This window comes from Paenibacillus brevis (genome assembly GCF_018919145.1).
Classification (GTDB): Bacteria; Bacillota; Bacilli; order Paenibacillales; family Paenibacillaceae; genus Fontibacillus; species Fontibacillus brevis.
In genome coordinates this window covers 57,377-115,047 of the sequence record NZ_JAHLQJ010000015.1, presented here as the reverse complement: position 1 = coordinate 115,047, position 57,671 = coordinate 57,377, and the positions used below count along the sequence as shown (strand labels likewise).

Below are 57,671 nucleotides of genomic sequence, written 5' to 3'. Positions count from 1 at the left end.
TTGATGGGGATGCCTTCTCTACGACCGTCGACATCGCGACATAGCCGAATCGGACGATCATTTGCCCTCCGCGTCTCCAAAGAACATTTCATAAGCAAGATCGGTCTGGATTTTGGATTCTTCCTCTGTCAGCAGCCGGACAAGCTGCAGCTCCACCGAGGTAACTTCCTCATCATTGAAGTTAATCTCCGCCACACTGGCAGTTATTTTGACGATAGCTACCGCCTTGTTATCCGGCGTATAAGCAATTACCTTCTGGCCGGTTGGAAATACGCGCAGACCGGTTTTGAGCATTTTACCGCGTCCATACTCCAGCAGCTCGTATAGCTCTTGCTCATTTTTGAATTTACATACTGAGTTGAATTCTGTTTGAAAGCCCATAAGCTCATCCGCCTTTCCAGAATTTAGATGCCGTTCTCGAAGTTCAGGTTCTGTTTTGCTTCAAACCGTTCGAGCCCAAGCCCGATCAATCGGTCCAAAAGCGCTTCATAGGACACGCCAGTTTCGCGCCACAAGAGCGGATACATGCTGTACGGCGTGAAGCCTGGCATCGTGTTCACTTCATTGATCCAGATGGTGTTGTCGGATTTCTTCACAAAAAAGTCCGCCCGGCACAAGCCGTTGCCTGCGATGGCTTTAAAGGCCTGAACGCCCAGCTCGCGAATCCGGTCAGCCAGTTCCGTGTCGATTTGTGCCGGAATAATCATCTGTGACTTGCCGTCGGAGTACTTGGCTGAATAATCATAGTATTCACTGGAGGAGACAATCTCTCCCGGAACGGAAGCAAGCGGTTCATCGTTGCCCAAAATCCCGACTTCAACCTCGCGGGCATCCACGAATTCCTCCACGATAACCTTCACATCGTAGCGAAGCGCGAACGTGATGGCTTGAACAAGCTCATCCCGGGTCTTTGCCTTGGAGATGCCGACGCTTGATCCCAGATTGGCCGGCTTAACGAAGCAAGGATACCCCAGCTTCTCTTCGATTCCATGTACAAGAACCTCTTGTCTGCTCTCCCATTCCGAAGCGGTGAAGTAGCAATATTTACATTGCTCAAGGCCCGCTTCGGCAAACAGCTTCTTCATGATGACCTTGTCCATCCCTGCTGCAGAGGCCATTACACCTGCTCCGACATAAGGCAAATTGGCCATTTCGAACAGGCCTTGAATCGTCCCGTCTTCTCCATTCGTCCCATGGAGCAACGGGAAGGCTATATCGATTGCCCGCTCCCCGGAGGACACCCCCTGGAAAAGCATCTGAACCGCGGCTCCTGTATCGTCCGAACCGTTATCAAGCTCCAATTGATCAAGGGCTCTGAAAGGGGCTGTCATCGTCTGACCCACTTTCCAGGTTCCTTGCTTGGTAATATAGAAAGGAATAATCTCGTATTTGTCGTAGTCAAAAGCTTTGGACACCGCAAAGGCGGTCTGCAGCGATACCTCGTGTTCCCCCGATTTCCCGCCGTAAATCAAACCTACCGTCAATTTTTCCTGTCCCATGTGCAACCTCTTTTCATCAATTTGAAAATTAAGAAAAAAACGGCTTGCGCCGCTCTTTTTCCTGCTCAGAACCGGTCCGCAATACGGAAAAAGTGATATACCGTGTTGTCGCTCCATGCGTAGGAATCACGGTAATCCCAGTACCTGTGCTTACTTGGCACAGTATGAGCATTCACCAGCGGCATGCCGTCGGCATCATAAGCCGTAACAATAGTGCTGTGCTGAAAAGCGCCGTTGCCATCCCAATCGTAGACGATGACGTCGCCAAGTTCAAGCTGTTCCGCCCTATTTACAGGCTCCGCCACACTGGAACCGCTGCTTAGATAGCGTTCCAGTGCATTGGAGACCGCCCAACTGTAGCTCCATGCTTCCTTCCCGCCGACATAACCTTTGTACCACCAGCCTGAATCTCTTTTTCCAGTATAATTTATTGGCGCTCCACCTGCAAAGAGGCACTGGGAGATATAGTTGGTGCAATCAACTTCGAATGCGGCGAATTGCGGATTGAAATCGTCCCACCAGCGGTCTGCATACAGCACGGCATCCTGTCTCCGGTATGGAGTACTGCGGAAGCCGCTTTTCAACAGCTCGCGGTTTAAATAAGGCTTGGACCCGGCACCAGACTTGGCCGACTCCGCCGTGCCTTCGGATTTTCGTGGAGCGCTTCGCTCAGAAATCGGCTCAAGCACCCGCGCCACCGTCCAGTCTCCATCTTCGTGCTGAAGCGTCAGTCGCTGCTTATGGATCACTTCCTCTCGATGCGGCACCCCTCTACGCTCATAATCGGTCTTTCTTAACAGCTGGAGTTCAACCTCTACTTCTCCCTCTCTATGTTCAATTTCACGGAGCAGCTTTGCTCTTGTCTCACATCGAAGGGGAACGGCTTTGCGTTCGGCATACCAATCCGCCAGCCTGCGTTTTCGCTCTCCCAGCCTAAGCAAATACTCCAGATCCGTAACGATCCCTTCCTCTACCCGGCTCCCGAAATCAATTTCATCCTGATTATGCTGGTTCACATACTGAGACAGCGTCCTCATCCAACCCTCTGCCATCGTCATGACCTCCTTCAAAATAAACCTGGAGCCTGATGCCGCCGTTCATGAAGTCCATTGCAACTAATATATGAAACGGGGCTGGCAAGTATGTTTAGAGAGAGCGAATAGGGCATATTCTAAGGCAAAAAACACTTTACTAGCCGTCTGGCGACAGGTATACTTAATTTAGTGAGTTTTTTTGAAATCATGTTTCACAGAGTGAAACAAGGAGGTTCGTTTCATGTCTAATCAAGATTTTTTCTCCAGCAGCCGCAAGCTGGAGGTCGGCGGAAAAAGCTACCGCTATTACGATCTGAACACATTAGAAGAGCAGGGACTTGGCCCAGTCAGCAAGCTTCCTTTTTCCATTAAAGTGCTGCTGGAAGCTGCTGTGCGCCAATATGACGGAAGAGCAATTACTGAGGAACATGTGAAGCAAATCGCCGGATGGAGCGAAGGAAGAGACGATAACAAGGAGATTCCTTTCATCCCGGCACGGATCGTGCTGCAGGATTTTACCGGCGTGCCCGTGGTCGTTGATCTTGCTGCGATGCGTGACACAGTAAAGAAGGCCGGCGGGGATCCCAAGCAGATTAACCCGCTCGTTCCGGTTGATCTTGTTATCGACCACTCGGTCATGGTGGATGCCTTTGGCGCACCTGAAGCACTCGAATACAATATGAAGGTAGAGTTCGAACGCAATGAAGAGCGTTACCGTTTCCTGCGTTGGGCGCAGACGGCATTCAACAATTTCCGTGCCGTTCCTCCTGCCACCGGGATCGTTCACCAGGTGAACCTGGAGTATCTGGCCTCTGTTGCCGCAACCAAGCGGATCGGCGGCGAGACTGTCGTATTCCCGGATTCATTAGTAGGTACGGACTCCCATACGACGATGATCAACGGCCTTGGCGTGGTGGGCTGGGGCGTTGGCGGTATCGAGGCCGAAGCAGGAATGCTGGGCCAGCCGCTTTATTTCGTTGCACCTGAGGTTATCGGCTTCAAGCTGACCGGCAGCTTGTCAGAAGGTGCGACTGCGACGGATCTGGCGCTGACGGTCACACAAATGCTGCGTAAAAAAGGCGTTGTCGGTAAGTTCGTCGAGTTCTATGGACCTGGTCTTGCCAATATCAGTCTGGCCGACCGGGCAACCGTAGCCAACATGGCGCCAGAGTATGGCGCGACGGTCGGTTATTTCCCCGTTGACCAAGAGACGCTTGCTTATCTTCGCAGCACCGGACGCTCGGAAGAGCAAATCGCCCTTGTGGAAGCTTACTATAAAGCGCAAGGTATGTTCCGTACGAGCGATACACCAGACCCGCTGTTCAGCGATCTGATTGAGCTTGACCTCGCTTCCGTTGTCCCGAGCCTTGCCGGGCCGAAGCGTCCGCAAGACCGGATCGAGCTGACCGAGATGAAGGATAGCTTCAACAGCATCATCCGTACGCCGGTAGATAAGGGCGGATACGGTCTGAGCGATGAGAAAATCGAGCAGAAGGTTCCCGTTAAGCATCCGAACGGAGCTGCCAGCGAACTGACGACAGGCGCGGTAGTCATCGCAGCGATTACGAGCTGTACGAACACCTCCAATCCAAGCGTAATGATCGGTGCTGGGCTTCTGGCGAAAAAGGCTGTAGAACGCGGTTTGAAGAAGCCGGGCTATGTAAAGAGCAGCTTGACGCCAGGTTCGCTTGTTGTTACCGAATATCTGGAAAAAGCCGGGTTGATCGAGTCGCTTGAAGCGCTGGGCTTCCATGTAGCGGGTTATGGCTGCGCTACTTGTATCGGCAACTCTGGTCCGTTGCCTGACGAAGTCAGCGCGGCAATCGCGGAGAACGATATGACCGTTGCCGCCGTGCTTTCGGGTAACCGTAACTTCGAGGGCCGCGTGCATGCTCAAGTGAAGGCGAACTATCTTGCCTCTCCTCCTCTCGTCGTAGCTTATGCCCTTGCAGGTACGGTGAACATTGATCTGCAAAATGACCCTCTGGGCTATGATCAGAATGATCAACCGGTATTCTTGAAGGACATCTGGCCTTCCTCCAAGGAGATCAAGGAAGCGATCGGCCTGTCCGTCAGCCCGGAAATGTTCCGTTCCAAATACGAGAACGTATTTACGCAAAATGAACGTTGGAATTCCATTCCGGTGCCGGAAGGCGAGCTGTATGAATGGGATGAAAAGTCTACCTATATCCAAAACCCGCCATTCTTCGAGCAGATCGGCGACGGGCTTCAGGACATCGCGGATGTCCGCCAGGCACGTGTGCTTGCCTTGCTGGGAGACTCGGTTACAACCGACCATATCTCGCCTGCCGGTAACATTTCGCCGACAAGCCCGGCCGGAGTGTACCTGAGCGACCGCGGCGTAGCGCGTAAAGACTTTAACTCCTATGGCTCCCGCCGCGGGAACCATGAGGTCATGATGCGCGGAACCTTCGCCAATATCCGCATCCGGAATCAGGTTGCTCCGGGAACCGAAGGCGGCGTCACGAAGCATTTACCGACGGACACGCTGATGTCGATTTACGATGCTTCGATGAATTATCAGGCCGACGGTCAGAACCTGATCGTCATCGCCGGCAAGGAATACGGAACGGGCAGCTCCAGAGACTGGGCAGCCAAGGGGACCTTCCTGCTGGGCGTAAAAGCGGTCATTGCCGAGAGCTTCGAACGGATCCACCGCAGCAACCTGGTCGGCATGGGGGTACTTCCCCTTCAATTCCAGGAAGGACACGGCTGGAATACGCTTGGAATCGACGGAACAGAAACGTTCGATATCGTAGGGTTATCCAACGAAGTCAAGCCGGGACAGCAGCTTACGGTTATTGCTACCCGCCTGAACGGAACGCAATTTGAGTTCCATGTCACGGCCCGCCTCGACAGCATGGTTGATGTAGACTACTACCATAACGGCGGTATTCTCCAAACGGTGCTTCGTCAGATGATTAAAGATAATAATTCATAATCTTTAAACGAAGACGCTCGTACTGAGTGGGGAGGTCACAATTCCCTGCCTGTACGAGCCTTTCGTTTTTTCAGAGCGAGGCTAACACCAGGAATTTGAAATGTTTCTGCGCACGTTACTTACGACTTTGCTCTTTTACGCGTTCATCTCAAGTTAGTCCCTAGAGCTGGACACCCTGTTAAAAGTTAAGCTGCAACAAAGAAAGCCTCCTCTTTGGTAACCGATGTGGTTCCCGGTCACTAAAAGAGGAGGCTTTAATTTACCTTTACGCAATTATTCACAAGTCATCTTCTGATCACGAGGCGATTCAGGGAGTGGATTCTGCGTCCTAGCTGGCTGGTGTAAACTTGATCCAGTCATAATACGCTCGTACCGGGGAGCCTGGGTAAATAAATTTACCCGTCCAATATTGTTCTGCAGCATTGGCTCCCGCCCAAAGGTTAACCATGATATGACCCGGATTCGTAGGCAACGGACCCCGTGATCCATTCTCCGTATGCACCAATTGACCGTCAACATACCATTTAATGAAGGTAGGAGACCACTCAAAGGCATAATTGTGGAAGTCCAGCGCAGCATCAAAGCCCAGGTCTATAATCGTGCTGTGTCCTCCCACACCAGCCGTGAAGTAATTCACTTCCAACTTGGTGGTATCCTTCCCAAGAATCTCGATATCAATTTCATCGTTTAGCTTCACGCTAGGATCTGGATTATAATACGTGAATAATGAGGTCACAAGACCTGTTCCCTTAGCTACCTTCATCCTTGCCTCAACTCGTCCAAATCCGTATTTGGTATTCGTGGCATATTCCCCAGATGCAAAGGGCTTGCCCAGACAATTCGAAGAACATCCGACATTATCCAACCGAAGAGCCATCACTCCATTATTGAACTCGACATTGCTAGCCTTCCAGGCCACACCAAAATCAGAACCGTTCGCCCAGCCATCTGAAATATAAAACATACTTGGGTTTGCCGCATTCAAATTCTCTGTGAACCCGGTTGCCGCCGAAGCCGGAATAACCAATAGCAAGCTTACGCCTAGCATCATTGCACTCAATATACCGCGGATTTTCCCTAACATCATCTTCTTCATCTTAATTATCCCTCCTCATGGTTTTGGGCGAAAAACTGCGGGAGATAACGCCGGTTCTGCTCCAGCATTTCATCCAGCATTCTCTCAACATCATTTACGGAATAGGTCAACGGATGATGTGTCAAAGCCAGTAGTGCCATTCCCCGGTCACCGGTAACGGCCGCTTCGATAGCCAGTTGCTCATAGGTTTTTACAGATCGAATCAACCCCTTTGCCGCTTCTGGAACAACCGTGATCGGCTGAACCAGGGGCCCCTCACTCGTTACTTGGCAATTCACCTCAATGCAGGCATCCTCGGGGAGAAAGTCCAAGGTATCTCCATTGGCAACATTCAGTGTCTGAATATCTCTGGAATTATTATACAGAGAATTCATTAATTTTACAGCAGCTTCCGAGTAGTAAGCCCCTCCCCGCTCTTCCAACTGTTTCGGCTTTTCTTTCAATTCTGGGTCCTTATATATCTCGAACAATTCATCCTCCAGACGCTGAACCGTCTCGGCACGCGTCTCCCCACGGGAGGCCGCTTGCTGTTGTTCCTCAAGCATTTCTCGCTGCAAATAGAAATACTTCAAATAATAAGATGGAATAGCCTTCAGGGATTGCAGCAAAGTGCCGTTCCAAGCGAACTGCGGAACATTGCGCGCGGAGTACCCTTCCTGGTTGGCCAGCAGCTCCGACAGCTTGGACATGCCGTCAATAGTAATTTGACTAATCCAATGTAGGTGATTCAAGCCAACGAACTCGCAGTGAATACGCTCAATCGGCACTTCGTACAAGGAAGACAACCATTTGTAGGCCGCAATGGGAGAATTGCACAAGCCGATGGAGCGGACGCGGGAATGCTTGTAAATCGCCTCTGTCACCATACCCGCCGGATTCGTAAAGTTAAGCATCCAGGCATCCGGGCAGAGCTCTTCTATGTCTTTGCAGATATCCAGCAGCACGGGGATCGTCCGCAAGGCCTTCATCATCCCGCCTGGTCCCGTTGTCTCCTGACCGATCATGCCGTATTTCAACGGAATTGTCTCATCCCAGGCCCGTGCTTGCAGCAGCCCCACCCGCATCTGAGTGGTGACGAATGTCGCGCCGGTCAGTGCAGAACGTCGATCCATTGTCATCTCCAGCTTAATGGGTAGTCCTGATGCTGCAATCATACGCTCCGCCAGCTGCCCCACGATCTTCAGCTTGTGCGCTCCTTCCGGAATATCCACAAGTACAATTTCAGTGACTGGCAGAGTCTCATAATTTTGAATAAACCCTTCTATCAGTTCGGGGGTATACGACGATCCTCCACCAATAACGGCGATTTTCAGTTCCCGCTTCATGCTTGCTCCTCCTTTACTGACAACCCTTCATTTAGTCGGTCATACACCCCATCCTCCACGGGATGCCCGGACTTCTCCATAGCTAGCAGAATAGCACCCGCCACCGGTTCCATCGTTAACCGCCGCAAGCGGCACCCGGGAGCTAACGGCTTGATCATCTCCTCGATCTGAGGTGTGATGAATCTGTGATCGCTTCGGGTCAGTACGCTACCAACCAGAACAAGGTCGAAGTGATCCTGCATCATGCCCAGCCTGCGAATAACGGCGGCTGCAGTCTTGCCAAGCTCGCGGCCTTGCCGCTGAAGAATCGCCCTCGCTGCTTCATCTTGCTCTGCCACCTGGAACAACAGCTTGGTTAGATGTCTCGGAGCCTTTGCGCCACGGTCGAGATAATTATGGAACAAACGCTCCACCGAGGGATACTCCAGCGTTTGCAGAACGGCTTCGGTGAGGAGGGTCGAGTTCTCCCTCCCCTCCCAAGCGCGAATTACCGTGCGGAATACCTCCACCGCCAGCTCGCTGCCACCGCCGAAGTCACCGAACATGTATCCAAAGCCTCCAACCTGCAGCGATTCACCCTGCTTGTTCATTCCATAGCAGTTGGTGCCGCTGCCACAAACCAGGACAACGCCATTCGCTTGCCGTGTGCCTGCCCGCAATCCAATCTCTGTATCGCATACGATGCCATGCTGCGGAAATTGCATATCTGCAATCATTGGTCTCAGCACCCGAAAATCTGCCTCCCGGTCGGCACCAGCCAGGCCAAACATGGCATAGCTAAGCTGATTACGAGTAATACCAGCTTGTTTGATAGCTTCGTCTGACGCCTGTTGAATACTGCGCCGTGCCAGCTCCACCTGAACCTGGTGATTGCCGCACCCGCTTAGCCCGCGTCCCATAATTCTGCCCTGTTCATCAGTGACGACGGCCAAGGTTTTGCTTCCACCACCGTCTATTCCCAAATAGTAGTTCAACACCGTTCTCTCCTATTTCAGCTTACTTAAGTTCTCCTGCCATCTCTCTGTCTTATATTTCAGCAATTTGGCGTATCCCGCCTTCTGTGCTTCTGCTTCTGCCTTATCGAGCGTCGAGGCCACCTCTGCCTCAGACTTCGCATTCATGACGGCCGAGGCTAGCGCCTTGGTATAGATATCAAGCACACTTTGAGCCACAATTCCTTCCTCGCTGTCTCCCGCCGGATCCAGGTTGGTAAATTCCGTCGTGTTATATTGTGTCTTCCAGGTAATTTCCGATTGCCATCTTGATTCCCAATTCTGCTTTTCTGGAGGGAGTGTGGATTCAAACTTCATCTTTGAATTGTCCACGTATACGGTATTCCCCACCCATTGAAAGTTGACCGTAGCATTCATCAATTCATCGCGGCCCTTCGGATCTGAAGTAAACTTCTCCGTGAACTTAGGAGCATCTTCTTCATCCACGCCGTCCCAATACAACCCCTCCGGTCCCCACATGATGATTCGTTGTCCCTCAGGACCGGTCATCCAATCCAAGAAGGCGAAGATTGCTTCCGGGTTCTCGGCGGAGCGGGTAATCACATTGACGTTCCAGCCCTGTTGTTTGTAATCGCCGGGATAAATTTTGTTCTTATCCAGCCCGGACTTATGGATAGGCCATACCATGATATAACCAGCCTCCGGATCTTCTGCCGATAGCAGGGCATTGCCGATTGCCCCATACTCTGTTGGACTTGAGGCTACATACACCGCGATTTGTCCATTCCGCACCTTCTGCTCGACCTGCTCCAGCTTTTGTGTGAATGCATCCTGCGAAATCAAGCCTTCACGGTAAAGCTTATTCGCATATCCGATGCCTTCTCTGAACACCGGGTCAGTAAAAAGCGAATTCAATTGATTGCCTGAAGGGACGCCCTTCATAGCGGTGAACGTATAAGGATAGTTCTCGCCAAACGCCGAGGTTAATATCTCTATACCGGAGCCTCCCTGCCCCACTTCCAAAGGTACGATATCCGGGTAATTGGCCTTCACCTGCTTCAGATAAGCATACAAATCATCGGTGGTCTCCAAAGGCGGGGCGCCAAGCTCGTTGTAGATCTTCTTGTTGACCAGATACCCTGCATTACCGTTAGGCTGCGTCGTAAACCAGTTAGGGAACTGGTAGAGCTTCCCGTCCGGTGACCGGAGCATATCGAGCGTCGAATCCCCGGCCCATTTCTTCAAATTGGGGTACTTCTCCAAATAGTCATCAAAGGGAACCAGCATGCCCGCCGCGCGCAGCTTCTCCACATCCGCTCCCCGTTCCATCCAGATCACATCCGGCAGTTCTCCGGATACAATCATGGTGCTTAGCTTCTGCTTGGCATTACCGCCAGAACTGATGGGCTCCACCGTGACCTGTTTGTTCTCTTTAATCCATTTGGTGGACAGGTCCTCTCCCCAGTTGGGCATCGTATACCAATCATAGTGGCCATAGAAGGTGAAGGTGAGCGGCCCTGATTCTCCCGCAGGTTCTCCTCCTTGCGCCGCCCCTTCATTAGCTTCGATGCCCGCTCCTCCGCCTGAGCAAGCGGTCAGCGCCAGCACGGCGGCCAACATGGTGGTCAACACCAGCCTTTTCGTGATTTTCCAATGGTTCCAATGCTTCATACAAGACTCCCCCTCATTTGCGGAACTATTCCTTCAAAGACCCGATCATAACACCCTTCACAAAATACTTCTGTACAAACGGATAAACGCACAAAATGGGTACTGTCGCAACCATCATCGTTGCCATCGACAATGACTTGGTGGTCACTGTCTTCATTCGGTTCAAATGGCTGGCAGCGGCTGAGTCCATCTGCGACATCTGTTCCAGCATGATGTTCGAATTTAATATCTGCTGTAGTTTAGTTTGTATTGGCAGCAAATCAACGTTGGAGATATAAATGCTAGGGGCAAACCAATCATTCCAGTGATACACCGCTGTGAACAAGGCCAACGTCGCCAGCACGGGTCCGGACAGCGGCAAGATAATTCGAAACAGCACCCCCCAGTTAGAGCAACCATCGATGCGGGCAGATTCGTCCAGACCGGCCGGCATGCCCTTGAAGAACGTACGGAATATAATCATATTCCACACGCTGATCAGTCCCGGCACGACCATGACCCAAAACGTATCAATCAGTTGCAGTTCCCGAATCAGTAAGTACGTGGGGATGAGTCCACCACTAAAGAACATAGTGACGATGCATACCACCATATAGAATTTGCGGCCGATCAACCAGGTTTTGGTCATCCCATAGGCAAAAATAGCGGTAGCCAGAATGGATAATAAGGTACCCACTACCGTTCTCAGCATAGAGACCGCAAAGCCGCCCAGCAACCGTTCGTCCTTGAATACCACTGCATAGTTCTCCAGAGTAAACTCCCGGGGCCAGAAGGTAATGCCCCCTCGCATCGTGTCATTTCCACTATTGAAGGAGATCACAGCAGCGTTCCAGAAAGGGTAAAAAGCGGCAAACCCCAGCACGAACAGCAGGATGTAAATGACCGCAGACAGCGTCTTGTCGCCCAGAGTCAGCTTCATTGCGTCTTCCCTCTCTTCCGATTGGCGTACTTGTCAAGGCAAACGGCGGCTACCATAGGCTGTTCCCCGACCGGCGGGCTGCATAGTTAGCCCCGGCCAGCAGCGCCACACTAAGCACTCCCTTAAACAATCCGACAGCCGTTGCATAAGAATATCTGTTGTTTTGGATCCCTACGCGATACACGTAAGTGTCAATAACATCCGCAACATCCCGCAACACCGGATTGGCGCCCAGTAGCAGGATGTCCTCAAAGCCCGCATTCAGCAAATTGCCAATGTTCAGAATGAGAAAAATGATAATGACCGGTAAGATGGAAGGCAGCGTAATAGAGAACATTTGCCGCAGCCGGCTGGCTCCATCCATGGCTCCCGCTTCATACAGTTGAGGATCTACGCCGGTAATCGCGGCCAGATACACGATGGAAGAGAACCCAATCTCCTTCCAAACCCCTGTTGTCACAAGAATGGTCCAGAAATACTCCGGAATGGATAAGAAATTGATAGGCTCGTCAATCAGGTTGAGCTGCTGCAACAAAATATTGAAGCTTCCATTATCTGTTGACAGCAACGAGGTAACAAATCCGGAAACAATAACCCAGGAAATAAAATGCGGTAAATAACTGATTGTCTGAATGGTGCGTTTGAACACTCGGTTATGTATCTCATTCAGCATCAGCGCGAGCAGGATCGGGGCTGGAAACCCGATAAACAGCTTAAGCAAACTGATTACCACTGTGTTACGAATAACACTCCAGAACTCAGGGGCATGAAAGAACCTTTCGAAATGCTTGAAGCCCACCCACGGACTTGACATGAAGCCCGTAAAAATGTTGTAGTCCTGAAAAGCCATAAGCACCCCATACATGGGGATATAGCTGAACACTAAGATGAACAGCAGTGCCGGCAAGACCATTAACTGAACATCCCACTGTCTAAGCAAATCCTCCGTCAACTTGGGTTTACGGCCCCGGCCAAGCCGTTTCAAACCTTTTTGCTCTTTGGGTATACTGGGTTGCAGCAGCGTCTCCTCCTTTTTTTGAAGAAAAGACCTTACGCGCCCAGCTCTTGCGTAAGGTTTTCTTCCATTTGAGACTATTTTATAAGCTAATCCGCCTATATTCTCCCGTTAAATATCTGAAAAGCAACGATATTTTACTGAAAGTTTGAGAATCAATGTTAAATTCGCATATATGAAACTTATAATGTTATGTTTATGTTATTTTCATGGGAATTGAAAGCGTTTTTCATTATTTAGAAATTTTATGGGTTCGAGCATGCTTGGGAGACATATCGTAATGCCTGCGGAATAAGTGATTAAAGTTGGATAAACTACGAAAGCCACATTCCATCGCAATGTCGCTAATTTTGTGCGGGGTAGTTTCCAGCAGCCGAAGCGCATGCTCCAGACGAAGCTGAATGAGGTATTCCAGGGGAGGCCTTCCCACGGCCCGGCGAAAAATATCGCTAAATCGGGAGGGACTAAGATAGGCGGAAGCGGCCAGCTCTTCCAGAGTCCAGGGATGAGCCAGCTTCTCCTCCATGGCATGAATGATCTGCCTCACCTTCTCCAACTGTATAGAACTGATCTCCGAATGGCTTTGATTCGCCACATCTGAACGAAAATAGCGATTTACACAGGACAAGAATTGCAGCAGCAAGGCATGAACCATTGAAATATAGGAACGTTGCTCCTGCTCATGTTCCTTCAGCATGGTTTGCAGCAAAGTTCGCAGTTCACCGATGTAGGGTGAATTTCGATCCAGCAGATTTGTGAAATGAATACCCATCTCTTTAAACGGAGTCAAAATCTCCGGATCGTACCGAAGGCTTCCGGCGAACCAGGCCATATCAAACTCAATGACCTGAATGACCAGATCGTGCATCTCGTAGGCACAATGCAGATCATTGGAATTGATCAGGAGAATATCACCCTCCTCGAATTCAAAGGACTTCCCATTAATGATGTAGTAACCGCGACCGGAAGAAATATAGTTAATCTCCAGCACGTCATGCCAATGCAGCTTCTGGTAGTGGGTATTCACACCCACTGTTTCTGCAATATAAAGAGGATACCTCTTGTCCAGCAATACTTTCTCCCTGGGGATAGCTCCCCCCAATCCGGCCAATTTCATGATCGGCTCCTCTCCTTTGAGGCAAAGTGTCCAAGCTGCACTTGTAAGGTTAAAACTACTTATACGCTTAAATATACCATTAATGAGACTTACCGGATACTTGGCCCCATCGATGTTTCGCCTTGTAATGACTTTCCCAATGCCCTGCTGTGCACTTCGTCCCGGGCGGTAACCGTGGCTCCCCTCCAAGAAGAACGGTTCGAATAGCTTGCCTCCGGCTCCCTTGACTGTTTTTTATGCAGAACTCTCTTTACAATCACATTGATTAACTGTTATATTATAAGTATAACAGTTATAACAAGGAGGTGGCGATTGTTGATCATCCATTTAGATATGCAATCAGAGGTTCCCATTTACACACAGCTTGAACACCAGATTGTCGAAGGTATTGCCGGAGGCAAGCTGCAACCAGGAGAACTGCTGCCCTCTGTCCGCCAGCTCGCTTCAGATGTAGGTATCAACCTCCATACCGTCAATAAGGTTTACACGCGTTTGAAGCAAGAAGGATATATTCTGGTCCACCGGCAACGGGGAGTCGTCGTTAATCCGGAGGGAATGCCTTCTGCAACAAGCGAGTTTCTGGAGAAGCAGGCCGCTGAACTCAGGCCCATTATTGCTGAAGCGATCCTCAGAGGAATGAGCCGGCAGGAGCTGACAGAGATCATGGAGCAGATCTATACAGAAATTGCCCTGCCGACAAAGGAGGAATCATAATGTCAACTCTATCCATCGTTGTGTTAACGCTCATCTTTATCCCACTCATCTCATCGCTCGCCTTTATGCCCTATTTGACCCGGGAGACCGTCAGCTTTGGCATCTCGATCAGTGAAGAGATTTACCGCAGTGAACCTGTACGCCGTATGCGGAAAAATTATGCTCTAATTAGCTTGCTTCTATATGGGCTGTTGTATCTCTTATGCGCCTTTGCTCTGTTACGTTCTGGTCATCAGGACCGATTAGAGGAAAGCATCTGGCTGCCTCTATTTATCTTTCTTTTGATTGCCTTATCTTCGGGGCTGTTCCTCTATTTCCATTTTAAAATGAAACAGCTGAAGCGAGCACTTCCCGGGACCGCGGAGGCAAAATCCATTTTGGCCGTAGATACAAAATACCGTCAGAACAAACTGGCTGTATCTAATCACTGGTTTTGGCTGCACGTAGCACTGATTGCGGGAAGTGTTCTGTATATGCTGGCGAATTATGACCGGCTTCCGGGACAAATCGCACTTAAGTATGATTTCCAGGGAAATATTGTCGAAAGCGCCGCCAAATCATATGCTACTGTCCTTTCTCTTAATGCCGCCCAGATTATGATGCTGCTGCTGTTCCTCTTCATCAACTGGAGTATTCAGCACAGCAAACAACAGACTTATGCCGGAGATCCAGAACGCTCCATTCGGCAAAGCTCGATTTTTCGTCATCGGTGGTCCGTCTTTAGTTTGTTGTCCTCCTTTATGACAATCGGACTGTTCTCCTTCCTGCAATTGAACATGATCCAACCGGTTCATACAAGCGTGATGATATCCGTGACCCTTGCTATTCCGCTCTTTGTCGTCCTGTTCGCTATCATATTATCTTTCCTGACGGGTCAAGGCGGCAGCAGGATCAAACGTCCGGCCAAGGGCTCAAACGTGCAGCCGGTAGATGATGATCATTTGTGGAAGCTGGGAATGTTTTATTACAACCCTTCCGACCCTTCTGTTTTCGTTGAAAAAAGGAGCGGCATCGGCTGGACGATCAACCATGCGCATCCGGCGGCCTGGACCGTTGTAGGTGTCATTTTGATCATCGTGATTGTATCGATTTTGATTTCCAAATAGTTATTCATGGTATGAAATAATAATCATTTCTAGAGGGAGGATTTACGATGTTAAAGAAAAATCTGAAAGCTGTAACCGCCTTATCCCTGGCCGTATCCATATCCCTGCCGGCGACGGCAGCCCTTGCAGGGGACTCCGATCCATCTGTTCTGGTTCCGCTGCGCAGCACAGCCCAATCCCTGGGTGCCAAGGTTGATTGGAGCCAAGCCGAGCAGAGCGTCACCGTCACCAAGAACAATCAGACCCTGATCGTTCGCCTTGGTCATAAACATACCGTGTTGCTTAACGGAAAGGAAATCGCTCTTCGCACACCGGTACAAGTGAAGGATGGAAGTGTTGTCATCGATAGCGAAATTCTGAATCAGGCGCTGGCTGGCCTAGCCGTTGAGTCTGATCCTGCCGATGCCTTTATTGAGGCGCTGCAAGCCGGGAATGGTTCTGCTGCCGCCTCATTGACTGCAGAATCCATTGCGCCTGTCCTTCAACCGGCATTGCTGAATGGACTATGGTCCAATTACGAGCAGCTCTTCGGCAAGGTCAAGGGACAAGCGACGAAGACTGAAACCGTAAATAGTGTGCATAGAAGCGTATCTTATACTTTTGTCACGGAGGCAGCTGGCTTCCAGATCATCCTGAGACTGAATGAGGCTGGAAAGGTTGATGATTACTATATCAATACATCACTTCCGCAGGATTATCAGAAGCCTGCTTATGAACGGGCTGGAGCTTATACAGAGCAAGAGATCACGGTGGGGGGCGGAGCTTTGGCCTTGCCAGGAACGTTAACCCTGCCAGCCGGTATAGATACCGGAACAGCCCCCTTTCCTGCTGTCGTGCTTGTTCACGGCTCGGGACCGCAGGATCGCGATTCAACGATCGGCGGCGCCAAAGTGTTCCGTGATCTGGCCGTCGGGCTTGCAGCCCAAGGTATTGCTGTGCTCCGTTATGACAAAGTAACATACGAGCATTCCTTGAAGGTATCGTTGGATCCAACCTTCACGTTGAAGCGCGAAACCGTCGATGACGCACTAGCTGCTGTCGAGCTGTTGAAAGGTATGGATAATATCGACTCATCACGCATCTACGTGGCCGGCCATAGTCAGGGCGGCTACGCTGTACCGTTGATGATTCAAGAGGATGCAGGCAAGAGCATCGCAGGAGCAATCATTCTTGCCGGACCTGCCGGCAAATTTGCCGATATTCTGGCTCTGCAGCAAAAAGAGCTTGTAGCCCGCGTGAAGCAGATCGGCATCGATTCCACCCCGTACGAGCAGCAAGCGGCCCAGTTCATTGCCATCGCCGATATCGTGAATGACCCTCAGTATACGACAGAGAATATGCCTGACAATTTCCCGATACAGCCCGCCTTTTGGTGGTTTGAGCAAAAGAATTATACAGCTTCGGAGCTTGCTGCCAAGCAATCAGGACCGTTGCTGATCCTTCAGGGCGAAAATGACTGGCAGGTGCCTGCCGGACAATTTGACCTCTGGAAGCAGGCGCTTAAGAACCGTTCCGATGCGGAATACAAGCTGTATCCAAAGGTCAACCACCTGCTGTCCGAATATGATGGTCTCTCGATCGGCTCCGAATATGTAACACCGTCAAATGTTAAAGAGTCGATCATTGAAGATATCGCCAGCTGGATCAACCGTGTGAAGCCGTAAGCAAAAAGGCCAACCAGAGATTCTGGTTGGCCTTTTAATACGAAGAGGGTGTTCCGAAAGTCAGCTATGATGACTGCTTGGGGCTCCCTCTTCTTCGGAGTTATGCCGTTCGATTGGGCTTAGGTGGAAAAGGCATTAAGAATTGCTGGTGTGGGGACTCATGCGACGAATTTAATGCTAAAAAGCATTATAATTGCTGGCGGGGGTGCTCATACGACGATTTTAGTGCAAAAAGGCATTATAATTGCTAGTGTGGAGGCTCATGCGGCGAATTATAGTGCCGAAAGGCACTATAATTGTTCGGGCGGGCGTTCAAGTCACAATTTTAATGCAAAAAAGCATTAAAAATTGCTGACGGGAGGCGCTAGTGCGACGAAATAAGTGCTGCAAGAGAGAACGAACAAAAGTTGGGCAGAAAAGGGCCAGTGCCTTTTCTCGCCCAACTTTTTGTTTCGGGGACTTATCGGACAGCCCCTTTCACATAGTACACATAGCTTTCTACATACACGCAGATTCTGTTTAGGAGCCTGTTTACACCAAAGACCCCTCACGGGCTGTAATCACCATGGCAATATTGTCCTGGATGTGCCGCGTGGATTCTGCCTGAAATGGATCCTGCCGGAACACAACGGCATCTGCCAGCAGGCCTTCCGCAACGGCTCCCAGCTGTCGCTCCGCATCCAGAATGCGAGCTGCGTTAGAGGTCGCGGACTGCCACGCCTCCTCCCAGGAAAGGCCATATTCGCGCAAGGTATCGAGCTCCATCAAGTTGCTGCCGTGCAATGCAGGCGTGGCATAATCCGTGCCGAAGCCGATCAGCACGCCTTCCCGCCTGGCATATTCCACTGCACGGGGATGTGCTTCAGCCGCACGGGCCGCACGGTCACTGATCAGCGGAGGAAGAGCCAACACACCCTTAGGATCAGCGGCGATTCGGTAAATCGATGCTGTTGGAACATAAGCCACGCCAGCAGCCGCCATTCTTCCTGCCTGATCCGCCGTCAGAAACATCCCATGCTCAACAGAGGCTACTCCTGCCTGAATCGACCAGTCGATCGTTACGCCTCCCCAGCTGTGTACGAGCACTTTTTTTCCATGGTCATGGGCGTATTTTACGATAAAGGCGAACTCCTGCTCGGAAAAATTCGGTTCAAGCACCTTCTCCGTTGGAGCACCTAGACCGCCGGTAGCCATAATTTTAATCCAGCCTGCTCCTGATGCAAATACTTCGTTCATCCGTACCTTCAAATGCTCTATACCGCGGGCATCTGACGCCCCGAACATTCCATTGCTGGTGATGACTCTTAGCGGAAGCCCGTAATGCCGCAAAATATGATCAGCCGTAGGCTGTGCCAGGCCACCGGCATCTCTTGCCGTTGTAATGCCCGCTCGCAGCGTAGCCTCGAACGCCTGGGCCTGCATCGCCTCAATCTCTTGCGGCTCCCGCTTTAATTGATCGGCATGGTCGAAATCCGTCCAAGCCAAATGCGTATGCAGATCGATAAGACCCGGACTCATCCACAGCCCCTCGCCAGTCTCTGCTTCATTCCATTCGGATGCTTCACTCAGGGTGACAGCCCCGTCCCCCTCGCCTGCTTCCTTCACAGGCCGGTCAGTCACTTCCTTCACAGCCTGAAATTTCCCATCACGAATCGAAATATCGAACCGCTTGTCCAGAATGCCGACTATATGGATTCCTTGAAAGTCTTTTTTCTCCGGTGCCTGTACAATCATGCCTGTCCCTCCCATATCTCGGCGGCTGCGGACAAGGCAGCTTCCGGAGAATGCTCGAGCAGCTCGGCCAGGGTAATCAGTGCTGTACTGACACCCTCTTTACTCGCATTCAGTCCAAAATGGTTCACTCGCAGCAGCTGTCCGAACAGCTCTCCGTCCCCCGGAGCGACAATTCCGATCGGTTGATCTATACGCAAACGCGGTTCATCCGCAATGCGTATCGTTGAGGTCAGCGTGGAATAGAATTGGCTGTCTTGCTGCCACGGTGTAAGCCCCAGTTGAGCCGCTCCGGCATGGAGCGAGGCTGCAGCCAGTTCATGACGGCGGATGACCTGCTCCAGTCCCTCTTCTTCGATACGGGACAGCGCAGTAATTAGCGCCCTCCCCTCCAGAGAAGGAAGATTAGGCGGAACACGCCGCGGAGCTGATCGGTCTGCACTCGCCTTCAAGTCTAACAGTGACAAGATTGAATTGCGGGGCGCATGAGGATTCGTCTCGATGAACTGCCAGCCGCGCGGCGAAATACCGACTGCGCTGATCCCGTTCGGACCCGCTAACGCTTTTTGTGCACCGATAGCTACCAGGTCCACGCCCCATTCATCCGTAAGCAGTTGTTCTCCACCTACGGCAGAGACAGAATCCATAATCGTCACCAGCTGATACTCTCCGGCTATTTCGAGGATTTCTTTCGCCGGATTCGAGCCTCCCGTGACAACCTCGGCCTGCACGAAAGAGATCGCACACGGGCTGTGGCGTTTAATGGCCTCGTGAACCTCGCGGACCGTCACCACCTTGTCGAAGGATACCTTGACCTCCACGACCGTCGCGCCCCCGCGCTCCAGCCAGCTTCCAAACAGGCTCCCATAAGGTCCGGTCACGATATTCAGAATCTTGCGCCCGGGAGCTGCAATGCCTGCTGCCATGGCTTCAATGCCCAGAATTGCCTCACCCGGGATCACAACCGGGGCATGAGCGGTTGAGAGCACGCTCGCGAACAATTGTGTAATCCGGTCGAACTCTTCGAGCGACAACGGAATATGGCTTGCGTTCAGTTGACTCATGGTGTATCCCTCCTGCTATATGTTCCTGCCGGCATCTTGGGAACAGCGGACAGCAATTGATAGCCATACGCTGTATCCGGGCGGGCAAAGAAGCGATCCTTCGAGTTGATCTCCACCAGCTGTCCATGGCGCATAACGGCCACGGTATCACTGATGGCATGGATAACCCCCATATCATGGGAGATAAACAGCATCGTCAAATTCAATTCCTGCTTTAATGAAGAAAATAGTTCAAGCACACTCAGCTGTACGGAGACATCGAGTGCGCTTGTCGGTTCATCAGCAATCAGCAGCTCAGGCTCCACACTAAGTGCCCGGGCAATTGCAATCCGCTGCCGCTGGCCACCGGAGAATTCGTGCGGATAACGGTCCAATGCCGATCCATCGATCTGAACACGAGCCAGCAATTCCAGACAACGCTGCTCCAGCTCGCTGCGGCGAACGATGCCGTGAAACAGCAGCGCTTCGCTCAATAGCTGCCGGATTGACAATCTGGGATTGAGTGAGGCATCGGGATTCTGAAAGATCATCTGGATTTTTTTGCGTTGAGCCCGGCTTCTCTTCCTCGTGAGCGGCTCGTCCCCGAGCGAGATGATGCCTTCGTCCGGGACGATCAACCCTGCGACAACGCGGGCTAAAGTTGACTTGCCGGAGCCGGATTCACCAACGAGCCCAAGGGTGGTATGCTCTTCAATATTTAATTGGATCCGATCAAGAGCCGTAACCCCGTCATAGCGTACGGTCAGATCCTTAATGTGCAATCCATGGCTCATCTCTGTTCTCCCCCCTCCAGTACCGGTACCGGAAGCACCGAATTAATCAGCATTTGCGTATAAGCATCCTGAGGGGCTTGAAGGAGACTCAGCGTATCACCCTGCTCCACAATCTGTCCCTGTCTCATCACACAAAGGCGCGAGCACATCGCTGAGGCAACCGCCAGATTGTGGGTGACAAAGACCATCGCGAAACCAAGCTCCTGCTGTAAAGCGGAGATCGTCTCAATAATCTGCTCCTGAACGGTCACATCCAACGCCGTGGTCGGCTCGTCGCAGAGCAGGATACCCGGCTTGCAAGCCAGGGCAAGCGCGATAACGACCCGCTGGCACTGTCCGCCGGACAGCTGGCTTGGATAGCGGTCCTTCTGCCGCAGCGAAAGCGGCAAGCCCAAGACCTCCAGCAGCTCCAGCGCAGCCTGGTGCGAGGCTTTGCGGCTCAGCCCTTGGCGGTAGGAGATTACCTCAGCAAGCTGCTTAACCACTGGACATAACGGATCTAATGAACCCCGAGGATCCTGAAATACCATTGCACTGCTTAGAGAGCTCTTGATTTGGCCGCCCGTCTGTTCAATCCCTTGCGGCAGCAAGCCGAGAATAGCCCGAAGGGTCAGCGATTTGCCTGAACCGGATTCACCGACCAGTCCAAGCGTCTCTCCCTTTCCTATCGAGAAGCTTACATTATGCACCAGCTTAGGGTTAGCTCTGGATGACAGAGTCAATGCCTCTACTTCCAAAATCGGATTCATTGACATTATCTCCTCCTCCATAAATCAGCCAGCCCATCCCCTACCAAGGATAAGGCAATCCCTGTATATACTACTGCCAATCCCGGCATGGCAGACAGCCACCAGGCTGTTGTAATGAATGACTGCCCATCTGAAATCATCGTTCCCCAGTCAGGGGTAGGCGGTGCAATGCCGATCCCCAAGTAACCAAGGGTAACGATCGCAACCAACAGGCCCACCATATCGGTCATCAGCACCACCACCGCCTGGGGAAGCACGTTAGGCAGAATGTGGCGGAACATAATTCTAATGCCGGAAAGACCAAGAGTCTGTGCGGAGGCAACCCACTCCTGCTGACGAAGCGATACAGTAACTCCGCGAGTTACCCGGGCGAACACAATCCAGCCTACGAGCATGAAGGTGATGAAGATCCCCCGCTGTCCAGCCCCGCTGGCAAATGCAACAATGATTACGATCAAATAAAAGGGAAATGCGATAAAGGTGTCCGTGACCAGTGAAATGATGTTATCCATCCATTTGCCGTAATAACCTGCCAGCATCCCCAGAAAGATCCCCGTACAGAACGGAATGATCTCGGCCAAGACCATGATGGACAGATCGGTTCGTGCCGCATAAATAAGTCTTGTAAACAAATCCCGCCCCAGCTGATCCGTTCCTAGCCAATGGTCTGCTGAAGGTGGCTGAAGAAATGCACGCAGATCCTGCGCAGAAGGGTCGTAGGGACTGATTACCGGGATAAGAATCGCCAGCAGAACCAGGATGGCAAGCATAATGATGCCTCCCAGCAGTGTTGGATTCTTGAGAATCCGCCGCAAGGTGCCTTGGCTTTTCCGATTCGGGCCGGTTAGGTTGTGTGGGCTTATTGTTTTCATGACTTCCCCTTCGTTCTGGGATCCAGCCACCAAGATACGATCTCAACCAGAAGGCTGATGATCACAACGGCAACCGCACAGTAGAGGGCGATGCCTTGAATGACCGGGAAGTCCCGATTGGAAATGGAGGAAAAGAGCAAGCTGCCGATTCCTTTTATGCCGAAGACCTGCTCTACCACCAGTGTCCCGCCAATCAAGTAGGACAAGTTAACACCAAACAGCATGAGCGTCGGCAGGGCCGCATTTCGCAGCACATGCTTGAACAGAATGACCCTGCTTGGGATTTGAGCTGCTTTCAAAGTGACGATAAAATCAGATTCCAGCACGTCCAGCATCTGCGCACGCAGAGAACGGACAAGTGTAGGCATCTGAGAGAACGCAACCGTAATCGAGGGAAGAATCAGACTGTAGACCATGCCCCAGCCTTCACCCGCCCCTCCTACCGGGAACCAGCGCAGACGTACTCCAAACAGGAGGATCAATAGCAATCCAACCCAAAATACAGGCATTCCCATCGTAACCGTGGGGAAGATTCGGATCAGATGATCCGGCCACTTATTTTTATTGGTGGAAGCCAGGGTAGCCAACAGCAGGGCAATAATAATCGCAAGGACAGAGGACATCGCAATTAACAGCAGCGTGACCGGCGCACGCTCCGCGATCAGAACCCGGGTCGAATTCCCGGATACGATCGAGTTGCCTGTATCTCCTTGCGTAAATAAATTACTTAGAAACCGAAGAAATTGTTCTCCTAACGAAAGATCAAGCCCGAGAGCATGATGCATGCTCTCGAGCGCTTCTGGCGTGGCATATTCACCTAGAATCATCTTCGCAGGATCTCCCGGCACAATCCGTATCAGGAAAAATACAGCAATCATGACGCAGACGATGACAATGAAGGATCTTGCAGCCGTAATGAACAACCATCTGTAGGATGATCCCCGTTTTTTGGAGCCAGATGCATTAAGGACTTGATCTTCGTTCATCATTGCCCGATCCGGACTTCTTCAAAGCGGAGACTTCCGTTCGGCAATACGATCAGGCCGTCTACAGAAGAACGGACACCCTTCAGAATCTCAGGATAATACAGCGGAATGTACGGTACTTCATCGGCCAAAATTTGCAGCAGCTTGGCATAGGTGGCTGCGCGTTCCTCACCATCCTGCGTCTTCTGGCCTTCACGGAGCAATCCGGTTACTTCATCGTTGGTATAGTGAGTCCAGTACGACTTGCTGAAGCCGTCCGGATCTGTCTGGAATGCAATGATTGAGTTCGCTTCCGGCGAATCCGCTTGGCCGCTGTTAATCATAATCGAGAAGTCATAAGCGAAGAAACGCTCACGGAACGCCGCCAACTCGATGGATTCGATCTCAATGTTAATGCCGATCTCTTTCCCTGCCGCCTGAATAATCTGCGCAGCCTGGGCTCGCGAGCTGTTCCCCGAGGCAATCAGCAGCTTGGTCGAGAAGCCGTTCGGGTAAGCTGATTGAGCGAGCTCCTGCTTAGCCGCCTCTACATTGAACTCCAGAGCCTTGACGGTGTCATTGGAGTTATATGGAATGGCCGTTGGCAGCAAAGAGGTCGCTGTCTGGGCATAGCCGAAGGTCAGTGCATTGGTCAATCCCTCGCGATCAATCGCCTGGGCCAAAGCGCGACGTACATGGATATCAGCAAAGTGTTCATCAAGAGTATTAAAGAAGATCTGCTCTGTCACCCAGCTGCCATTCTCAGCAACAGCTGTGTCGGAGCCTTCCTTAATTTCATTGGCATTTTGCAAAGCCAGCGATTCAATCGCGTCCACTTCTCCAGCCTTGAGCTGGTTAATAGCTTGGCTATCATCCTCGATCAGCTTATATACGAGCTTGTCGATATAAGGCTTGCCTTCTTGCCAGTAATATGGATTCTTCGTAAAGGTAACGTCTCCGGTCGGATCCCAGCTTTCAACTACGAAAGGGCCGGTTCCAACAGGTTGCTTAAAGAACTCTTCCTCACTCACGCCTCCAAAATCCTTAGGGATAATCCCGTTGGAGAAATTGGAAAGCTCAGACAGGAACGGAGTGTACGATTCTTGCAGAGTAATGACCAGGGTCTTCGCATCCTGTGCTTTGACTGAATCAACCTTGGCCGCAATCGCAAGCGGTCCTCCTACCTCTAAATGTCTCTCCAGCGAGAATACCGCATCCTCTGCGGTTACATCGGTACCGTTCGAGAACTTCACACCGTCCCGAAGCACAAAGGTATAAGTAAGGCCATCCTCGCTAACGCTATGCGATTCGGCCAGCCAATCGACAATTTCCCCGTCACTATTGAAGGACAACAGCGATTCGAATACTTTGTCGATCGCAAACGCGTTATTGGCCGTAATCTGATTATGAAGATCAAAAGAGTTCACAGCAGCCGGACGCCCATAAACAAAGGTTCCTCCCGTTGCTGCCTGGTCTGAATTCGCTCCGGTATTTCCTTCTGTTTGTCCGGCTTGATTCGTATTCTGACCGGCATTCTCATTCGATCCAGAGGATGATTGGCCGCCGGAGCAACCTGCAACCAGGACCAATATGAGCAGGGTGCAAATACCTGTCACCCACAATTTTCTTGAAAATGCATACTTCTTCGACATCTTCTGACCTCCTGTCCGATAAATCCTATTGAATTAGTTTGAATAGTATTATGCACTGGTATTTGACATCTGTCAAACCTTAAATTTCAAGCGCCGCAAGGGATTCGAGGACTTTCTTCCAGCTATGGAAATGTATCCGCTTTATTAAGATCGACAAGGCAAAATAGAAAGAGCGCCAGTTTGCTCATTGGAGAAAAATGACGCCGCCGTTCTGCATCTATAAAATTGTCATCTGATGTCTTCTATTATAGAATCATCATCATTCCCATATCCTTCGCCGCTTCCATCACCACAGGAGCAATCTCATCCAACGTCTGCTGGGACATACGGCTGACAGGCCCGGATACGGACAGGGCTGCCGCCAGTTCTCCCCTTCGGTTCAGAATCGGCACGGACACGGCCGCTGCCCCGGGTTCTCTCTCTTCATAACTGGTGGCATATCCGATCTCCCGAATCCGCTCCAGTTGAGTTATATATTCGGCACGATCTATGCTTGAGGGCCATTCCGGGCTATTCAGAACAGATTGAAGCACTTCATCCGGAGCATAGGCAACCAGCACCTTGCTCGAAGCGCCTACGAATAACGGCAATCTCGCCCCGACCGGAGCCACGCGCCGAATGGCCTGATTGCTCTGCACAGCCTGGATACGTAGCCGATCCGTTCCATCCAGCAAGTACAGACTGACCGTCTCGCCCAGTCTGTCTCTTAGCTGCTCCATCCGCGGCTGCAGCAGGATCGCCGGCTCATCACCCTCTGATAAATGGACGGATAGCTCCCATATTTTCAAACCAAGCCGGTATTTCTCTGTCGCCGAATCACGGATAACAAATCCCTTCTCCTCCAAGGTCGTAAGCAAGCGATGTACCGTACTTTTGTGAAGACTGATCTCCCCGGCGATTTCCGTCAAGCTCAGATCTCTTTGCTTGGTAAAGCATAATAATATATCAAGCGCCCTCTCGACAGCGCGAACCGTTAGTTTTCGCTCCTCCATCAGGGTTCATCCCTCTCTCTGTCGGTTTCACTATATGAAACCTGGTTACATAAATTATAATCACGTCGTCTGGAAAACGTCAATCTGCATCTATCCAATTATCTCCGCCGGATTGACAGAACCCATGCCTCGTCATACGATTAAATCAGAAAATATGAGTGTTTTCGACATAAAATTCGTGTCTTTCATAAAGAAATGATTCATATTCTTATTACGATCTTAGAGGAGGGGGAGGAACATGGGACCGAATTATCCTGTTGAACTGCTTCCATCTTCCGCGTCTACTGCTCCTGAAGCTTCTGCACCGCCTTCTTCCCGCTTTAGCTTCAAAAATATATCCATCGCACTGCTGTTGTCACTTGTCTTCTTCCTTAGCTTCTGCTTTATTGCCTTGCACGGCTTCATCGCATGGGTACTATCGAACCCGACCGTCGCTCCGCTCTACTCCAATCCCAAGCTGGCCAAGAATCTCGAGTATGAGGATATTCTCTTCCCGGCTGCCGACGGCAGCCGGATGATGCAGGGCTGGTATATTCCCGCAGAGGATTCAGACAAGACAATCGTGTTCAGTCATGGCTATGGCGCCAATCGGGAGGAAACATGGATTCCGATGTATGATCTGGCCCATTTTGCACACAATCTGGATTTTAATGTCGTGATGTTCGACTATGGCTTTGCGGCCCAGAACAGTAAGGAAGTAGCCACAGGAGGCAAAAAAGAGGCCCAGCAGCTGCTCGGCGCGATCCAATTCGCTAAACAGCGGGGAAGCCAGGAGATTATCGTATGGGGATTCTCTATGGGCGCCGGCACGGCTCTCCAGGCAGCACTGAAGACCGACGAGATCGACGGAATGATTCTCGACAGTACCTTCCTGCTTGAACCGGATACTATGTACCATAATATCCGGCAGTATATTGGCCTGCCACGCCATCCTTCCCTGGAGATCATTGGCATGCTGCTCCCCATTTTGAATGGAACCAGCTTGCGGCAAATTCCTTATCAGGAGGTTAAGACAACCGATTATCCCTTTCCGATCCAGTTCATCCATGGAACCCGTGATGAGAAGGCACCCTACCCTATCGCAGAAAAGCTGGCTGCCAATCAGACCAATCCGGCCTCGGATGTATGGATTGTAGAAGGCTCTTATCATGAGCTTATTTATCGGGAGTATCCCAAGCAATATCTTCGTCTGGTCTCCACCTTCCTTAGCAAGATCGGACAATCAACTGTATCGGCAGCGAAATAGAAGCCGGAGGCTTTGGCCTGAAAATGTTTGGCATAGTCCAAGCCCCCTTGAAAATAAACTGGTCGTAGTGATCATTTATTCTCAAGGAGGTTTCATTTCATGCTAACCGTTTACGGGCCTTTTTTGCCTGTCCGGATTCTGGAGGAAATTCGGTTCTGGAAAGAGCAGGAGGCTGAGCATACCGAGGTTATACAGGCGATTATTCCAGGACTCGAAGAAGGCTTTGTCAAGCTGCTGAATGAATGGAAGGACGTGTTCACTTCAACATACGAAGCTGCCGACCAACTGCTTCAATACGGCATCACGTCTAAAGAAGCGGCCTGCGACCCTGAATTAATCCGGGAAACCGAGAAGCTGCTGGACGCTTCCTTCCGGCAATCCGCCGAGTTCATCCGGCAGCTTTATTACATTCTCGATCAGAGCAAGGCCGCTAAATCCGTCCCCTTAGCCAAGACGGTTCTGCTCCACATTATTCGGGAATCGGAATATTTCCTCGGCGTACTGGAGACGCTCAATCAACCTGGCCGCATTGCTGAAAGCCTGACTAACGAGTCTCCCCTCTTCCGCGCGGATAAAGGTTCCGTTCCGCGTGAGCAAGACCGTCCGGTTCCGATCGGCGGGCATACGCTCCCCCCTCTGCCCTATGCCTATAATGCACTTGAGCCGTATATTGATGAGGAGACGATGCGCATCCATCATGACAAGCATCATCAGACCTATGTCGACGATCTGAACAAGGCCGAGATCAAGCTTCAGGAAGCGCGCAAATCCGGCAACTTCGATCTGGTGAAGCATTGGGAAAGGGAGTTGGCCTTCAATGGAGCCGGACACTATCTGCATACGATTTTCTGGGACATTATGAATCCGCAAGGCGGCGGCAAGCCGGAAGGCGCTCTGTTGGAGCAGATCAAACAGGATTTCGGCAGCTACGATGCGTTCCATAAGCAATTTTCAAGTGCTGCTGAGAAGGTCGAGGGAGGCGGCTGGGCTGTACTCGTCTGGAGTCCCCGAAGCCATCGGCTCGAAATCCTGACTGCCGAGAAGCATCAGAACCTGTCCCAATGGGACATCGTTCCTCTCCTTCCGCTGGATGTCTGGGAGCACGCCTACTATTTGAAGCATCAGAACAAACGCAAGGATTACATCCAGGATTGGTGGAATGTCGTATACTGGCCAGCAGTCGCAGAACGCTTCGAACAAGCAAGAACATTAAAATGGCAGCCGTTTTGACGGCTGCCTAAGATTTATTATCTGTCTGTTTGGATTTCAAGCGCATAAATGGATGACGGACGAAGCCGCAGCCCGTCGCGCCAGATCTCTGGAGGAATACTGCTTGTAGTACAGGTAATCAAGTCCGGTGAAAAGACGGAATTGATATCAGCAAAGGAATCACTCGTAATCTCATGGAGTATCCAGTCTTGTGATGGTTCTAAGTCGAGCAGGTTCAACCGGGCAGTAACCTCCTTGAGGCTGCGATTGACGATAAATAGAGTAACGAGACTCTTGTCCTCATTCACGCCGGCCACCACGTCCAGGTCAGGCAAGGCATCCAGCTCCAGGTTCTTCGGAACCGGCTTGTTCGCATGCACCGAAAAGGTGTCACACTGAGTATCAACAGCCAGCAGCCTCCGGATATCCCGGTTTGCATACAGCTTCATTACCTCGTAGGTCGGGGTTCCGTAGACAGTCAAGGGATGTCCGCTCCAGCCGGGCGTTCTGCCGCGATACTGGTCGGCATAATGATCCCCCACCCGGATGCAACCGCCCAGCCATCCGTTTACAAGATCAGAGAAGCTGCCGATTTCTACCCTATCGCTGTTCCTCAGCATTTCGTTCAGATTAGCAGCATTGGCGACGGCGGCGCCCAAGGTATGCTCATCCGGCAATCCCTTTCGCACCGTGTTGGGATAATACATTGTATTGTACTCTGTAATGGCCAGCTTCATATGGCGGTGCTTGTTATCCGCTTGAATCTGTTCTAATGTCTGCCGAATATGGCTTCGAGTCCATTCTGGATAGGAGGCCATGGCCTTATAGCGCTCCTCCGCCGCTGTCTGTCTATCCATCCCAAACCTTCCGTAACCATGGTACAAATGCAGTGTCAGATAATCAATGTGTTCGCCCGCAATATCGAGCACGGCGCGATTCCAATCCTGATCGGTGTGCCCGCAAGCCATAATAGCAAGTTCCGGATCCACCTTTCTCATTGCTTGTACAAAAGACACGCAGCGCTCCGCGAATTGCTCCGCTGTACACGTACCGACCTGCCAATCGCCCCAAACCTCATTCCCGATCTCCCAATACTTTACATTGTACGGTTCAGTATGACCATTGTCCGCCCGCAGGGCTCCCATCGGAGTGTCGATACCGCCGTTGCAGTATTCCACCCAGCGCGCCGCCTCCTCTGGTGTTCCTGACCCGTCATTCACGCAGATCAACGGTTCAAGCTTAAGCTCCTTGCAAAATTGAACAAATTCATCGGTGCCGAAATATTTGTGTGTCCACCCTCCCCATGCCTCATTGTACATAACGGGACGCTCCAGTACAGGCCCGATAACATGTTCAAAGTGGTAAGCACTAATGTAATTGCCCGCCAGGCGCATCATTCCAGCGTTCAATGCCCTCGTCATCTCCAGCACCTCGCGCTTTACGAGCCCCACATGGTCAAATGGCAGCAAAGAGACATGGTCAAGCCATAGCATACCCGTGGATACATGATCCTTCCACCGCGGATGATCCTCCGGAACGTATATCCGTAATTCGGCATCGGGACAGGCCTTCTGGATGGGCAACTCCGCCTCGTATTCCTTCCAGTCATGACTTGCCAGATCGATACGCACCTCGCCCAAAATCTCTTCCGTACGCCGATCCGCTGCTTCAATGATCAAATATTTCAGTTCGACAGATGCGCGTGCCACAATTCGGACATGGTAGTCCATCGGTCCTTGCAGCGCCGTCCGCTGTGAAACTCCTGCATAGGCTTCGTCATCACTTTCGATGCGAATCCGCTGCGCGCGTCCCGAATGTCTAAGGGCCGGTGCCTCCAGTGCATACCGGGTATTCCTCCCGTTCGTGTAGGCGCTCCAGCTTCCCGAGACAGCCGGTCTCCCTTCCGCCTCGCTCTCAAAGTCCATGTCCTTTAAGGGAAAGGCAAGCATCGCCTGCATATGATCGCGGATATCCTCCACAAAGTGTCCGAACAAATAAGGATTTACCTGATGTTCGCTAATCTGATCGCCATGTATCGTAATCGTCGCCTTGGATGCCAATCCGCTTCCTTCCCCCTTATCGCCTATCCTTTTATCGAGCCGATCATAACGCCCTTCACGAAGTGCCGCTGAACAAATGGATACATCAGGAGCACCGGCAGACTGGATACGATGATGACCACATACTTAATACTTTCCGCCAGCAGGATTTTGTCTTCCAGCCCTACACTGCTATCCACCGCATCCGATTGACTGATGAGCAGAATCTCCCTCAATACCAGCTGAAGCGGATACAGTTCCTCCCTCCGAATATAGATCAGCGCGTTGAAGAAGGAATTCCAGTGCCCTACCGCATAGAACAGCACCATAACGGCCAGGATCGGCTTGGACAGAGGCAAAATAATGCTGAGGAGCAAGCGCCAGTTGGAGCTTCCGTCGATATGGGCTGCCTCCTGCAGCTCCCAAGGTATACTGGACTGGAAGTAGGTTCGCATCACAATCAGGTTATAAGTCGAGATGGCACCGGGAATGATCAGTGCCCACATCGTATCGACCATCCCCAAATCCTTGACGAGCAAATAGGTTGGAATCAAGCCTCCGCTGAAAAACATTGTTAATGTCACAATCAGCATCAGCCCCTTGCGCAGGGGCAAATCTGGCCGAGACAGCGGGTAAGCCGCCAGCAGGGTCATGCCCAGATTGATCAGCGTTCCTACAAACGTGTACAGGATCGAATTTCCGTATCCCCTCCAGATTTTATCGTTATGCAGCACATTGCTGTAAGCTTCCAGCGTAATCCCCTTCGGCCATAGCCAGACCTCTCCGGCCAATACCTTGGCCGGGGCGCTGAAGGATGCGCTGACCACAAACAACAGGGGATAAGATACGACAAGCATAATTACGATGGCAATGGTATAGACCAATATATCGAACCAACGCTCATCGGCAGGAAGAACCGCGCGGTCATCTGCAATGACTTCTTTGGACATCCCGGTCTCCTCCCTTACCATAAGCTCGTCTCCGATGTACGGCGCGCAAACCCGTTCACAATCAGCAGCAGCACCAAATTAATCACGGAGTTAAACAACCCGATTGCAGCCGTATAGCTATATTCGCCCTTCAGAATTCCTGTGGTGTACACAAATGTAGAAATGACGTCGCTCGACTCTAAATTCAGGTTATTTTGCAGCAGCAATATTTTTTCAAATCCGATATTCATAAATTGCCCGACATCCAAAATCAGCAGAATGACGATAATCGGGGTAATTCCCGGCAGAGAGACATGCCAGATACGGCGAAGCCGGGAAGCTCCGTCCATCTTGGCAGCCTCATAAAGCTGGAGATTAATGCCGCTGAGTGCGGCAATATAGATAATCGACTGCCAGCCCATGTTCTGCCATATGTTCGAGCCAATAAAGACGGTCTTGAACCACCCCGCCGATTCCAAGAAACGGGTCTCGCTGCCGCCCAGCGCCTGCACCAGCATATTGACCGGCCCCTTCGTCGACAACATCACGGTCAAAATCCCCACAACGACCACAATGGAGATGAAATGCGGGATGTACGTGATGTTTTGCAGCCACTTGCTGAACGCTTTATTACGAATTTCATTGATAAGCAGCGCCAGCAGGATTGGAATCGGAAAAGCAACAAGCAAGGATAATAGGTTGATCGTCAGTGTATTGCGGAGCAGCCGCCAGAAATAATAGGAATTGAAAAAGCGCAGAAAGTGCTCGAATCCGGCCCAATCACTCCCGACGATGCCCCTCGCAAGGTTGAAGTTTTTAAAGGCGATTTGCAGCCCGTACAGCGGTCCATAGTGGAAAACCAAGTACCATACCATAGGCAAGAGCAGCATAAGATATAGATCGTAGCGTCTTGCCATCCGGCGGATTAAGCGGCTTGTTCGGCCGGGTTGTCCGTTACTTCTCCATCTTGTCATAGGCATCCTGATAAATCTGCTGGAGTTCGTCAATGTTCATTTTCTTCAAAGTGGCCTGGAATTCATCCCATTTATCGAAGCTCTGTGCCCCGGCAATAAATTTGGTACTCTGCTCCTCGTAATACTTATCGATATCATTGCGCAATATATTGACCCGCTGGGCAGTCTGCTCGTCAAACATCGGTGCCGCATAACGAACCTTCGGCATGTGAGGATCCAGCTTCTCCTGGGCTTCCTGCACCTGCGGCGGGTTGATGTATGACGCTACCTGATCACTGATCAGATGCGGTGCGCCTCCTCCGGCATAAGGAGTGATTTTCGCCTGATTGCCTGATTTCAAGAACTCCTCTTTGTAATACGGAATGCCATCCTTCAGCTCGTAGTGCTCCCCCTCTCTTCCGAACCGGAGCAAGGTAGAGCCCTCCACACTGTAAAAATAATCAATCCAGCGCAAAGTTGCTTCAGGATATTTGTTCACCGAGGTGATCGCAAAGGCTCCGAAATCTCTGGCGACAGGTGCTCCCTGGCTTTGCAGCCGATCTCCATGCGGGCCCTCAGGCGGTGCAATCCCTGTGTACTGGTCCGCGATGTCAAGGAACGGGTTGTTTGTCTGGTCAAAGAAGAATCCCGTCTTCCCCGAGGCTTGCTTGGCCAAATACTCTGCCTCAGTGTGCGAGAACACCTCCGGATCAAGCAGCTTTTCGTTATAAAGCTTGTTCAGATAAACCAGCAGCTCCTTATTTCGCTCGCTGCCCATCCAGATTTCCACCTGATTATCAATCAGATTGATATTGTAGCCAAGCTGCTGATCAAGGCCGAACGAGCCGCTCATCATGTTCACTACCGGAATGCCTTGACCGGATCCGGCGCTTGCACGGGCGGTCATCGGAATCTCATCGGCTTCCCCATTGCCGTTCGGATCCTGATCCCGGAAGGCAACCAGCACATTGTAGAGTTCCTCCGTCGTCTGCGGCTCCTCCAGATTCAATTTTTCCAGCCACGACTGATTAATCCACTTCTTATCCGTCCGGGCAGCTCCCAGGGTTACGACGGCCGGCAGCGCATAAATATGGCCTTCGGGAGTCGTGATCCCCGAGCGGATCTCCGGATATTCATCCAATAGCTTCTTGAAATTCGGCGCGTAATCATCAATGAGATTCTCCAATGGAATCAGTTGCCCTGCCGTACCGTACCGGATAGTCTCCAATGGAGTGAGACTTGAGCGGAATAAGGCATCCGGCAATTCATTGGAAGCGAACAGCAGGTTCTTCTTTTCTTGAAAGCCGTCCGTCGGCGTCTCGATAAAGTCTACCTCGATATTGCTTAATGCCCCGTAATCCTGAAATACCGGCATGTCCTTGAACGGGCCGTTGACCGGAGCAATCCGCGTGAACATCTTCAGCTTAATCGGTTCCTCTACAATCGGATATCCTGTTTTACTTACCGTTGCTGCGGCAGCAGCGGGTGCAGCAGAGTTTGCTTCCTTGCCTCCAGCGGCGCCCGGGCTGCACCCGGATACTACGAGCCCCAATATAACCATTGTCCACACAGCATTTCTTCTCCACGGTTTTCTCATTTGCTTTGCAACTCCTTCTAATTCAAAGTATTCAAGGAAATATAGTTGGTTTTAAGAGTTGCATTTAGCATAAAGTAACTTGCCCGAAATAGAAATAACATTTCGTTGCTAATCATTTGGCATTTCGTTGGGAGAGTAAATCGTTGCGGTAGGCTGTCGGAGATACGCCATAATAGGTACCGAAGGCCCGGGAAAACGTATATAAGTCCGTATACCCGAGTGAGAGGGAGATGTCTGTGATCGATAACGAGCGGTTAAGCAGCATTTCACCAGCGCGTTCCATCCTCAGCTTAATTAGAAATTCCCGGGGACTCATGCCGGTGCTGCGCTTGAATCTGCTGGATAGATGAGAACGGTGCATTCCAATGAACTCTGCAAGATCAGCTACAGTAATCCCTTCGGTATAATGGCTCTGCATATACAACAGGCAAGCACTTAACCAATCCTGATCCTCTCCCCCCTCGGCAAGCGGTCGTGACAGCATTTCGAAGATCCGATAAAGCATGACCTGCAAGTGCAGATCATCATCTGCTTCCCTGTTTTCAATTCGCATCATAATCATCTTAAGTAATTCTTCCAGGTCATCCGTGAGCTTGTTATGCAAATACGGCCTTCGCTCCGACAGCCCGATCCGCTGTACGAGCGCCTCGGCCTGCGAGCCATGGAAGGCCAGCCAGTGTAGGCGCAGCGGGGATTCAGCATCATATTGCGAAACCCAGTAACTATGTTTCACATTCGGGAACAGACAAAAGATGCTCCCTCTTTTTAAGGTCACCGTCTCACCTAGACTGGATAATACAACCTCTCCATGAAGCACAAAGTGAAATGAGAAGCACTCGATGACTCGTGGTCCTACGCTGTAATTTTCCTTCGCTACATTATGTCCGGTTCGGAGCGGCCACAGCCCGCCAAGCTTCTCGAACTCGGTCGGCGTGTAATAAAAAATATCCGCATACTCATGTCCGTAATCCTTCATCCACTCACCTCCGCCTAAGATTTTAAAATGTATTATACTATTCCCCCTACAGTCAACGTCAAGATATAACTATATGCCCCCGCACAAAATAAAACAGCCAGCCGCCGGCAGATACCGTCAACTGGCTGTTCCTTATAAATGTCACGCGCTGCTATTCCTTGATCAGCGATAAAAATTCTGCGCGCGAAGCCGCATCGGTCCGGAAGGTTCCCCGTACCGCAGAGGTCACTGTCTTGCTGCCCGGTTTCTTGACGCCCCGGGAGCACATGCACAGATGCTCGCCTTCCACCACAACCATGACGCCTTTCGGCTTCAAGACCTCTTCCATAATGTCGGCAATTTGCGATGTAATGCGCTCCTGGACCTGCAGACGGCGCGTAACCGCTTCTACCAGGCGAGCCAGCTTGCTCAAACCGGCAATGTGGCCGCTTGGAATATAGCCGATGTGAGCCTTGCCGAAGAAGGGAGCCATATGGTGCTCACACTGGCTGTAATACACGATATCCTTAACGATCACCAGTTCTTCGTGGTTCTCTTCAAAGGTAACGCCGAGCACCTCGCGAGGATCGACCTCATATCCCCCAAAAATCTCTTCATACATCCGGGTAACACGGGCCGGAGTCTCCAGCAGGCCTTCCCGCTCGACATCTTCACCGATCAGCTTAAGAATCTCCCGAACATGATGCTCAATCTTCTCCCGGTTATCCCCTACCTGGGTATTTATATAATCTTTAACTCCCGCCACTATAGTCACCTACTTTTTTTTACGTTTTCCGGAAGCCTGCGGCTTCTGACCCTGCTGCTTCATCATTTGCTGGGCCCGCTGCATTTGCTTGCCGTTTAAGTTATACCCCATTTGTTGCGCCATCTTTTGCAGTGCTTGCGGATCACTCTGCATCTTGGTTAATTGCCGGCGCAGATAAAATACACCGATTGCGAAGCCAGCGATCAATCCGACCACAAGCGTAATAATAGGAATTGCAATTTCCATCCTTCAGCCACCTCGATTAAAAAAATACACCCGGGCTCGGCATATTTAGCCTGCTAAGCCGGAGCACTCAACATATCATAGCATTCAAGCCAGACTCATTCAAGCGAGAACCGCATCAATAAATACCGTTGTCTCCGTAGCCAGATCCACTTCCTTCACCTCAAAATCCTCGCCGGCGCTGCGGATAATTCTTACGACCGGCCGTCCCGGCAAGCCTCGATGCTGCCGAACCACGACCCCGCTCTCCCTGGTAGATAAGCGTACAGAGGTGCCTGTCGGATACACCGAGACGATCCGGTTAAATTCAATCAATACGTCCCGATCCAGCAGCAGCTCCGAGCTGGCCATCAGCTCTTCGCAGGCTTCATGCGGGAGCATCGCTTTCTTCGCTAATCCGCCTTCTCCGCTGATCAGATTATCGTACTGGTTTGCCACAGCAACGATCTTCGCATATAGATGAATCGATTCAGAGGTCAGCCCGCGAGGCAAGCCGGAGCCGTTAAGCCGTTCATGGTGCTGGAGTGCCGTATGAGCAACAAGCAGGCTGAATTCACGCTTATGCTTGAGAATTTCGAAGCCCTTCCAGGTATGATGCGATTTATTCATCATTTCTTGATCTGCATCCTCGGGAAGAGCAACACTTTTCCCGATATCATGCAGCAAGGCGCCCATCGTCAGCTCCTTTAACTGCCCATAGTTCAGGCCGAGATTATAGCCGATCATAGAGGAGAGCAATGCCACATTCACCGCATGCAAATAATGAGCGTTGTCCTTGGTACGGATTTCCGTTAACTGGAACAATAATTCCTTAGTGCCGAGCACATCGGTTAAAAGCTGGTCCACGGAATTGCTGATTTTGCGCGTACTCCATTCCTTGCCTGACCGTACCGCCTCCAGCGTTTCACTCATATCGCGAAATACCGCCTTTTTGGTCACCTCGCTTACCATATCCTCGATCTCCACGTCTTCAAAAGCCGGGTCCCTCAAATAGATCATTGTGACTCCGATTCGCTTCAAGGTACTGATCATATACACCGTAAGCTGAACTCCTGCAGACAACAGCACAGTCCCATTACCGGAATAGACGGTTCTCCCTAACAATTGACCGGGTTCTACATCTTCCATACTCACGAATCTCATTCCGCTTCCTCCCCGATTGCCGCTTTCTCCAGCTTCTCTCTTGCCCTCTTCAATCGCTCTAATACTTCCGGATCGGACTCCCTCTCCTCAGCTTGGATAATGGCATCCAGCGCCTCCGTCGACCCGATGCGGCTTAATGCCCAGGCTGCCGTTCCTCTAAGAACAGGACGCGGATCATTGCGCAGCACTTCTGCAAGCTTCGGAATGGCCGTAGCATCCTTGAAGTTGCCCAGGGCGATGACCGCATTCCGTTGAATCGGCTTCTTTCCCCGCCAGGCTGCGGCGCTGGAACCAAAACGTTCCTTGAACTCACGGTTGCTGATATCCAGCAGCGGGAGCAGAAGCGGCTTCACTGTCTCCGGGTCCGGCTGCAGCTCCGGACGGTGATTCCACGATCTGCCTTTATTTTTCGGACAGACGACCTGGCAAGTATCGCATCCGTACAATCTGTTGCCGATCTTAACCATGAACTCTTCCTCAAGGAAGCCCTTAGTCTGGGTTAGAAAGGAAATACAGCGCTGAGCATTCAGCTGTCCCGGCCCTACCAGCGCCCCTGTCGGACAGGCGTCCAGGCATTTAGTGCAATCTCCGCAATCCTCCGTAACTGGCTTGTCCGGCGCAAACGGAATATTGGTGATCATCTCCCCCAGATAGATCCATGAACCCCATTTCGGGGATATGATGGCACAGTTTTTGCCTGAGAAGCCAATTCCCGCCCGCTCCGCCACCGCTCTATCGGACAGAACACCGGTATCGACCATGCTCTCAATGCGCACATTCGGCACACGCTCCCGGATAAAGGCCTCCAGCTTTGCCATGGCCTCCCGCAGCACCGTATGATAATCCTGCCCCCATGCCGATCTGGCCAGGATGCCCCGGCGCATGCCAGGCTCCGACTTGGGCGGATTCTCCATCTTGGCAGGATAAGCTACGGCAATCGAGATAATGGAAGCCGCCTGCTCCAGCGTCAACTTCGGCTCCACCCGTTTCTCGATATCGGGCTCTTCAAATCCGGATTCATACCCTTTTTCCCTGCGGTCCAGCAGGATCGCCTTTAAGGACAAAAATGGATCAGCCGTCGTAAAGCCGATATCATCGATCCCCAAAGAGAATGCAGCCTCCTTGATTTCAGACTTCAAAGCTTCCCAATGGGAGGGGCCTGAACTGGCCTCCAGTTGCTGTATCATGTTGTAAGACCGCTCCATTCCCATCCCCCTCTTCGACTACATGCTTCCAAGCCGTTTGATCGCTTCCCGGGCCAAATAATCACAGTGGTTGTTAAGCTCATTATCACTATGACCCTTCACTTTGACGTACTCCACCTGATGAATCCCCATTAGCCTCCACAGCTCTTGCCATAATTCCTTATTCTCTACCGGCTGATTCTTGCTGTTCTTCCATCCGTTCTTAAGCCATCCCCGGATCCAGCCCTGCTGGAAGCAGTTCACAACATAGGCGGAGTCGCTATAGACCTTTGCCTGACAAGGCTCCTTAAGCTGACTCAGCGCGGAGATCACCGCCTGAATCTCCATCCGGTTATTGGTCGTATGCTTCTCTCCTCCGGATATCTCCTTGCGGTGGCCGTTAAACAGAAGTACGGCTCCCCAGCCGCCTGGCCCGGGATTGCCGGAGCAGGCTCCGTCTGTATAAATCATAACTTCCTTCACGTATATACCTCCAAGCCGTCGGCTTTCTTCCCGTATTACTTAAAATTTCGCTCAATAATAGAAAAGCATATCCCGCACCCATTTGCAACGGTGTGAGATATGCTTAAAAATGTAAATATCATACAGAGGCTGACATTCCCTCTAATCTATCTAGTTCCCGACAGCGTTAACGGCGGCAATCGACAGCTTCTGGAAAGCCTCCAAAAACTTGCTTGCTCCATATCCCATCGCTTCATACAGCGGAGCAATCGCCTTGTTGTGCGGATCTCCAGCAATCATGATGCGGTGAATATTGCGTTGCTGAAAACGTTGCTCCATCGCTGACACCAGATTTTTGCCTACACCTTGACGACGATAGTCCGGATGTACAGCCGTCCGGTAGATGAAGCCCGTATTATTTTGATCGATGGTTCCGATCACGGTGCCAATAACCTTGTCTTCATCTTCAGCGATTACGATTAGCTCCGAATCCCAAGACAGTTGTCTTGCGAACGCCCGCTTCGTATCTTCGTAACACTCCTCCATCAAGGCTTCCTGCAAAAGCTCCATCACCTGGTTCACATCACTTAATTGGAAGGAACGAATACGCATGAACTGATCCCCTTTTTCTCAATTGTATTAGAGCTATGTAAAAATGGTCCTCCAAATTTACATTGTTCAAAAAAAAACAATTTGCAAAAAACACGAGAAAAAATGCTTACTTGTCCATTAAACCATAGAAATTCGCTAAAAACACGCATTTTATTCTGAAAACGCTTTATATTAAGCGGTTACATTTGACGAATGTTCGCTTTTTATTCGAAATATCGTGGATTTTGTATAATTTCAAGAGGAAATTCCAATAATAGGATTGTTTGTGTTCCGTAAAAATAGACGGTATTTGTTTGTTAACCGAGGGGCAGGGTAATGGAAAGTATAAACTCTATTCAAAGAGGAGGAATATCCATGGAGCAGAACAATCTCACCAATGATCCGCAGGAGCTGCTGAAGAGCAAACAGGAAGCCGATAAGCAAAAGCAGCAGTTCTCCAGCTTCGTCAGAGACATCAGTGAACCATCGGGAACGGATACTGGCCAGGTCTCTCCGGACCAGCACCGGGAGCCTGACAAACAGAATACCTTGAAGGATACCGAAAACCGGATGCTCTGATTCATCACCAATTCCGAAAACATACAAAAATCGCCCAGGCATTGACTGCATATAAGCAGTTGATGCCTGGGCGATTTCTATTCAAACTGAACTAAGACATTTAGGATAGAAATCCGCTCATAAAGCGAACGCTTCCGCTTGCTTGCCTATACAGAAGGTTCCAAGGATGTCTGGGTAGCGTCCCATTCCGGAGCATGATGCTTCAGAATGCGGAGAAATACATTCGGGAATGCCAGCTGCTGCATATCCGCCGGAGTAATCCAGCGGTATTCTTCGCCGCCGCTGGACTCATATGCCGCACCGGACTCGGCCACCGCGGCATACTGGAGCGCCGCCCCGGCAACATCTGGCGGCAAGGCTGCAGCCGCTTCACGGAAGCGGTACACGCGGAGGTTCCAATGGATGTGGCTGAAGGTATGCTCCGCATCCATCAGCACATCCACCGGCTCCGCGGCGATGCCCTCGGCGGCGAGCAGCGCCGAGAGCTGCTCCATGGCCTGCCCGTCATCAGGCAGGCCAACCCCGCCGCCGGCGGACGGGGCGGCAAGGATGTGGGGAAGCTCCCACATCTTGGCCAGCAGCCCCTTGGCGGGACGCCGGCGGACAAGCACGTGGCCGTCATGATCGCCGCTGCCCTCGACGAGGGCAGCGATCCGATGCTCCGGCCGCGGGGGCTTCGCCTTGCTCTTCACAGGCAGGCGATCCTCCACCCCATCCAGCCGTGCCAGGCACCGGCCCATGACCGGGCAGGTCAAGCACTGCGGCGATTTCGGCGTGCATACCAGCGCTCCGAGCTCCATTAACGCCTGGTTGAAGTCGGAAGCCCGGCCCTCCGGAATCAGCTCCGCTGCAAGTCCCTCCATCAGGGCGCGAGTCCCGCTCTTCATAATATCCTCTTCAATCCGGAAGAACCTCGACAGAACCCGCATCACATTTCCGTCGACCGCCGGCTCCGGCAGATTGTAAGCGATGCTGAGAATTGCGCCTGTCGTATAAGGCCCTACTCCCTTAAGGCCCGAGACGCTTGCCTTATCCGCGGGAACTACGCCGCCATACTGCTCAAGCACCTGCTTCGCAGCAGCCTGAAGATTACGCGCGCGGGAATAATAGCCAAGCCCTTCCCAGCGCTTCAGCACCTCTTCCTCAGGAGCCTCGGCCAATGCCTGCAACGTCGGGAATTGCTCGATAAACCTATGGAAATACGGGATGACTGTGTCTACCCGTGTCTGTTGAAGCATAATCTCCGATACCCAGATATAATAAGGATTCCGATGTCTGCGCCACGGTAAATCTCTCTTTGCGGTTTCATACCATTCCAATAATTCTCTGCTGAAAAATGCCTTGCTGTACTCTATTTTGTCTTGCATGCCAATCTCCTTTAAGAGGTAATTCAAAAAGTCAGCTTTTGATCACGAAGTATTCCTAGTAGTTAATTCGGCATCGAATCTCGCGTTTACCCTTGAATTCCGAGCGGATGCTTACGAGGTATGCTTCCTTTGGAAGCATTTCGCTCATGTAGGTTTTGCCTAGACTCCGTTTTTCACTTCAATAACCGCAAACGCTGCGGCAAGCTTCCGTTCATGAGTGATGCTGATGTGAATACATACCTGCTCAGGCTGCATTCCCAGCCTAATCCAGGCCTCCTCCGAGAGAAAGGCCAGCGGCTTGCCATGTACACCGGGCATAATCCGGATATCCTGAAAGGACAGAATCTTGCCGATTCCGCAGCCGAACGCCTTGCTTACCGCTTCTTTTGCCGCGAAGCGCCCTGCCAAAAATTCGGCCGGACGGCTGTTGCTGCCGGGGAGCTCCCGCTCTGCCAGAGTCAAGACCCGCTCCCTCAGCCTCTCGCCTGAACGGCCTTGCAGCATTCGATGCACCCGTTCGATCTCTACCATATCATTCCCGATCCCATAGATCACGCCGCTGTCTCCTTTCTCTCTTATGCCGACTGAAGGTTATGCCGCATATCATCCACTCATTATAGCATAGTCCTCCCTAACCAAGCATAGCCGATGGACAAGAAGAATCCGGATGCCCCATAAGATTACAAAATCCGAAGTATAAACAAAAACAGCCCGCAAAGGCAAGGTTTCATCCTTGCGAGCGGACTGCTTGTGTACACTATATTAATCCGAAATCACTCGTAACGGAGCGATTCAATCGGATGCAGCTTCGAGGCCTTATTGGCCGGGTAAAGTCCGAAGAAAATCCCTACCGCCGCAGAGAATCCGAAGGCCAGCAAAATTGCCCAAATCGAGACGACGAACGGCCAGCCGGAAATCAATGCAAAGATGTAGGCAAACAGAAGACCAAACAAGGCTCCCAAGGTCCCCCCAATGAACGAAAGAATGATTGCCTCTATCATGAATTGCAGCATAATCGTCCCCGGTGTCGCACCAATGGCTTTGCGGATCCCAATCTCTCGGGTGCGTTCCGTTACCGAGACGAGCATGATGTTCATTACCCCTATCCCGCCAACTAGCAGGGATATTCCCGCAATAGCACCAATAATCGTCTGCAAAATGGAAAAGGTACTCGAAACCATCTGCTCCGCTTCCTTCGCCGTTTGCGACAGGAACATATCCGGGCTTACGTTTTTCTTGTCTCCCAGCCATTTCTTAAGGGAAGCAATTGTATCGTCGATCCGGTCCGGTGAGGTTACGACGATTTCCAGACTGCCAAATCTCGCATTCTCGGCTGAAGAGTCCACGGAAGACAGCGCGGTAATCGGGGCATAGCTGCTGTATTGCTCCCCGCCCATTCCGCTAAGCAGGCCTTCCTCAACCTTGAATACACCAATGATCCGAAAGGTATCGGTATTCAGCTGGAGCTTCCGGCCGATAGCCGCATTCGCCGATCCATAGGCCTTCTCCGCATACTTCGCATCGATGACCAGCACCTTTTGCCGCCCGCGCTCCTCCTGCTGCGAGAAGAATCTTCCGGCAACAAGATCGATATTTTGCATTTTTGTAGTCTCCGAGGTCGTTCCCGTCACCATAAATTGAAGCGATTCCTTCTTCAGCTTCGTTGTCATCATGTAGTTATTAGAGGAAGTAACGTAGCGGATACCCGGTTGCTTGCGTATTTCATTGAATTCGCGCAAGCGGAAGCTGAGATCCTCCTGCTCGCTCATAGTCATCACATTCGGATACAGCACAAAGTAACCGTCCTTATAATTCGACAGATTCGATATAATGGAGGATTGCCCGGCTTGACCAATCGATACTACGGTAACGACTGCCGCAACCCCGAACACGATGCCAATCATGGTCAGGAAGGAACGCAGCTTGTTCATGCGGAGATTATCCAGCGCGACCAGTATGCTCTCCCAAATACTCATGAAGGAGCACTCCCCTTTCGGGTATCCTTCAAGAGCTTGCCGTCCCCGAACAACAAAATTCGATCCGCATGCTCGGCAATGTCAGGTTCGTGGGTAACCAACACGATGGTCGTTCCCTCCTGATGAATCTCCTTGAACAGTGCCATAATATCATGTGACGATTTGCTGTCCAGATTCCCGGTTGGCTCGTCCGCTAGCAGGATTGGAGCCCCCATCGTCAAGGCTCTTGCGATGGCAACCCTCTGCTTCTGCCCGCCGGACAGCTCAGTCGGCCGGTGCTTCACACGATCCTTTAACCCCACCTTCTCCAATAAATACAGAGCGCGCTCCTGCCGCTTATCTCTCGGCATACCCGCATACATCATGGGCAGCGTGACATTTTGCAGCACTGTCTGCCTGCCCAGCAGATTGAAGCTTTGAAAGACAAATCCAATCTTGCGGTTGCGCACCTTGGACAGCTCATCCTCGTCCAAGGTCTGAACCTCTTGGCCGTCCAGCACATAGGTTCCTGAGGTAGGGATATCCAGACAACCGATAATATTCATGAGCGTCGACTTCCCTGAGCCTGAGGTTCCCATAATCGCCACGAACTCGCCCTCATTAATCTGCAGGCTGATCTGACTCAATGCCTCCACTTCAAGCGGGCCATTTTTGTATACCTTGGTTATATCGCTCAGTGTAATCATTGGAGCTTCACCTTATCCCCGTCACGGAGCCCCTCCGTTCCTTCAATAATGATCTTCTCCCCTTTGCTTACACCGGATACGATCTCAACCTGCTCTTCGCCTTCCTTGCCAACCTGGACGGGCACCTTGACGGCCTTCATCGGCTGTCCTTCCTCCACTTTGAAAAGGAAGGTTCCGTCACCCTCATATTGAATTGCCTGAATTGGAACCAGCAATCGAGGCTTATCCGGTATTTCAAGCGTAATTGAAGCATTATATCCTGACTTCAGTTCAGGAGAAATCTCGTCCAGCCTAACGAGCATCTCAACCGACGGGTCCTTGGAGGCCGCATCAGCCAGCTGTGCCATAGGGGCAAGATAGGTGACTTGTCCATTGAATTCGTCCGCGAACGATTCACCGGTCACGACCGCCTTCATTCCCGCTTGAACTTTTCCGGCATCCAGTTCATTCAGATTGGAGCGAACCTGATACGCGGAGAAATCCGCAATCGACACAATCAGGCTGCCTTGAGCGATCATTTGCCCTTTTTGAACTGCAAGCTCAGTGACGACCCCTCCCTTTTCCGCCTTGATCGAGCTGGAAGCAAGCTGGCGTTCAAGAGACTCGATGTTTAATTCGCTGCTCTTTATTCGCAGATCATAGGAGGTCAAGTCCAACTCCTCCGGCTCTATATCAGCATCCTGACTCTTTGCCTGCTTAAAGCTCTCAAAATGCTGTTTTTTTGCCTGCAGCCGCTCTGCCTCCACCATTCGCAGATTTAAAAGTTCTTTATCCAGCTGCTCCTGAACGGAGTCCATATTCAGCGTCAATAACTCCTGGCCCTCGGTGATCGTATCCCCGAGCCTGACGGCTACTGCCTCCACAACTCCGCTGACCGGTGCATACAGCTGTGCAGTATCTACCGGCTCAAGCCTTCCGTTGGCATAGACCTCCTCAGTAATCACACCTTCGGTAACCTCAATGCTTTGTACCGAAGCAGCCTTGTTCACATTCAACAGATTTACTCCGACAAGCACCAGAATAGCCAGTCCCAGCACTCCGCCAATCATTATTTTTTTCTTCCCCACTTTAAATCACCCTATCCCATTCCCATGACTTATACTAGCAGCAAGCTTCCCAGCGAAATAATAGAGATAATGAGCCAAGCTCCAATAATCCAGATACCAACCGTTTTGCGGGGCCGGTTCATCATGACGGAGGAGCCTATCACATAAAGCGCCAATCCCCATAGCGAAAATGGATTAATGATCGACAACAAATGGTAAAGTAAGCTTTCCTTATCCGCAACCAAAGCGCCGAGACTGAGCGAAATGTCAGTTATGGAGGCCGCGCCTGTTGTGTATACCAGGATGGCCGTAATTAGACCTCCGATTGTGCTTGGAAGCATAGCAAATGTGATCATGGTAACGAGCTGCATATACTTGGCTTCCCCGCGGACAATCAGATTTAAGAGAAGGTATACAAGGCCTCCCAAAAATACCATGAAAGCAATGGTCAACGGTGCCATGACCCATCCCATTATTTTTGTACTTTGCACGATTAAATCAGAATCAGCTGCGCTAAAATTAGGTTGTGCTTTCAGAGTATCAAGTGTCGTCTGCAGAGTAGCTGGCATCTGCAACTGTACAGAGATGAGTGAAATGATAATAATGAGGAGAAATGGAAACAACCACGCCAGCTTGTTTGCTTTCACCCGTTTGAAGGTTTCCGCCGGAGAACTGAAAATGGTAAATAAATTACTAAAATAACTCAAAAAAACGCCTCCCGTCTTCTATGTGTTCACTTACTCCTTCCCCCATCTTAATATAATCCAGGCGATGCTGTATGTAATTCTTGTTGCTGCTACTTCTTCATACGTACAACCTATGTACAAAGATTCAGTTTATGAGGTTGTTCAATGAAAAACTGCCGCAGAGAAAGCCTCTGCGGCAGTTCAGCATCTACATTAAATTCCAGGAATCGCGCTGCGCTTATGCTCTGTCTTCAAATAAAAGGATTCCAACCGTTCCCGCACCGCAGGATCGATTTCCTTTCCTTCCAGATAGTCACTGTTAGCTTCATAGCTTATGCCCAACTCTTGCTCATCAGTCTGTCCTTCCCACAGGCCTGCCGAAGGCGCCTTCGAAATAACCGCATCAGGCACGCCAAGATAAGAAGCAAGCTGACGGACCTGCCGTTTGTTCAAGGAAGAGAGCGGCGTAATATCAACGGCTCCATCTCCCCATTTGGTATAGAAGCCTGTAATTGCTTCTGATGCATGATCTGTTCCGACGACCAGCAGATTCAGTTCAAAGGACAAGGCATACTGCATCACCATCCGGGTGCGAGCCTTAATATTTCCCTTCCCCTGATGGCTCATATGCCTGGATCGGCCGATGGACCGGAAGCCGTGCTCCACCTCAAGAGCTATTTCGTCCACCGTATCTTCAATATTCGTCTCCACGGTGTGGGTCAAGCCGAAGGCGCGGGCAACCTCATAGCTGTGCTCAATATCGGACTGCTCACCATAGGGCTGAAATACGCCTAGGGTTATATACTCTCTTCCGGTCTCTCCGCTAAGCTCATCGGTTGCGCGTTTGCATAACGCGGTTGCCACCGCACTATCGATCCCCCCGCTGATGGCAATCAAAAGACCGCTCCCCTTGGAGTTCAATATATACTCCTTCAAAAATTGCACTCGCTTAGTTACTTCCTCTGCCGGATCAATCACCGGCTTTACCCCGAGACGTTCAATTATTTCATGTTGCAGACTCATTCTCCCATCCCTCTCTGATTCTCAATATGACGCATGATGTAATATGTAAAAACGTCCTGTTCAATCCGCAGTAGAGCGCGAATCGTCCAGGACGTTATCATAACGAAGCTTATCTGCAAAACCGGTCGAAGGCGCCTTTCAGATCCTCAGCGATCTCTGCTGCCGAACGATCCTCAATTTGATGTCGTTCGATGAAATGAACAAGCTCCCCATCCTTCATCAAAGCGATGGAAGGCGAAGAAGGCGGGTAAGGAGCAAAGTATTCCCGCGCCTTGGCGGTAGCTTCCTTATCTTGACCTGCAAAGACTGTAAACAGATGATCCGGGGTCAGATCATGCTGCAGAGCCTGGGCAATACCCGGACGGCACTGGCCTGCTGCACATCCGCATACAGAATTCACCACAACAAGCGTTGTTCCTTTTGCCTCGGTAAAAGCTTCTTCCACTGCATCAGGTGTCCGCAGCTCCTGAACGCCAATCGAAGTCAGCTCATCCCGCATGGGTTGAACCATATCCTTCATATATTGGTCAAATGACATAGACATGACTGTATCACTCCTTAAGACTGTAAGCTTATATTCCAATTATACAGTCCCAAAGCAGGAAATCAACTTAACATGCAATGACATATGTAACATCACATCCAACTTTCCACGTTTTCAGGACACGGAAAGAATACCGTAAACGTCGTGCCTTTTCCTTCTTCGGATTGTACGCTGATCTTCCCGCTGTGCCTTTCCATGATACTCAGGCATAAGGCGAGACCAAGTCCGGTTCCTTGTGATTTCGTTGTATAAAAAGGTTCGAACAGTCTCTCCCGTTGAGCTGCAGGAATACCGGGGCCCTGATCCTTCACGGAGAGCTCCACCCCGTCCACCCGCTTGCGGGTCTCGATTGTCAGTTCCCCCTTCTCCCCCATCGCCTCCATTCCATTCCGTCCCAGATTCAAAATCAACTGCTTGATTTCCTTTTGATTAAGCAGCAAATCAGGCAGCTCTTCATCCAGTCTGACCTCAATACTCTGGCCGCGAAGATTGGCATCCGCCCACAGCAGCGGGGTAAGCTCACGGATAATATCATGGAGACTGCACAGCTCCATGCGAACAGACCGATTCTGGGCCAGCGACAAGAAGTCATTAATGATGCTGTTCGCACGGTCCAGCTCTTCCATCACAATCCGGTAATAGTTGTCTAACGTCGGCGGACTCTTCTCCTGCATTAATTGAAGAAAGCCACGGACGACGGCCATGGGATTACGAATCTCATGGGTAATTCCCGCTGCCATCTGGCCTACCAGACTAAGCCGCTCCACATGGTTTAATTCTTTTCGAAACGTTTCGAGTTCAGTAATATCCTGAATAATCACTACGGCCCCGATCGTCTCGTCGGTATGCCCCTTTTGGATCGGTGATGTACTGGTAAAATAAGTTTTATCCCCGCTCTGGAGCAACTCGCGGGTCTTAATATGCTCCTCCAGTGACTGCCCTGCACGCTCGATCAGCACCTCGAATCCAAGGTCCGCCATAACCGGAGCAAGACGGCTGTGAATCAGCTCCTCCTTCCGGGCCTGGGGCTTGTACCTCCGAAAAAGCTGAATAAAGGTCTCGTTGATCGTCATGATGTCGCCCTGCCGATCCAGCAAAATAATGCTCAATGGTGCCGCATCCATCATCTGCTGCAGCTTCTCCGCCTCACGGAAATAGTTCCGGGAAAGCTGCATCACCTGCATTCTTAATTTTTCCTTCTCATATGTATGCTCAATCATCCAAACAAACAATGTACTGATAAATATGGTAAAAATTATGTTCATACCTGCTATTGCAAGCAGAGACAGGCTTTTCTCCAGTCTGGCGGTTCCCAACAGATAGGGGGAAGATGTGATCATCAGCTCCCCAAGCAAGAAGAACAAGGATAGAATCGCTACCTTGCCCTTGCGACCGCTCCTATAGAACGATTTCGAAAAGAATAATACTAATGGATATAACAGCAATCCTGTATCTAATATAAAGCCTGAAAAAGTAGGGTTTACTGCAAATACCGGATATAATAATAGATGAAGCGAAGCCAGAAAAACCCCTTCAGCCATTCGGCTGTAGAGCATGAGTGCAAAGAGCGGCAAGATGGCAAAATCCAGATGAAGCGTCCCCCAAAGCCGAGGGGAGAAAAGTGAGCAAAGGATCATGCTAAGCGCGCAAGTTAGTGTAAAGCCCAATGTAATTCTATAAACAGAATCCGCGCTGGCCGCTTCATCATTGAAAGAGCGTCGCAGCCGCATGGTATTGGTGAGCGGAAATAGAAATGCCGGAAGACTTGCGATCAGGAATTGCAACAGGAACTCTTTAACTTCCCCCACATTCTCCCTCCTTTGGTGGAAGAATCATTCTAATTTCGATTAAATCACAGGCGACAATCTTTTACAACACATCCTAATACGTTAAAAAATAGAATGTTTGCTATGATGGATAGTACAAATCAAGGAACAAGGAGCTACTATGAAACTATATGACGTGCTAATTATTGGAGGAGGCCCCTCCGGACTCATGGCATCCATTGCTGCAGCCCGGCAGGGCGCAAGGACAGCGCTGCTTGACAAAGGGGACAAGCTGGGCCGAAAGCTGGGTATATCCGGAGGCGGCCGCTGTAACGTAACAAACATCAAGGAAATTGATGAACTGATCACCTTTATACCTGGCGGCGGGAGATTTCTGTTCAGTGCCTTCGCAACCTTCAGCAACCGGGATATTATTGCATTTTTCGAGGATTTGGGAATTGCGTTAAAGGAAGAGGATAACGGTCGAATGTTTCCGGTGTCAGACAAGGCCAAGACAGTGGTCGATGCGCTCATTGGAAAAGCCCGCTCTCTGGGTGTGGACCTGCTCACTCATACTCAGGTTCGCGAGCTGGTCTTTGGAGAAGACGGGGTGAAGGGCGTCAAGCTATTGAACGGCGAGAACATCGGAGCGAAAGCAATCGTTGTGGCCACCGGCGGAAAATCAGTGCCTCATACCGGATCTACCGGGGACGGATACCCCTGGGCGGAAGCTGCCGGCCATACTATCACCGAGCTGTACCCTACCGAGGTGCCGATTACCTCCAAGGAGAAGTTTATCGTAAATCGGGACCTGCAAGGATTATCTCTGCGGAACGTGAGACTATCGGTGCTCGACCCGAAGGGCAAGACGATTGTGGCTCATCAAGGGGATATGATCTTCACTCACTTCGGGCTTTCCGGACCCATCGCGCTGCGTTGCAGCGGATTTCTCCGCGGCGTTAAAAAGAAGCATGGCGTCAGCACGGTGGACTTGTCCCTGCATCTCTTCCCGGAGCAGTCCCGCTCTGAGCTTGAAAGCACTTTACGCTCAAAGCTTGCCGCCGAACCCAAAAAGACGCTCCGAAATGTCCTGAAAGGAACCATTCCTGAGCGTCTGCTCCCGTTGCTGCTTGAACGGGCGGAATTACCGGAGGATGTGACGTATGAACATCTTCCAAAGGACAATTGGCTTCGATTGATTGAAGCGATCTCCGATTTTCGGATTCAGGCTTCGGGCACCCGCCCTTTTGAGGAAGCCTTCGTAACCGGAGGAGGCGTGCATCTGAAGGAAATTCAGCCGAAGACGATGGAATCCAAGCTGATGCCAGGTTTGTATTTCTGCGGCGAAGTCCTTGATATCCACGGCTATACTGGCGGTTATAATATCACCGCTGCGTTCGCTACCGGCTATACGGCAGGCTTGAATGCCGGGATATTCGCAACTGCGCAGGGCACGAATTGATGCAGGATTTGGCGATCAAACAGAGTTTGCATGAAAAAGGATACGAATTAATTCGTATCCTTTTTTCTATAGATAAGCACCATGCGATATTTATCGCAGCCGTCAAAGAGCACCTCTGCCTTATGTAAATTACAGCTTTAACCACAAAGCGGGGCGGACACCGCCTGTACATTTGCCATCACTGAGGTTGCCCTTCAATATATTATTTCCTTGGATGCCTATATTGCCGTCAGTCCCAAAGATGTACACGGCTTTTACATTCACTCGGCCAGGCGAACGAAGCCACCACCACCAACTCCATTCTTTCCCCTGAAGCCTTGCTATCCGCTTACTGTTGTTTTCATCTTTTCTTTCAAACCAATATCTTTGATTTTTTCCCCGGTTGTACAGTTTTGAACGGCTATCTCCGAAATATGTGCACACTTCCTCAAGACTTAATAAAAATATACTGTCTTGCGTATCTGCCCCGCCCTTGGAACCATACCAGTGATTGTCGGGATTTTCATTTAACACCGGAGTAATTCTTGATTTATCAGTTGCGTTGAATTTTTCATAAAATTCACCATTAAGATATTTTCTTAATGCGCATTCAGCCCATGTTATATCTTTATAAGCATCATGGTAAGGGCGTTGTTCTATAATATCTTCGGTGATGATTAATGCCGCATTGTTTTGCATGTCAAGCACACGCCAATGATAACCGCCAAATGATAATGATGATCCGATTTTAATATCTTCCATCTTATTCTTAGCCCTTCTCCTTAATAGGAAACAATAAATCAAGCTGTAAATCTTCCATTTTTCCGCCTTTTTGTACAAAATTATAGAAATTCAACGTCTCTTCAAATCCTTGCCCGGCGACCGTTTCCGGCGATATCCAGCGTGGAGATCCCCAGTCATTATCATATTTATCGCTTGCGTTAACCCATTCTCTTAATAAACGCCAATCCTCGAAATCCCATGCCCTCAGCACATGTGCGGCATATAACCCGCCGTCAAAGGTTCGTTTTACTAAAGGCGCGGGTATCTCTAAGTGGTCTGGAATGGACACCCACATCTCATATACATGAGAAGGTTCTCCGAGCACTGCTGCCCCCTTGGAGCAGTCAAAGCCAAAACTCCGGGCATCCGGTTTGATTTTCAGTAATCCGCTTTCTTGTACAAATTTCGTTATCATGTCACCCGCTTTACCCTCGCAGCCTTCTCCTGATGCGTAAGCGGCAGCGACGGTCATCGGCGGAAGGTACACAATCCGTACATCTTTGTCCTCAAGTTTACTAAGCTTCTCACTTGCTTCATTAAGTTGCTCCATTGACTTTTCCTCCTTGAAATTAATCTTGGAGACAGTCAATGAATCTACGATTTCTAATAGGCCTTCATCATCCGGCAGTGCGAATATTGCGCTTCCAAGATTCAGGTGTTCGATAAAGGCTTTAATAACGCTGCGGATAGTGGAGAGCGCGGTAATTTCATCCTCTATTTCGCCAAGGTTACGCTCAAAAGCTTCAATAGCAATACGCGCATCCGCACTTTGCAGAATCTCGGCAATCTGTTTAAGCGGGATCCTCAGTTTGCGTAGAATAATGATCTGACGCAACCGTGTGATGGTTTCGATATCATATACGCGATAAGCAAAATCTTCTTTTTTCAGAGGCGTTATCAACCCGATTTGTTCGTAATATCTGAGTGTCCGGGTTGAAATCGAAAAATATTTGGATACTTGACTAATGGTTTGCAGCTTCATGACTATCCCCCCTTTCAAGATAAGAATGCAGGTTGACGCGACGTTAAAGTCAACAGGAAATTTTATTTAATATATTTCGGATGTAGGGAACCGCACAGGGTACGGATGATTAAGACCCAGGCTTGCTCATGCGGCGAAAACCGGTTGAGAAGAGGACAGGAGCCACGCTCCCTGCCACCAAGGACACAGCATACCCAGCCGCCATCCCGGGCAGGATTCCCCACCAGGCATGAGTGATGGAGAAGAAAAAGGAACAGGTCATCAGCATAAGGGCCGGAAAGAGCAGCATCTTCATCGTTCTGGCGGAGGAGGCTGCTTCCGCCTCCCTTGCCCCGCACAATATCCCCATAAGCGAGCTGCGGAAGAAGAACTTCCTTGACTCGTTCACTCCATGCGACAGCAGCAGCACCAGGCCTAGATACACGATCAGATTAACCGGAAATGGCGGAAAAATTACAGCCGCACAGCCCAGCAAAGTAAATCCGGCATAGGTTCGTAGCTCCTGGCCCCGGAAGAACGATTTAGCCGCCAGCTCCGCCGCACGGTCACCCGGCAGCGAGGAACGCAGCAATCTTCGGCTGCCGCGGAATAGCCATGGCCGAGAGCGCTCCGGCTTCGGGGGAGGTATAGATTGGGACATCAGCAGCGCCGTCAACCGGGTTCTCCCGCGAAGCTCCTCACGCAGCTCGGACTCCAGCCTGCCCCGCAGACGAAGACGAAGGATAGCCAGAACGGCGGAAAGTCCAAGACATCCCAGAGGGATCAGCCAGGACAAGCCTTGTCCCCAGTCCGTCAGAAAATACCATGCCAGGAACGCAGCGGTTACCGTCAATCCCGATAAGGAAATCCAGATCCACCGCTTCCAGCGCGCATGCTTCACCCGAATGAGATGGTCCGTCAGATTGGCTGCGGTCTGGAAGGCGCATAATCCCGCCAGCATCTGCGACAGCTCTCCCCATTCCATAGAAAAGCCTCGTACCAGAATGGGTGCCAGCAACAAGACGATCACGGTTAATTTCACATAGGACGCTAAGCTCCCCGCAATGACTGCCCTCATTATCAGACCGCGCATCCAGCGCCGTTCCTGCCTTAGGAACAAGCTGTCCGCAGGCTCTATGAACAGGATGAGTCCTTTCGAATAATGCAGCAAAAGAAGCAGAAGGCCCGGCACTGCCGCCGCAGGCAATTGCAGGATCCATTCCGGCAAGGCTTCCCGCCATAGGCCGATATAAGCTCTTCCGAGCAGGAGAACTGCGGGAATTCCGATATATAGAAAGACGACCGCATCTATGACAGCATGCAATACGGATGCCTGCTGCCTTACATGATCGAGCCATCTTCTCCAAAATAATCGTGGAACCGTCACGGCAGAAGTCAATCTGTTCATGTCAATCTGTTGAAACACTCGAACAGCGTGCCTCCCGGCATCCCCGCCTTCAAAGCGATCTCCTCCATCGTCCCTGATGCCGCGAGCGAGCCTTCCGAGATCATCAGAAAGTCGCTGCAGATTCGCTCTGCCGTATCCAGAACATGCGTGCATAATAGAATACCGGCTCCGCGGTCACGCTCCTCCTCCAGCAATTCCAGGAAATCATGCGTAGCCCGCGGATCCAGGCCGACGAAGGGCTCATCTACGATATACACATCAGGCTTGCGCAGAAACCCGATCATCAGCATCATCTTCTGCTTCATTCCTTTGGAGAACCCCCCGGGCAGCAAGTCCCGCGCATCGCTCATTCGAAATTTCTCCAGCAGGCGGTTCCCGGCAGACTCCAGCTCCCTCTCATCCATTTCATATACCGCGGCTGCGAGAGACAAATGCTCCCAAAGGGTCAAGGTATCATAGTAAACCGGCTGTTCCGGGATATAAGCATAGGTTCCGCTGCGTCCGTTTCTTTCCGAAAAAACGATGCTCCCCTTTACTTCGGGCAGCAATCCCAGGACCGCCTTGATCGTCGTACTCTTGCCGGCTCCGTTCGGACCGATCAGCCCCGTTAGACTACCGGATCTAACCTGGAATAAGAGCTGCCCGACCTTCGGATTTCCGGGTTCATACCCGGCTTCTTCGATCACTACATCCAGCAAAACGTCTTGCATTCAACCAACTCCATCGCTAGCTTTTATAAAAGGATATCAATTCATTGCAGCGGATGTAAAGTTGCCTTCCTGCAAACCAGCCGTTTGAAGCGCTGCCTGGTCACGCTCTATAATCGGCTTTCTGAACAATAGCAGGGCCAGACCAATCACGGTCATCAAGCCGCCAGACAAAATATAAGCGGGTTCCGGACCAAACATGGTAACCAGATACCCCCCGCATAGAGGACCAATGACAGCAGCTGCGGAGGTTACGCTGGACACGGTGCCAAAGACCCGGCCTGTCATGGCCTCCGGTGTCCGCTGCTGCAACGTAACCTGGAACGGTATGAATGTGAGGCCGGCTCCGAGACCTGCCAGCAGGAACATCGTCATCATAAGACCGGTTCCTATTGTTCCCAGTGCTCCTTGCAAGGTTAAAAGTCCGGCTCCGGCAAACACAAGACCGACCAGCATACCTCCAAAGCTCATCTTGGTTAATGGCGACCATTTGCGTAAAAGACTGTTTACACCTACGGCCAGGAACGTTCCCACGCCGCTGCTGGTGATGCACCAGCCCAGCAAATTCTCAGATACACCGGGAATACCGCGGAACAGAACCACGATCTGGGAGTCGGCGATTTGCAGAACCAGCAAGGCTGAGGCCAGAGTCAGAAGTCCAAAGAAAATCAACGGGATGCCCGCAATAATTTTCAGGCCGGCCGAAACCTCTCTCCAGAATCCTGCTTTTTCCGCTCCTTCTAGGTTCTTAGCCGAGTCTCCCGCTTCCTGAACAGAAGCTGCCGCTCTTTTTCTTGCCGGTACGCCCCATAATGCGATTGCTGAGAGCAGGAACGCAACGGAATTAATCATAAAACACGATGAAAGTCCAAAGGCGGCAGACAGCATACCGCCAAGCGCCGGACCGATAATTTTGCTGCCCTGCTCGATGATTGCGCTATAGGATACCGCCTGTTCAAGCTGATGATGGGGAACAATCTCTTTAATCTTTCCATTCTTGGCCGGAGAGAACATCACATCAAATGAGCTCTTGACAATAAGCAACAGGTAGACCTGCCATAGCTCCGTCACAAAGACCAGTCCTAAAATCAGTACCATTCTGGCTAGATCGGCAATGATCATCAGCCGCTTGCGCTCCACCCGATCTGCAAGCATCCCCGCGAGCGGACCGCCCAGCAGGGTCGGCAGCAGCATACACAGCATGGTCATTGTAATCTGCCATGGCGTAGCGTTCCATCTTAATCCGATCAAGGTCAGCAGGGCCAGCAAATACAGCCAATCTCCCAAATTGGATACCAGCTGTGAGGTAAGCAGCATCACATAGGGACGATTCTTCAACAGACCCTCGCCCGATTTCATCTCATTCTTCATCCTCTTTCTCCACCCACCGTTTCAATTAATATTTCATAACTCAGTTATATAAAATCTTTAACGTCTTGTTATCCGGCGGCCGCAGGATTTGCTTCGGGTTCCCGGGCACGATTATGAACTCGGTCTCCAGAATGAGAAAATGTTCAAAAAAATACATATCTAAAAAAATAAAATCTGCAAATTGTGATAAATTATATTTTTTCCATATTGACACATGTACTAAGATGAACATGAATCTAACTACTTAAATGGATACAGAATATAGAATAAGGCGGGATGAGTATGCTGAAATTGGAAGAACGCGGAACGGATTTGTCATTGCACCTATATCGGGTATTTTCCAAGTCCTTCAAAAGCGTTAACGAACATGCGGTAACCGGAAGCAAAATTCAAGGCTTCAACCCTACGGCATTTGCCGTTATGGAAGTACTTTATTACAAAGGTGCGCAGCCCATTCAACAAATTGGCGCCAAACTGCTGCTTCAAAGCGGAAATGTCACTTACGTCATCGACAAGCTGGAAGCTGCCGGATATTTGCACCGGACTCCAAGCCCGCGCGACCGCCGTGTGATTTATGCAGATTTGACGCCTCAAGGCAGAGAATTAATGGACCAGCTGTATCCGGAATTTTCGGATCGGATTGATTACGCGCTAAGCGGATTGAACGAGGAAGAAAAACAGATCATGATCGAGCTGCTGAAGAAGATGGGCCGTGAGGCTGAGAAGCTGGCTCCCCAATCGAGGAAATAAGCATTCGAATTAGTGCGTGCTGCCACAAGAGTACACTTGGAGCAATCTAGTACAAGAATATGTAAAAAAGCTTGGGAGTTAAGCGCTGGTACTCGCTGAACTCTTCGGCTTTTTTGCTTGGATCCGGATCCGTCCATTCCCTCGCGGTTGCTCCAGCTTCTTCCGCCTTTTCACGTGATTCGCCGCATGGATACCTACGCCAGCAATTTTAATGCCTTTTCGCACTAAAATCACCGCACCAGTACTCACACCGTACATCCCCCGCGAAAAAGGGTGCCCCTAATCATCTACGATGATTGCCGGACACCCTTTGATTAAGATAAATCAATGAGACGGATCCATATCCACCTTGTGCTGGTGATTATGGTTATCTCTTCTGCGCCGGTCGTTTACATCCTGCTGGCGCTGCTGCGCATCCAGGCTGTTCACCGGTGCATCCTCCAGATCATTCACGACACCAGCCAGATTTTTATCCGGCCTATTACCGCTCGTCTTAGCCACTATCCATCCTCCTCATAAGATGAATCTGCAAGTATCCCTGCCGATTAGGAAGGCTTGGTGATCTTGTGCAGCGCTTGGGCACATTCATGCAAATGCCGGACGTAATCTCCGGTCATCTCCTGAATCTTCTCGCTCTGCTCGTTGACCGTCACGCCATCCCGTTCAACATCCACCAGCTCTACTCTAACCTCTCGCTCATCCATATAAGCGCATTGAAAATCAAAGGAGTAAAACTGCCGGCCTGCCGCATCGATATGAATACGGAGCGCCTGCGGATTGCCCTGATCCGGTTCCACCTGGAAGGAGTCTCCGGGATTTAGGTATTCCGGCAGTTGCTGCTGCCAGGCGTGAACAAGTGTGCTCTGATCGAGATTTAAATCTGCTTCTTGATTCAAGGTAACACCTCCCCTTTCCCATTATGGTGCGGAGGACGATGTCATTTTATACGCTAGATTTCCTCTGGTTCCGGGGCCTTGCTTCGCAAGCCAAAAGCAGATACAAGACCTGCCGCCGCTACGACGGCCATTACGATGAACAGAAAGCCCAGGCTGCCGCTCAGCGTATGCTTGAGCTGCTCCCATAGCTCTTGCGGAAGCAGATGTACCTTCTCCGGAGACAACAGATTATTAATGTCATTCTGGGTAATCGGATCCGCCCCCGCCGCAGGTTCAGGCAGACGAGAGGTGATGCCCAGATTAATGAGCATACCGAATACCGTTACCGCGATGGTCTGCCCGATGGACTTCACGAATGAATTCAACGCCGTGGACGCCCCTCGCAAATGGTAATGCACCGATGACTGGGCAATAATCGTAAATACGGCGAATGAAAAACCGAAGCCAATGCCATAAAGGGCATTGAAAAGCATCAGTAAATAAATCGATGT

The 57,671-nt window shown here is 50.8% G+C and carries 55 protein-coding genes and 1 pseudogene (2 of these 56 running past the window's edge); 9 read left to right on the top strand and 47 right to left on the bottom strand.

Annotated elements, in window-relative coordinates; all coding sequences use genetic code 11:
- The 4 genes from uvsE to KQJ23_RS17350 all read right to left on the bottom strand — a co-directional run.
- Positions 1-61, bottom strand: partial view of a UV DNA damage repair endonuclease UvsE gene (uvsE, locus tag KQJ23_RS17365; RefSeq protein WP_216480178.1) — the 5' end (the start) only. 941 nt of this gene lie to the left of the window's left edge; the window shows 61 of its 1,002 coding nt (coding positions 1-61); it begins with the start codon at positions 59-61; its stop codon lies beyond the left edge, outside the window.
- Entirely contained in the window at positions 58-381 is a 324-nt protein-coding gene (locus tag KQJ23_RS17360; protein WP_216480177.1) for a hypothetical protein, read from the bottom strand. Before KQJ23_RS17360 ends, uvsE begins: the two co-directional genes overlap by 4 nt.
- Positions 382-404: 23 nt before the next feature.
- The gene (locus KQJ23_RS17355) at positions 405-1,499 is read right to left on the bottom strand and encodes a D-alanine--D-alanine ligase (RefSeq protein WP_216480176.1); all 1,095 of its coding nucleotides are present in this window, start codon (positions 1,497-1,499) and stop codon (positions 405-407) included.
- A 65-nt stretch (positions 1,500-1,564) separates the two neighbouring features.
- Positions 1,565-2,551, bottom strand: a complete 987-nt coding sequence (locus KQJ23_RS17350) for an amidase domain-containing protein (protein WP_216480175.1) — start codon at positions 2,549-2,551, stop codon at positions 1,565-1,567.
- Positions 2,552-2,774: 223 nt separating this feature from the next.
- Here KQJ23_RS17350 and acnA point away from each other — a divergent pair, with 223 nt between their 5' ends.
- Complete coding sequence (acnA, locus tag KQJ23_RS17345; RefSeq protein WP_216480174.1) at positions 2,775-5,495, top strand: aconitate hydratase AcnA; 2,721 nt, start codon at positions 2,775-2,777, stop codon at positions 5,493-5,495.
- Between the two features lie 328 nt (positions 5,496-5,823).
- Here acnA and KQJ23_RS17340 read toward each other — a convergent pair whose 3' ends face one another.
- The 7 genes from KQJ23_RS17340 to KQJ23_RS17310 form a co-directional block, all read right to left on the bottom strand.
- Complete coding sequence (locus KQJ23_RS17340) at positions 5,824-6,591, bottom strand: glycoside hydrolase family 16 protein (protein WP_216480173.1); 768 nt, start codon at positions 6,589-6,591, stop codon at positions 5,824-5,826.
- Positions 6,592-6,596: 5 nt separating this feature from the next.
- The gene (locus tag KQJ23_RS17335; protein WP_216480172.1) at positions 6,597-7,916 is read right to left on the bottom strand and encodes a 6-phospho-beta-glucosidase; all 1,320 of its coding nucleotides are present in this window, start codon (positions 7,914-7,916) and stop codon (positions 6,597-6,599) included.
- On the bottom strand, positions 7,913-8,890 hold the full coding sequence (locus tag KQJ23_RS17330) for an N-acetylglucosamine kinase (protein WP_216480171.1): 978 nt from the start codon (positions 8,888-8,890) through the stop codon (positions 7,913-7,915). Before KQJ23_RS17330 ends, KQJ23_RS17335 begins: the two co-directional genes overlap by 4 nt.
- Positions 8,891-8,902: 12 nt before the next feature.
- Positions 8,903-10,540, bottom strand: coding sequence for an extracellular solute-binding protein (locus KQJ23_RS17325; RefSeq protein ID WP_216480170.1), 1,638 nt, complete (start codon positions 10,538-10,540; stop codon positions 8,903-8,905).
- A gap of 25 nt (positions 10,541-10,565) precedes the next feature.
- The gene (locus tag KQJ23_RS17320; protein ID WP_216480169.1) at positions 10,566-11,459 is read right to left on the bottom strand and encodes a carbohydrate ABC transporter permease; all 894 of its coding nucleotides are present in this window, start codon (positions 11,457-11,459) and stop codon (positions 10,566-10,568) included.
- 49 nt (positions 11,460-11,508) lie between these two features.
- Complete coding sequence (locus tag KQJ23_RS17315) at positions 11,509-12,372, bottom strand: ABC transporter permease (protein WP_249529865.1); 864 nt, start codon at positions 12,370-12,372, stop codon at positions 11,509-11,511.
- 334 nt (positions 12,373-12,706) lie between these two features.
- On the bottom strand, positions 12,707-13,591 hold the full coding sequence (locus tag KQJ23_RS17310) for an AraC family transcriptional regulator (protein WP_216480167.1): 885 nt from the start codon (positions 13,589-13,591) through the stop codon (positions 12,707-12,709).
- A gap of 315 nt (positions 13,592-13,906) precedes the next feature.
- Here KQJ23_RS17310 and KQJ23_RS17305 point away from each other — a divergent pair, with 315 nt between their 5' ends.
- From KQJ23_RS17305 to KQJ23_RS17295, 3 genes are read left to right on the top strand one after another with little or no spacing between them, the layout of a single operon-like run.
- Positions 13,907-14,305 carry a GntR family transcriptional regulator gene (locus tag KQJ23_RS17305; protein ID WP_216480166.1) on the top strand — a complete coding sequence of 133 codons (399 nt, stop codon included), beginning with the start codon at positions 13,907-13,909 and terminating at the stop codon, positions 14,303-14,305.
- Positions 14,305-15,411, top strand: a complete 1,107-nt coding sequence (locus KQJ23_RS17300; protein ID WP_216480165.1) for a DUF1648 domain-containing protein — start codon at positions 14,305-14,307, stop codon at positions 15,409-15,411. Before KQJ23_RS17305 ends, KQJ23_RS17300 begins: the two co-directional genes overlap by 1 nt.
- 47 nt (positions 15,412-15,458) lie before the next feature.
- On the top strand, positions 15,459-17,075 hold the full coding sequence (locus tag KQJ23_RS17295; RefSeq protein ID WP_216480164.1) for an alpha/beta hydrolase family protein: 1,617 nt from the start codon (positions 15,459-15,461) through the stop codon (positions 17,073-17,075).
- 531 nt (positions 17,076-17,606) lie between these two features.
- Here the strand turns inward: KQJ23_RS17295 and KQJ23_RS17290 are convergent.
- The 8 genes from KQJ23_RS17290 to KQJ23_RS17255 all read right to left on the bottom strand — a co-directional run bounded on the left by KQJ23_RS17290 (position 17,607) and on the right by KQJ23_RS17255 (position 25,873).
- Complete coding sequence (locus tag KQJ23_RS17290; protein ID WP_216480163.1) at positions 17,607-18,809, bottom strand: amidohydrolase family protein; 1,203 nt, start codon at positions 18,807-18,809, stop codon at positions 17,607-17,609.
- Positions 18,806-19,870, bottom strand: a complete 1,065-nt coding sequence (locus KQJ23_RS17285) for an aminotransferase class V-fold PLP-dependent enzyme (RefSeq protein WP_216480162.1) — start codon at positions 19,868-19,870, stop codon at positions 18,806-18,808. The genes KQJ23_RS17290 and KQJ23_RS17285 overlap by 4 nt, the downstream gene beginning before the upstream one ends.
- The gene (locus tag KQJ23_RS17280) at positions 19,867-20,643 is read right to left on the bottom strand and encodes an ABC transporter ATP-binding protein (protein ID WP_216480161.1); all 777 of its coding nucleotides are present in this window, start codon (positions 20,641-20,643) and stop codon (positions 19,867-19,869) included. Before KQJ23_RS17280 ends, KQJ23_RS17285 begins: the two co-directional genes overlap by 4 nt.
- Complete coding sequence (locus KQJ23_RS17275; protein ID WP_249529855.1) at positions 20,640-21,392, bottom strand: ABC transporter ATP-binding protein; 753 nt, start codon at positions 21,390-21,392, stop codon at positions 20,640-20,642. The genes KQJ23_RS17280 and KQJ23_RS17275 overlap by 4 nt, the downstream gene beginning before the upstream one ends.
- Positions 21,393-21,397: 5 nt before the next feature.
- A complete protein-coding gene (locus tag KQJ23_RS17270) occupies positions 21,398-22,264 on the bottom strand; it encodes an ABC transporter permease (RefSeq protein WP_216480159.1) in 867 nt (288 codons plus the stop codon).
- Positions 22,261-23,250 carry an ABC transporter permease gene (locus KQJ23_RS17265; RefSeq protein WP_249529854.1) on the bottom strand — a complete coding sequence of 330 codons (990 nt, stop codon included), beginning with the start codon at positions 23,248-23,250 and terminating at the stop codon, positions 22,261-22,263. The genes KQJ23_RS17270 and KQJ23_RS17265 overlap by 4 nt, the downstream gene beginning before the upstream one ends.
- A complete protein-coding gene (locus KQJ23_RS17260; RefSeq protein ID WP_216480158.1) occupies positions 23,250-24,881 on the bottom strand; it encodes an ABC transporter substrate-binding protein in 1,632 nt (543 codons plus the stop codon). Before KQJ23_RS17260 ends, KQJ23_RS17265 begins: the two co-directional genes overlap by 1 nt.
- Before the next feature lie 245 nt (positions 24,882-25,126).
- Positions 25,127-25,873 (bottom strand): IclR family transcriptional regulator, encoded by a 747-nt coding sequence (locus KQJ23_RS17255; protein ID WP_216480157.1) that lies wholly within the window; start codon positions 25,871-25,873, stop codon positions 25,127-25,129.
- 238 nt (positions 25,874-26,111) lie between these two features.
- Here KQJ23_RS17255 and KQJ23_RS17250 point away from each other — a divergent pair, with 238 nt between their 5' ends.
- Positions 26,112-27,119: an alpha/beta hydrolase gene (locus tag KQJ23_RS17250; RefSeq protein ID WP_216480156.1), complete on the top strand. Its 1,008-nt coding sequence runs from the start codon at positions 26,112-26,114 to the stop codon at positions 27,117-27,119.
- A gap of 99 nt (positions 27,120-27,218) precedes the next feature.
- Positions 27,219-28,349, top strand: coding sequence for a Fe-Mn family superoxide dismutase (locus tag KQJ23_RS17245; RefSeq protein WP_216480155.1), 1,131 nt, complete (start codon positions 27,219-27,221; stop codon positions 28,347-28,349).
- A gap of 17 nt (positions 28,350-28,366) precedes the next feature.
- On the opposite strand, the gene KQJ23_RS17240 is transcribed toward KQJ23_RS17245, so the two are convergent.
- From KQJ23_RS17240 to KQJ23_RS17190, 11 genes and pseudogenes are all read right to left on the bottom strand, one after another.
- Complete coding sequence (locus tag KQJ23_RS17240; protein ID WP_216480154.1) at positions 28,367-30,388, bottom strand: alpha-L-arabinofuranosidase C-terminal domain-containing protein; 2,022 nt, start codon at positions 30,386-30,388, stop codon at positions 28,367-28,369.
- 23 nt (positions 30,389-30,411) lie between these two features.
- Positions 30,412-31,317, bottom strand: coding sequence for a carbohydrate ABC transporter permease (locus tag KQJ23_RS17235; RefSeq protein ID WP_249529853.1), 906 nt, complete (start codon positions 31,315-31,317; stop codon positions 30,412-30,414).
- 14 nt (positions 31,318-31,331) lie between these two features.
- The gene (locus KQJ23_RS17230; RefSeq protein ID WP_216480152.1) at positions 31,332-32,276 is read right to left on the bottom strand and encodes an ABC transporter permease; all 945 of its coding nucleotides are present in this window, start codon (positions 32,274-32,276) and stop codon (positions 31,332-31,334) included.
- Entirely contained in the window at positions 32,251-33,846 is a 1,596-nt protein-coding gene (locus tag KQJ23_RS17225; RefSeq protein ID WP_216480151.1) for a type 2 periplasmic-binding domain-containing protein, read from the bottom strand. Before KQJ23_RS17225 ends, KQJ23_RS17230 begins: the two co-directional genes overlap by 26 nt.
- A gap of 112 nt (positions 33,847-33,958) precedes the next feature.
- Positions 33,959-34,822: an AraC family transcriptional regulator gene (locus KQJ23_RS17220; RefSeq protein ID WP_216480150.1), complete on the bottom strand. Its 864-nt coding sequence runs from the start codon at positions 34,820-34,822 to the stop codon at positions 33,959-33,961.
- Positions 34,823-34,973: 151 nt separating this feature from the next.
- Positions 34,974-35,567, bottom strand: coding sequence for a GTP cyclohydrolase I FolE (gene folE, locus KQJ23_RS17215; protein ID WP_216480149.1), 594 nt, complete (start codon positions 35,565-35,567; stop codon positions 34,974-34,976).
- A gap of 9 nt (positions 35,568-35,576) precedes the next feature.
- Positions 35,577-35,813, bottom strand: a complete 237-nt coding sequence (locus KQJ23_RS17210) for a YneF family protein (RefSeq protein WP_216480148.1) — start codon at positions 35,811-35,813, stop codon at positions 35,577-35,579.
- Positions 35,814-35,912: 99 nt separating this feature from the next.
- A complete protein-coding gene (locus tag KQJ23_RS17205) occupies positions 35,913-36,953 on the bottom strand; it encodes an HD-GYP domain-containing protein (RefSeq protein ID WP_216480147.1) in 1,041 nt (346 codons plus the stop codon).
- Positions 36,954-36,982: 29 nt separating this feature from the next.
- Positions 36,983-38,140, bottom strand: a pseudogene (gene queG / locus KQJ23_RS17200) (tRNA epoxyqueuosine(34) reductase QueG); the annotation flags it as partial.
- 36 nt (positions 38,141-38,176) lie between these two features.
- Positions 38,177-38,620: a ribonuclease HI gene (gene rnhA, locus KQJ23_RS17195; protein ID WP_044480188.1), complete on the bottom strand. Its 444-nt coding sequence runs from the start codon at positions 38,618-38,620 to the stop codon at positions 38,177-38,179.
- Positions 38,621-38,770: 150 nt separating this feature from the next.
- Positions 38,771-39,211 (bottom strand): GNAT family N-acetyltransferase, encoded by a 441-nt coding sequence (locus KQJ23_RS17190; RefSeq protein ID WP_044480189.1) that lies wholly within the window; start codon positions 39,209-39,211, stop codon positions 38,771-38,773.
- 354 nt (positions 39,212-39,565) lie between these two features.
- Between KQJ23_RS17190 and KQJ23_RS17185 the strand changes: the two genes are divergently transcribed.
- Positions 39,566-39,769 (top strand): hypothetical protein, encoded by a 204-nt coding sequence (locus tag KQJ23_RS17185; protein WP_216480145.1) that lies wholly within the window; start codon positions 39,566-39,568, stop codon positions 39,767-39,769.
- Between the two features lie 146 nt (positions 39,770-39,915).
- Here the strand turns inward: KQJ23_RS17185 and mutY are convergent, their stop codons facing one another.
- The 9 genes from mutY to KQJ23_RS17140 all read right to left on the bottom strand — a co-directional run bounded on the left by mutY (position 39,916) and on the right by KQJ23_RS17140 (position 48,905).
- Positions 39,916-41,136 (bottom strand): A/G-specific adenine glycosylase, encoded by a 1,221-nt coding sequence (gene mutY, locus KQJ23_RS17180; protein ID WP_216480144.1) that lies wholly within the window; start codon positions 41,134-41,136, stop codon positions 39,916-39,918.
- A 159-nt stretch (positions 41,137-41,295) separates the two neighbouring features.
- Positions 41,296-41,691: a holo-ACP synthase gene (gene acpS, locus KQJ23_RS17175; protein WP_216480143.1), complete on the bottom strand. Its 396-nt coding sequence runs from the start codon at positions 41,689-41,691 to the stop codon at positions 41,296-41,298.
- A 218-nt stretch (positions 41,692-41,909) separates the two neighbouring features.
- Entirely contained in the window at positions 41,910-43,112 is a 1,203-nt protein-coding gene (locus KQJ23_RS17170; RefSeq protein ID WP_216480142.1) for an ABC transporter permease, read from the bottom strand.
- The gene (locus KQJ23_RS17165) at positions 43,109-43,798 is read right to left on the bottom strand and encodes an ABC transporter ATP-binding protein (RefSeq protein WP_216480141.1); all 690 of its coding nucleotides are present in this window, start codon (positions 43,796-43,798) and stop codon (positions 43,109-43,111) included. The genes KQJ23_RS17170 and KQJ23_RS17165 overlap by 4 nt, the downstream gene beginning before the upstream one ends.
- Entirely contained in the window at positions 43,795-44,865 is a 1,071-nt protein-coding gene (locus KQJ23_RS17160; RefSeq protein ID WP_216480140.1) for an efflux RND transporter periplasmic adaptor subunit, read from the bottom strand. The genes KQJ23_RS17165 and KQJ23_RS17160 overlap by 4 nt, the downstream gene beginning before the upstream one ends.
- 29 nt (positions 44,866-44,894) lie before the next feature.
- Positions 44,895-45,551 (bottom strand): YIP1 family protein, encoded by a 657-nt coding sequence (locus KQJ23_RS17155; RefSeq protein WP_216480139.1) that lies wholly within the window; start codon positions 45,549-45,551, stop codon positions 44,895-44,897.
- Positions 45,552-45,743: 192 nt separating this feature from the next.
- Positions 45,744-46,553, bottom strand: a complete 810-nt coding sequence (gene nadE / locus KQJ23_RS17150) for an NAD(+) synthase (protein WP_216480138.1) — start codon at positions 46,551-46,553, stop codon at positions 45,744-45,746.
- A gap of 109 nt (positions 46,554-46,662) precedes the next feature.
- The gene (locus KQJ23_RS17145; RefSeq protein WP_216480137.1) at positions 46,663-47,097 is read right to left on the bottom strand and encodes a BrxA/BrxB family bacilliredoxin; all 435 of its coding nucleotides are present in this window, start codon (positions 47,095-47,097) and stop codon (positions 46,663-46,665) included.
- Positions 47,098-47,189: 92 nt separating this feature from the next.
- Entirely contained in the window at positions 47,190-48,905 is a 1,716-nt protein-coding gene (locus KQJ23_RS17140; protein WP_216480136.1) for a two-component system sensor histidine kinase NtrB, read from the bottom strand.
- Positions 48,906-49,044: 139 nt separating this feature from the next.
- Between KQJ23_RS17140 and KQJ23_RS17135 the strand changes: the two genes are divergently transcribed.
- A complete protein-coding gene (locus tag KQJ23_RS17135; protein WP_216480135.1) occupies positions 49,045-50,325 on the top strand; it encodes a BaiN/RdsA family NAD(P)/FAD-dependent oxidoreductase in 1,281 nt (426 codons plus the stop codon).
- Between the two features lie 129 nt (positions 50,326-50,454).
- Here KQJ23_RS17135 and KQJ23_RS17130 read toward each other — a convergent pair whose 3' ends face one another.
- The 5 genes from KQJ23_RS17130 to KQJ23_RS17110 form a co-directional block, all read right to left on the bottom strand.
- Positions 50,455-51,066, bottom strand: coding sequence for a DUF6273 domain-containing protein (locus KQJ23_RS17130; protein ID WP_216480134.1), 612 nt, complete (start codon positions 51,064-51,066; stop codon positions 50,455-50,457).
- A gap of 7 nt (positions 51,067-51,073) precedes the next feature.
- Positions 51,074-52,069 (bottom strand): MerR family transcriptional regulator, encoded by a 996-nt coding sequence (locus tag KQJ23_RS17125; protein ID WP_216480133.1) that lies wholly within the window; start codon positions 52,067-52,069, stop codon positions 51,074-51,076.
- A gap of 109 nt (positions 52,070-52,178) precedes the next feature.
- Entirely contained in the window at positions 52,179-53,456 is a 1,278-nt protein-coding gene (locus KQJ23_RS17120; protein ID WP_216480132.1) for an ABC transporter permease, read from the bottom strand.
- A complete protein-coding gene (locus KQJ23_RS17115; RefSeq protein ID WP_216480131.1) occupies positions 53,453-54,166 on the bottom strand; it encodes an ABC transporter ATP-binding protein in 714 nt (237 codons plus the stop codon). The genes KQJ23_RS17120 and KQJ23_RS17115 overlap by 4 nt, the downstream gene beginning before the upstream one ends.
- A gap of 36 nt (positions 54,167-54,202) precedes the next feature.
- Positions 54,203-55,534 carry an MFS transporter gene (locus tag KQJ23_RS17110; protein WP_216480130.1) on the bottom strand — a complete coding sequence of 444 codons (1,332 nt, stop codon included), beginning with the start codon at positions 55,532-55,534 and terminating at the stop codon, positions 54,203-54,205.
- Positions 55,535-55,816: 282 nt separating this feature from the next.
- Here KQJ23_RS17110 and KQJ23_RS17105 point away from each other — a divergent pair, with 282 nt between their 5' ends.
- Positions 55,817-56,284 (top strand): MarR family winged helix-turn-helix transcriptional regulator, encoded by a 468-nt coding sequence (locus tag KQJ23_RS17105; protein ID WP_216480129.1) that lies wholly within the window; start codon positions 55,817-55,819, stop codon positions 56,282-56,284.
- A gap of 324 nt (positions 56,285-56,608) precedes the next feature.
- Here KQJ23_RS17105 and KQJ23_RS17100 read toward each other — a convergent pair whose 3' ends face one another.
- The 3 genes in view from KQJ23_RS17100 to KQJ23_RS17090 are tightly spaced (at most 53 nt apart) and all read right to left on the bottom strand, a layout consistent with a single transcriptional unit that may run on beyond the window.
- Positions 56,609-56,785: a hypothetical protein gene (locus tag KQJ23_RS17100; protein ID WP_216480128.1), complete on the bottom strand. Its 177-nt coding sequence runs from the start codon at positions 56,783-56,785 to the stop codon at positions 56,609-56,611.
- Between the two features lie 44 nt (positions 56,786-56,829).
- Positions 56,830-57,180 (bottom strand): hypothetical protein, encoded by a 351-nt coding sequence (locus KQJ23_RS17095; protein ID WP_216480127.1) that lies wholly within the window; start codon positions 57,178-57,180, stop codon positions 56,830-56,832.
- Between the two features lie 53 nt (positions 57,181-57,233).
- Positions 57,234-57,671, bottom strand: partial view of an MDR family MFS transporter gene (locus KQJ23_RS17090; protein WP_216480126.1) — the 3' portion only. Its footprint extends 1,053 nt past the window's final position; only the last 438 of its 1,491 coding nucleotides appear in the window; its start codon lies off the right edge, out of view; it ends in the stop codon at positions 57,234-57,236.

Coding starts and splice junctions, on each gene's coding strand:
- KQJ23_RS17170 (WP_216480142.1), bottom strand. CDS start 43,112: ATGAGTATTTGGGAGAGCATACTGGTCGCGCTGGATAATCTCCGCATG.
- KQJ23_RS17350 (WP_216480175.1), bottom strand. CDS start 2,551: ATGGCAGAGGGTTGGATGAGGACGCTGTCTCAGTATGTGAACCAGCAT.
- KQJ23_RS17125 (WP_216480133.1), bottom strand. CDS start 52,069: ATGAAGCTGCAAACCATTAGTCAAGTATCCAAATATTTTTCGATTTCA.
- KQJ23_RS17135 (WP_216480135.1), top strand. CDS start 49,045: ATGAAACTATATGACGTGCTAATTATTGGAGGAGGCCCCTCCGGACTC.
- KQJ23_RS17335 (WP_216480172.1), bottom strand. CDS start 7,916: ATGAAGCGGGAACTGAAAATCGCCGTTATTGGTGGAGGATCGTCGTAT.
- KQJ23_RS17255 (WP_216480157.1), bottom strand. CDS start 25,873: ATGGAGGAGCGAAAACTAACGGTTCGCGCTGTCGAGAGGGCGCTTGAT.
- KQJ23_RS17260 (WP_216480158.1), bottom strand. CDS start 24,881: ATGTCGAAGAAGTATGCATTTTCAAGAAAATTGTGGGTGACAGGTATT.
- KQJ23_RS17355 (WP_216480176.1), bottom strand. CDS start 1,499: ATGGGACAGGAAAAATTGACGGTAGGTTTGATTTACGGCGGGAAATCG.
- KQJ23_RS17110 (WP_216480130.1), bottom strand. CDS start 55,534: ATGAAGAATGAGATGAAATCGGGCGAGGGTCTGTTGAAGAATCGTCCC.
- KQJ23_RS17265 (WP_249529854.1), bottom strand. CDS start 23,250: ATGAACGAAGATCAAGTCCTTAATGCATCTGGCTCCAAAAAACGGGGA.
- KQJ23_RS17120 (WP_216480132.1), bottom strand. CDS start 53,456: ATGAACAGATTGACTTCTGCCGTGACGGTTCCACGATTATTTTGGAGA.
- KQJ23_RS17235 (WP_249529853.1), bottom strand. CDS start 31,317: ATGTCCAAAGAAGTCATTGCAGATGACCGCGCGGTTCTTCCTGCCGAT.
- KQJ23_RS17285 (WP_216480162.1), bottom strand. CDS start 19,870: ATGAGTCAACTGAACGCAAGCCATATTCCGTTGTCGCTCGAAGAGTTC.
- KQJ23_RS17230 (WP_216480152.1), bottom strand. CDS start 32,276: ATGCCTATGACAAGATGGAGAAGTAACGGACAACCCGGCCGAACAAGC.
- KQJ23_RS17210 (WP_216480148.1), bottom strand. CDS start 35,813: ATGGAAATTGCAATTCCTATTATTACGCTTGTGGTCGGATTGATCGCT.
- mutY (WP_216480144.1), bottom strand. CDS start 41,136: ATGCAAGACAAAATAGAGTACAGCAAGGCATTTTTCAGCAGAGAATTA.
- KQJ23_RS17250 (WP_216480156.1), top strand. CDS start 26,112: ATGGGACCGAATTATCCTGTTGAACTGCTTCCATCTTCCGCGTCTACT.
- KQJ23_RS17325 (WP_216480170.1), bottom strand. CDS start 10,540: ATGAAGCATTGGAACCATTGGAAAATCACGAAAAGGCTGGTGTTGACC.
- KQJ23_RS17300 (WP_216480165.1), top strand. CDS start 14,305: ATGTCAACTCTATCCATCGTTGTGTTAACGCTCATCTTTATCCCACTC.
- KQJ23_RS17270 (WP_216480159.1), bottom strand. CDS start 22,264: ATGAAAACAATAAGCCCACACAACCTAACCGGCCCGAATCGGAAAAGC.
- KQJ23_RS17290 (WP_216480163.1), bottom strand. CDS start 18,809: ATGATTGTACAGGCACCGGAGAAAAAAGACTTTCAAGGAATCCATATA.
- KQJ23_RS17165 (WP_216480141.1), bottom strand. CDS start 43,798: ATGATTACACTGAGCGATATAACCAAGGTATACAAAAATGGCCCGCTT.
- KQJ23_RS17190 (WP_044480189.1), bottom strand. CDS start 39,211: ATGCGTATTCGTTCCTTCCAATTAAGTGATGTGAACCAGGTGATGGAG.
- KQJ23_RS17145 (WP_216480137.1), bottom strand. CDS start 47,097: ATGTCTATGTCATTTGACCAATATATGAAGGATATGGTTCAACCCATG.
- KQJ23_RS17360 (WP_216480177.1), bottom strand. CDS start 381: ATGGGCTTTCAAACAGAATTCAACTCAGTATGTAAATTCAAAAATGAG.
- KQJ23_RS17105 (WP_216480129.1), top strand. CDS start 55,817: ATGCTGAAATTGGAAGAACGCGGAACGGATTTGTCATTGCACCTATAT.
- KQJ23_RS17130 (WP_216480134.1), bottom strand. CDS start 51,066: ATGGAAGATATTAAAATCGGATCATCATTATCATTTGGCGGTTATCAT.
- KQJ23_RS17245 (WP_216480155.1), top strand. CDS start 27,219: ATGCTAACCGTTTACGGGCCTTTTTTGCCTGTCCGGATTCTGGAGGAA.
- KQJ23_RS17205 (WP_216480147.1), bottom strand. CDS start 36,953: ATGAGATTCGTGAGTATGGAAGATGTAGAACCCGGTCAATTGTTAGGG.
- KQJ23_RS17295 (WP_216480164.1), top strand. CDS start 15,459: ATGTTAAAGAAAAATCTGAAAGCTGTAACCGCCTTATCCCTGGCCGTA.
- KQJ23_RS17310 (WP_216480167.1), bottom strand. CDS start 13,591: ATGAAATTGGCCGGATTGGGGGGAGCTATCCCCAGGGAGAAAGTATTG.
- KQJ23_RS17320 (WP_216480169.1), bottom strand. CDS start 11,459: ATGAAGCTGACTCTGGGCGACAAGACGCTGTCTGCGGTCATTTACATC.
- KQJ23_RS17340 (WP_216480173.1), bottom strand. CDS start 6,591: ATGAAGAAGATGATGTTAGGGAAAATCCGCGGTATATTGAGTGCAATG.
- KQJ23_RS17315 (WP_249529865.1), bottom strand. CDS start 12,372: ATGGTCTTGCCGGCACTGCTGTTCATCTTAGTGTTCAGCTATATCCCC.
- KQJ23_RS17225 (WP_216480151.1), bottom strand. CDS start 33,846: ATGAGAAAACCGTGGAGAAGAAATGCTGTGTGGACAATGGTTATATTG.
- KQJ23_RS17280 (WP_216480161.1), bottom strand. CDS start 20,643: ATGAGCCATGGATTGCACATTAAGGATCTGACCGTACGCTATGACGGG.
- acnA (WP_216480174.1), top strand. CDS start 2,775: ATGTCTAATCAAGATTTTTTCTCCAGCAGCCGCAAGCTGGAGGTCGGC.
- KQJ23_RS17275 (WP_249529855.1), bottom strand. CDS start 21,392: ATGAATCCGATTTTGGAAGTAGAGGCATTGACTCTGTCATCCAGAGCT.
- KQJ23_RS17220 (WP_216480150.1), bottom strand. CDS start 34,822: ATGAAGGATTACGGACATGAGTATGCGGATATTTTTTATTACACGCCG.
- KQJ23_RS17185 (WP_216480145.1), top strand. CDS start 39,566: ATGGAGCAGAACAATCTCACCAATGATCCGCAGGAGCTGCTGAAGAGC.
- KQJ23_RS17115 (WP_216480131.1), bottom strand. CDS start 54,166: ATGCAAGACGTTTTGCTGGATGTAGTGATCGAAGAAGCCGGGTATGAA.
- nadE (WP_216480138.1), bottom strand. CDS start 46,553: ATGAGTCTGCAACATGAAATAATTGAACGTCTCGGGGTAAAGCCGGTG.